A 57,329-nucleotide genomic window follows, 5' to 3' on the forward strand; every position below is an offset into this window, starting at 1 on the left:
GATGCTGCCTGCGGGGCAGATGATCCTCGCCCGGCCGCGGCCGGTGCTGCCGCGCCGGCTCGGCTCCCGCCCGGTCGGCGTCCGGCGCCTCCATGCGATGCTGCGCCGAGTCGCACCCGCCCTGCGCCTGATCGAGCGCGGCATCCGCCCGCGCTGGCGCACGCCCTTCGAAGCCACGAAGCGCGTCGTGGGCGCGGTGGTGCTCGGGCTCGCGGCAGCGCTGCTCGCGCCGGTGCCGCTCAGCAACCTGCCCATCGCGGTCGCACTGATGCTGATCGCGCTCGCCTATCTCGAGGAGGACGGGCTTCTGCTCGTCGCCGCTCTCGCCCTCGCCCTCGCCATGCTTGCCGCGACCCTCTTCCTTGCCTGGACCATGCTCTCGGCGGCCGGGGACGGCATCGGCCTCTGGTGACCGGAGGCGGTGCCGCGAGCGCTCAGAGGAGGCCGCGGGCGCGTATCTCGGCCGCAACCCGACCCGCCTCGTCGAGCCGCTCCCGCTCCTCGCCCTCGAGCCGCTCGCCGAGCGGAGCCGCGAGCCCTGCCGCGACGAGGCTCGCGTGGAACCGAGCGTGCCGCGGCCCCGCGAGCCCGGGCGGCGACCAGAAGAACACCGGCGCCTCGGTCGCGCAGGCCTCCGACAGCATCGAGACGCTGTCCCCCGTCACCACGATGGCGTCGGCAAGGCCGAGGAAGCCGAGATACGGGTTCTCCCCTTCGCTGCCGAAGCGGTGGAGGAGGTGCGGCACCGCCCCGAGCCCTTCGGCCAGAGCCTCCTCCGCCTCCCTGCCGGTGCGTCGGCTCGTGGTCGCGAGCACCGACCCGCCGGCCGCGACCGCAAGCGCCGCGACGCGGGTCGCGAGGTCGCGCGCGAGCAGGGGCGAAAGCCCCTCGGCACGGACCGGTCCGCCGACCAGCAACGCGACCCGTGGCCGCGGCAGGTGCGCAAGCCGCGGCTCCCACGCGGCGGCGGCGTCGGCGAGCTTCGCCGCAGTCACACGGTGTGGCGCGCCGATCACCGCAAGCACGTTGGGCGAATCGGCCGGACGGTCATGCCAGGGGATCACGAGCAGGTCGAACCGCCCCCCTGCCACCCCGGGCCGCATCACGTGCACAAGTCGCGCGCCTGAGCGACGCCCGAGCCAGAGCGCCACCGGGGCGGCGCGCCGTCCGGCCGAGATCACGAGCCTCGGCCAGGGCGGAGAGAGCAGCGCCCTTGCTTCGGGCGCAAGCCCCGTGAGCGACCCCCAGGGCAGCAGGTTCGGAAGCCGCGCGAGCACGGTCCAGCGAAGCGGCTTGACCGCGACGGGAACGCCGAGCCGCTCGGCGATCCCGAGCGCCTGGGCGGCCGTTCCCGCGCGCGGGTCGGCCAGCACCCAGACGCGAGGGGCTGCCGGGGAAGGCTCTTCGGTTGTCCCGCCGGTCACGCGAAGCTAGGAAGGATTGGCAAAGAGGGGAGCCTCCGCCGCATGTCGGACCGCCACGCCACCGTCTGGGACCGCGACGCCGCCCTGACCGCAGCGCGAATCCTGCTCGACATCAAGGCGGTGAATTTCCGGCCCGAGGAGCCCTACACCTTCACCTCGGGCTGGAAATCCCCCGTCTACATCGACTGCCGCAGGATCATCTACTTCCCCCGCGCGCGCGCCAAGATCTGCGACCTCGCGGTGGAGAAGATCGGCCGCCATGTCGGCTACGAAACCTTCGACGTGGTCGCCGGCGGCGAGACCGCCGGAATCCCCTTCGCCGCCTGGATCGCTGACCGGATGCTGACGCCGATGGTCTATGTGCGGAAGAAGCCGAAAGGCTTCGGCCGCAACGCCCTGATCGAGGGCGACGTGCCGGAGGGCCAGCGCACCCTCCTCGTCGAGGACCTCACGACCGACGGCCAGAGCAAGATACGCTTCGCCCAGGCGCTCCGGGATGCCGGGGCGATCGTCAACCACACCTTCGTGGTGTTCTTCTACGGCGTGTTTCCGGGCTCGTTCGAGACGTTGCGGGCGATGGACATCGGCCTGCACCATCTCTGCACCTGGTGGGATGTGCTCGAGGTCTGCCGCACCCATCCCTATTTCAGCGACGAGGCGCTTGCCGAGGTGCGTCGGTTCCTCGACGACCCGGTGAGCTGGTCGCGCGCGCGCGGCGGCATCGGCTCCGCAGCCGAGGCGCAGGCGACGGAGCAGGCGTGAGGCGGGCGTTCGCCACTGCCCTTCTCGCCACGGGCCTCGCCGTCGGCGGCGCCTGCGCCCAGACCCGCGACACGCTCACCATCGGCATCACCCAGTTCCCCTCGACCTTCCACCCCTCGATCGAGACCATGGCGGCGAAGAGCTACATCCTCGGCTTCGCCCGCCGCCCCGTCACCACCTATGACGCCGACTGGCAACTCGCCTGCATGCTGTGCGTCCGTCTGCCGACGATCGAGAACGGCGATGCCGTTCCGGAAACGGCGCCGAATGGCAACCCCGGGATTCGCGTCACCTACCGCCTGCGCGAGGATGCGGCCTGGGGCGACGGCACGCCGGTGACGGCGGATGACATCGTCTTCGCCTGGGAGGCCGGGCGCGAGCCGCTCACCGGCATGGGGCCCGCGGAGCTCTACCGCTCGCTCCACCGCATCGAGGTGGTCGATAGCCGGACGCTGACGCTCCATTTCGACAAGCTCACCTTCACCTACAACGCGATCAACGACCTCAACCCGCTGCCTGCGCGGCTCGAGCGGCCGATCTGGCGCGAGGACCCGCGCGCCTACCGCACCCGCACGCTATATGACCGGGAGATCACCAACCCCGGCCTCTGGAACGGCCCCTACCGGATCACCGCCAGCCAAGCGGGCGCCTCCGTCACGCTCGAGCGCAACCCGGCCTGGAAGGGCGCCGCTCCCGCCTTCCGCCGCATCGTCGTGCGCACGATCGAGAACACCACGGCGCTCGAGGCGGCTCTGCTCGCGGGGCAGATAGACATGATCGCGGGCGAGCTCGGGCTGCCGCTCGACCAGGCGCTCGCGCTCGAGAAGCGCGCCGCCGCACGGTTCCGCTTCCACTACCAGCCGGGGCTCGTCTACGAGCACATCGACCTTAACCTCGACCATCCCGCTCTTGCCGACGTTCGCGTCCGCCGTGCGCTGCTTGCCGCGATCGACCGTGAGCAGATCGTCGCGCGCCTGTTCGAGGGGCGGCAGCCGGTCGCGCGAAGCTTCGTCAACCCGCTCGACTGGATGGCGGATGACACGATCCCCGCGACCGGCTTCGACCTCGCTCTCGCCCGGCGGCTTCTCGACGAGGCGGGCTGGACGCCTGGGCCGGACGGGATCCGACGCAACGCCGCAGGCGAACGCCTCTCGTTCGAGCTGATGACGACGGCCGGCAACCGCTCGCGCGAGCTCGTGCAGCAGGTGCTGCAGGGGATGTGGCGTCAGGCGGGGGTTGAGATCCGGATCCGCAACGAACCGCCGCGGGTGTTCTTCGGCGAGACGGTCTCGCGCCGGCGCTTCCAGGGCATGGCGCTGTTCGCCTGGATCTCCTCGCCCGAGAACGTTCCCCGCACGATCCTGCACTCCACCGAGATCCCGACCGAGGCGCGCAACTGGTCGGGGCAGAACTACACGGGCTTTCGCAACGCCGAGGTGGACGCGCTGCTCGAGGCGATCCCGCTGGAGCTTGACCGCGAGAAGCGCCGGCCGATGTGGCGTAGGCTGCAAGAGATCTACATGACGGAACTGCCCGTCCTGCCGCTGTTCTTCCGCTCCGATGCGCATGTCTGGCCGCGCTGGCTCGAGGGCGTCCGCCCGACCGGGCATCTCGCTCCCTCGACGCTGTGGGTGGAGGAGTGGCACGTGTCGCGATAGGCGGCGCGTGCTGAGGCTGCTCGCCGGCCGGCTCGTCCAGGCGGCCATTACCCTTGCTCTCCTCTCCTTCGCGACCTTCCTGCTGATCGGGCTGATGCCCGGAGACCCGATCGACCTCGCGATCGCTGGAGACCCCCGCCTCGGCGCCGAGGACGCCGCCCGGCTTCGCGCCCTGCACGGGCTCGACCAACCGCTCGTCTCCCGCTACCTCGCCTGGGCGGCAAGCGCGCTCGAGGGCGAGTTCGGCTTCTCGCGGCTCTATGCGCGGCCGGTCGCCGAGGTTCTGGCCGATGCGCTCGTCGCCTCGCTCGCTCTGCTTCTGCCTGCCACCCTCCTCTCCGCCCTGATCGGCGTCAGCTTGGGCGTGCTTGCCGCGCGGAAGCCGCGTTCGCGGCTCGACTATGCCGTGAACTTCGTCGCCTTCGCCGGCGTGTCGCTGCCCTCGTTCTGGCTCGGCATTCTTTTGATCATCCTGTTCGCGGTCACGCTCGGCTGGCTTCCCGCAGGCGGCCCGCCGGAGGAGCCGACACTCGGCTCCTGGCTCCGCCACCTCGCCCTGCCGCTCGTGACGCTGACCGTGCTCGGGCTCGCGTCCTATGCGCGCCAGGCGCGCGCGGCGATGCTCGAGGCTCTCGCTGACCCGTGGATCCGCACGGCCTACGCGAAGGGGGCGCCGGAACGCCGCGTCGTGCTGCGCCACGCCTTCCCCAATGCCGCCGCGCCGATCATCACGGTCGCCGCGCTTGACTTCGCCACCCTCGTCTCGGGCGCTCTCGTCACCGAGGCCGTGTTCGCCTGGCCAGGCATGGGCAAGACGATCTACGACGCGATCCTCGGCAACGACTACAATCTCGCCTTGCTCGCGCTGCTTCTCTCAGCTGCCGTCACGCTCGCGGCAAGCCTCTTCGCCGATCTCTTGCAGATGGCGATCGACCCGAGGGTGAGGACGTGAGCCGGGCCGCGCGTCGCTTCCTCGGCCATCACGCCGCCGTCGCCTCCGTCCTGCTGCTCGGGCTGATCGTCGCCGCGGCGCTCGCGGCGCCACTTGTCGCCTCCGTGCTCGGGCACGACCCGTTCACGCCCGACCTCTTCAACCGCTACGCGCCTCCCTCGGCGGCGCACCCGCTCGGCACCGACGAGCTGGGGCGGGACCTTCTCTTGCGCCTGCTTTACGGGGGGCGGGTGTCGCTCACGGTCGGGATCGTCGCGGCCTTGGTCTCCGCGATCCTCGGCACCGCGATCGGGCTGGCCGCCGCCTGGTCCGGGGGCCTCGTCGACGCGGTGCTGATGCGTCTCGCCGACGGGCTTCTCGCCCTGCCCTCGCTGCCGCTCCTGATCGTGCTCGCCGCGGTCGACCCGTCCCGGCTCAGCCTGCCGCGCGGGGCGATGTGGTTCGATCTTGCGCGCATCGTGTTGATCATCGCGCTCTTCGGCTGGGTCAAGGTGGCGCGGCTTGCGCGCGCCTCCGCCCTCTCGATCCTGAGGCGCGACTATGCCCGTGCGGCGGTCGCGCTCGGCGCCTCGGGCGGGCGCGTTCTGTGGCGCCATGTCGCGCCGAACCTCGCGGCCCATGTCACGGTCGCCTCGACGCAGACAGTGGGCGCGGTGATCCTGCTCGAGAGCGTGCTCTCCTTCCTGGGCTTGGGCATCCAGCCGCCAACGCCGTCCTGGGGCAACATGCTGGCCGGGGCGCAGGAGCTCGTTTTCGCAGCACCCATGGCTGCGATCTGGCCAGGGCTGATGATCTTCGCGACTGTGGTCGCGACCAATTTTATCGGCGATGGGCTCGCCGACGCGCTCGACCCGCGGGCGGAGCCGAGGCACGCGTGAACGGAAACGCCCGCCGCGGCAGCCCCGCGGCGGGCGCCCGGAACGTTCTGACGTCGTGTCGGATCAGGTGCCGACGACGCCTGCCCGCTTCTTCACGATGGCGATCACCGAGGGCCGAGGCGGCACGCCCTCGGCGAAATCGGGCCAGCGTGTGGACGGGGTCTTGAAGGTCGAGCCCGGTTCCTCGCCCGGGTACTGGACGGCGAGGAGCAACGTGGTCTCGTCGACAGTCAACAGCCGAGGCGATGTTGGCGAGTGAGGCGAGCAGCTGGTCGGCACGGACAAGGCCGGCTGCGACTCCAGCGACGCAGGCCATCGCCGCGCGGCGGGAGAGCGGCTGCTCGATCAGCGCAGCGATCGGTGTCTCGCAACAGGGGTTCGAGCCGATGTCCTCAGAAGCGTCGAGGATGGCGTCGTCGTCGCCCTGCGGCGCCGGCAGCGTGTCAGGCATGGCAAGCTCCGTTCCTCTTATTCAGGCGACCGAGAGCGGCGCCTGCACACGCGCCCGGGTGCCCGGCACCGGCCCCTGACCTGTCCCCGAGTCGATGCGGGTGACGGATCGACGAAAGCGTGATGAACCCGACCTCAGCCGCCCACCTGGCCGCCGGCGTCGCGGACGAGAGCGATCACGGTCGAGCGCGGCGGCTCGTCGAGGCGGAAATAGGGCCAGCGCGTCGCCGGCCGAGTGAAGTCCGCCCCCGGCTCGAAGCCGGGCGTGCGCACCGCCGTGATGAGGCTCGTCGCGCCAGCCGAGAGCGCGAGGCCGCCGATCCGCGCGGCGCGCGGCGCGGCATAGGCCTGGGCGAGAACACCTCGCTGCGCCCCCGCAGCGGTTCCGCAGACGAAGACGCCATCAGCAAGACCTGTCGCCCGCTGGAGGCCGGGCGACGCATTGCCCTGGGCGGTGCCGATCCAGAGCCGCCCGCGCGGGTCGATCGCAAGCGACTCGGGCGCGGCCAGCCACACGCGTGAGCCTGTGCCGTAGCGCGCGCCGGAGGCAGGCTGCGCCGGATCGCCGCCGAGGATCAGCATCGCGCCCTCGGCCTGCTCCCCGGCATGGTCACGGTTCGCGGGGATGATCTCGGCGACGTGACCCCAGGTGTTGACGGGTCGCGGGTTGAGGAGGTCGGTCCGCCCCACCCCGCGCGCGGGGTTGCCGCGGCAGGCGAGGAAGAGTCGGCCGTCAGGGTGGACGGCGATCCCGGCCGGGCTGTCGAAGGCGGTGGCGCCCACGGCCGTGGCCGCAGCGCGCAGCTCGACCAGCGTCTCCGGCGAGCCGGGCAGCGCGACCCATTCGAGACGCGACCGCCCGACACGCGCGACCGAGAGCCCGCCCTCCTCGAGCAGGTCCGCGTTCGCCGCGCGGTCGGTCTGATCGATGGGTCGCGCCGAGACGAAGCGGTAGAGATACCCGTCGGTCCGCGCCTCGCTCATGTAGACGACGAGCCGTCCATCCGCGGCGACGGCGCAGGCAAGCCCCGATTTCGGGAAGCGCCCAAGCGCGGTGCGCTTGATGGGCACCGAGGTCGGCTCGAGAGGGTCGACCTCCACCACCCAGCCGAAGCGCACCGGCTCGTTCGGATGCGCGAAGCGTTCCCCGAGCGACCGCCAGGCGGCGAGGACAGGCGCCGCATCGCCCTCACCGAGGAGAACGGTGCCCCAGGGTGTCGCGGTGCCGCCGAACGGGGCGATGATCCCACGCACGGCGACGGCGGCTACATCCTCCGCCGTGCGAAGCCGCGCCGACCCTGCAAGCGGCCCGCCGATCCGGCAGAGCGTGGTCGCGGTGAGCCGGCGCGCCTGGAACCCGCCATCGGCGACCACCCAGCGCCCGCCCTGCCAGATCAGGTTCATCACGCTCGCCCCGACCGAGGCCGCCTCGACCGCAGCGTTGGGGCGGAGCGAGGGAAACATCATCGCGGGCTCGGCCGAGGGGTGGGCAACGACAAGCACGAGCCGCGGCACGCCATCGGCCGCCGGTGGCGGCTCCACGGCCGCGGCGATCACCGCATCCCAGCCGAACTGGGAGGCGGCAGCGGCGGCGTCAGGGAGGTTCGGGTTCCACGGGGGAGCGTCGAAGGCGACGCGATCGCCCCAGCGGATCAGGACGTCGCGCCGATAGCCGCGCGCCACACGATCGTCGAGCGCAACCGGCTGGGTGACATCCGTGATGTCGGCGACGATGCTCTGCGCTGCGGCAGGAAGTGCGGCGAGCGTTGCGGCCTGCGCGAGCAGGGCACGGCGTGTCGTCGCCATTACCGCGCCTCCACGATGGACGGCGGGGCGTGCACGCGGACAGGCGGGAGGTCGCCCGTCCAGCGCTCGATTTCGACGAGGCAGGACTGGGCCACCGGCCCTTGGCCGAGGCGGGAGGTTCCCTCGTCGCGCGTCAGCACGTTCGGATTGCCGTGCACGCAGAGCGCGCCCGGCTGACCCGGGACGAGCGGATCAAACCATGCCCCAGTTGCCATGGCGACGACGCCGGGCAGGATGCCCTCGCGCACGACCACGCCGGCAAGGCAGGCGCCGCGGTCATTGAACACGCGCACCACATCGCCCGTGGCGAGGCCGCGCGCCGCTGCATCCTGAGGCCCGATCAGGATCGGCTCTCGCCCCGCCACCTTCGAGGAGAGGCTGACGCGCCCCTGGTCGAGCTGGCCGTGCAGGCGTGTGGCCGGCTGGAAGGAGAGGAGATGAAGGGGAAAACGCCGCGCGAGCGGGGCGCCGAGCCATTCCTTCGGCTCCATCCACACAGGGTGGGCGGGGCAGTCGTCATAGCCGAAGCCGCCGATTGTCTCCGAGACGAGCTCGACCTTGCCCGAGGGAGTATGCAGCGGGTTCTTCCGGGGATCGTTCCGAAAGTCCTCGAACAGGACGAAGGGCCGCTCCGGCGCGGGAAGCTCGACGAAGCCCTGCTCCCAGAACTCGTCGAAATCGGGAGTCTCGATGCCGGCGCGCGTCCAGGTGGTGCGCGCCTCGTCGTAGAGGTGGCGAAGCCAGGCGGCCTCGTCGCGCTGTTCGGTGAAGACCGCCCGCACGCCGAGCGCATCGGCGATGTCGGCGCAGATCGTGAAATCGTCGCGCGCGAGCCCTTGCGCCGGCACGGCCTTCTTCATCGCCATCACGTGCCGGTCACGCGAGGAGGCGCCGATGTCGTTTCGCTCGAGCGTCGTCGTGGCGGGAAGCACGATGTCGGCGTGGCGGGCGAGAGCGGTCCACCACGGCTCGTGGACGATGATCGTCTCCGCCCTCGCCCAGGCGCGCAGGAGGCGGTTGAGGTCCTGGTGATGGTGGAACGGGTTGCCGCCGGCCCAGTAGATCAGGCGGATGTCGGGATAGACGATACGCCGGCCGTTGTACTCGCACACGCCGCCCGGGTTTTCGAGCATGTCGGTGATCCGCGCGACGGGGATCCAGAGGCCCGTGGGGTTGCGCCCCGCCGAGAGCTGCGGGACCGGCAGGTCGAGACGCGGGTTGCCGACCCCGTTGATCGAGCCGTAGCCGAAGGCGAAGCCGGTTCCAGGGCGGCCGATCCCGCCGGTGATCGCGGCGAGCGCGACCGTCATCCAGTACGGCTGCTCGCCACGGTCCTGACGCTGGATCGACCAGGCGGCGGTAATCATGGTGGGGCTCGCGGCCATCTCGGCGGCAAGCGCGCGGATCGTTCCGGCGTCGATCCCGGTGATCGGGGCGGCCCACTCGGGCGTCTTCGCCACCCCGTCAGCTTCGCCCATGATGTAGGCGCGAAGCCTCTCCCAGCCGACGCAGTGGGTCGCGAGGAAAGCGCGGTCCTCCTTCCCCGCGGCGACGATGGCGTGGGCGAGCGCGAGCATCAGGGCCGTGTCGGTTCCGGGGCGGATCGGCAGCCATTCGGCGCGAAGCCACTCGGGCGTGTCCTCGCGCAGAGGCGAGATGTTGACGACGCGCAGGGGCGAGGCCGCCGCCTCCCTTAACCAGCGTCGATACTGCCCCTCCCCCGCCCCGCCGGCGCAGACCTCGCCGTTCTTCAGAGGCAGGCCGCCGAAACACACCATCAGCTTCGCGTTGGCGAGGATCGCGGGCCAGTCAGTCGCCGGGCCCTGGATGCAGTCGTTGGTGCCGACGATGTGCGGCATCAGCGTCATGCCGGCGGCGTAGCTGTAGTTCGTCACTTGCCCCGTGAAGCCGCCGGCGGCGTTCAGCATGCGCTGGAGCTGCGTGCGCGCATGGTGGAACCGGCCGGCGGAGGACCAGCCGTAGCTGCCGCCGAAGATCGCGGCATTGCCGTGCTCGCGACGAACCCGGTCGATCTCGCCGGCGACGAGGCGGATCGCCTCGTCCCAGGAGACCGGCACGAACCCCTCGCCGCCACGACGCGCGCCTGAGCGTGCGCCGCGGAGCCAGCCTCTCCGCACGTAGGGCCGGTCGATCCGTGCCGGCGAATGGACGATGTCCGGCACGCTCTCGATCAGCGTTCCTGGGAACCGGTCACCGGCGAAGGGGCGGACGCCGATGACGCGGCCATCCTCCACCAGCGCGTCGAAGGCGCCCCAGTGGCTCGAATGCGGGATGGCGGTGACGGTCATGCTGGCCCTCGCTCTCACCTCGGGGTGTTACACCGGGCAGGCCGTTCGGGCCAAGCCGCCGGGCCGCTCGAACAGGTCGCTGGCGTGCCGGCACCTCAGACCAGAGGCGCGACGCCCGGGGTTCCTGCGTCACGGGCCTGGGCCTAGGATACGCACAGCAACCCAGGGAGACTCCGATGACCCCGCCGCCGATGGGCAACAGCGCCGCCGCACGCGACATCGCCTCCGTCCTGCACCCCTACACCGACCTCAAGGCGCATCAGGAGACCGGCCCGCTCGTGATCACGCGCGGCAAAGGAGTGCGTGTGTATGACGACCAGGGCAAGGAATACATCGAGACGGTGGCGGGGCTGTGGTGCGCCGCTCTCGGCTTCGACAACGAGCGGCTCGTTCAGGCCGCGGTGCGGCAGATGCGCGCCCTTCCCTTCTACCACGGGTTCACTGGGCGCTCGCACGAGCCGATGATCCAGCTCGCCGAGATGCTGCTCGAGCGCGCCCCCGCTGCCCATGGCGGCAGGATGAGCAAGGTGTTCTTCGCCAACTCGGGCTCGGAGGCGAACGACACCGCGATCAAGATGATCTGGTATGCCAACAATGCCTGGGGGCGGCCGCAGAAGAAGAAGATCATCGGCCGCGTGCGCGGCTATCACGGCATCACCATCGCCGCCGCTTCCGTCACCGGCCAGGCGGCGAACCACAAGGCCTTCGATGTGCCCCTGCCGGGCTTCATCCACACGATGTGCCCGACCTACTACCACGCCGGCCTGCCGGGCGAGACGGAGGAGGCGTTCAGCGCCCGCTGTGCGGAGGAGCTCGAGAAGCTGATCCTCGCCGAGGGGCCGGAGACGATCGCGGCGATGTTCGCCGAGCCGATCCAGGGAGCGGGCGGGGTGGTGGTGCCGCCGCGCGGCTACTTCCCGGCGATCCAGAAGGTGTTGCGCAAATATGACATCCTGCTCGTCGCCGACGAGGTGATCTGCGGCTTCGGGCGCACCGGCAACTACTGGGGCAGCCAGACCTACGACATCGAGCCCGACATCCTCGTCTGCGCCAAGGCCCTCTCCTCCTCCTACCTCCCGATCAGCGCGGTGATGGTGAACGAGCGCGTGTTCGAGGCGCTCGCCACCAAGAGCCACGAGATCGGCACCTTCGGCCACGGCTTCACCTATTCCGGGCACCCGGTTCCGGCGGCGGTGGCGATCGAGACGCTCAAGATCTACGACGAGATCGACATTGTCGGCCATGTGCGCGAGGTGGGGGCGCATTTCCAGGCCGAGCTGCGCCGGCGCTTCCACGAACATCCGCTTGTGGGGGAGGTGCGCGGCATCGGGCTGATCGGCGCGGTCGAGCTCGTCGAGGACAGGGAGGCGCGGCGCAACTTCGACCCGGCGCGCAAGGTGGGCGCGAAGCTCGTCAAGATCGCCGAGGCGCACGGGCTGATCTGCCGCGCGATGGTTCTCGACAGCATCGGCTTCAGCCCGCCGCTCATCATCACCAAGCCCGAGATCGACGAGATGCTCGACCGCTTCGGCCGCGCTCTCGACGAGCTTGCGGTGCAGATCCGGCGCGAGCGGATCGCTCCCGTGGCTTGAGGCGCCGGCGGCGGCGACGCAGCTCGAGGGCAACCGCGGACAGACATGGCTGCGAGCTGCCTCGCGAGGCCGCCCGAGCCTGTCGGAGACAAGAGAGGCGCGTCGGGAAATTTTACACTCGCCGCCGCCGGTCCCGTCACCGCATTCCTAAATCGCTGAGACGGCACGTTTTTCAAGGCTGGCATCATTTTTGCGAAGCGGGCGACGTTGCCTGTTCTACGGCAATGATCGAAATTGCGAAGAAATCGGAGAGAGAAGGATGCCGCGTTCCAAACTCCTGTTCGCCTCGATGGTCCTGGTCGGCCTCGCCGCGCCGGCGGCTGAGGCATCGACTGTCTTCTCGAACAGCACCGTCCCGGGCGATTTCTTCACCAACGCAGGCCCCTCGAACCAGGGCCAGGCGATCGGCGCGACGGGATGGCACTACAACAACGTCCGCAACGGGGCGACCGTTGGCATCAACACGACGCTGCCGCGGAATGGCAACGGGTCGGTCTTCTTCTCGAGCCCGAACGGGAGCGGCAAGGCGGACATCGAGTTCCTCGCGAACCCGCTCAACCTCGGGGGCAACTTCGTCGCCGGAGGCTCGCTCGGCCGCTTCTCCGAATTCACCGGCATGAGCTACGACTGGTATCGTGTCGGGGCCAGCACGAACCCCGCCGTTCAGCACCCCGCGCTTCGGATCCTGCTCGATGCCGACGGTGATCTCTCGACCATCACCGACCGCGGCGGGCTCGTGTTCGAGCGCGCCTACAACAGCCTGTCCGTGCCGACCGACACGTGGGTGAGCGACAGCGTTACCGCGACGACCTACCTCTGGAACTTTGGTCTCGGGCTCGGTTTCGCCTTCGACATCGATGGCAACGGCAACCCGTACGACAGCACGCTTGCCGACTGGCAGGCCTTTCTGCCCAACGCCGTGATCCTCGGCTTCAGCGCCGGCGTCGGCAGCGGCTGGAACGGCGTGTTCAATGGCGCCGTCGACACCATCTCCTGGATCATCGACGGCGTGACGACCACGACCAATTTCGAGGTCGCCGGAGCGACCGCGGTTCCTGAGCCGGCCTCGCTCGCTCTGCTCGGCCTCGGGCTCGCCGGCCTCGGCCTCGCGCGGCGCAGGCGCGCCTGAGGCGCAGGCCGCACCCCCAGTCGCGTCAGCGCGGCGGCAGCGGCGAACAGGCCGCTGCCGTCGCGACCGCAAGCCGGTAAAGCCTGAAGGCGGCAACGCTCGCTCCCGGCACTGTCGCGGCGAGCTCCTTGATGATCGGCGTCGCGCCGAGAAGGCGCTCCGCCGCGCCCTGAGCGAGCAGGTCGGCACCGGCCGTCGTCGCCGCGATCGACGCGGTGCGGGCAAGCAGGCGCTGCGTCGCGGCAACCCCTGGGCGCAGCCCGTGCAGGGCCGCCACCTCGCGGACAACCGCAAGCCCGCGCCAGAGGGCGAGCGCCGCATCCAGGGCAGGGGAAGGCGACAGGGCGACCACAGCCCCGCCCTCCACGGCCGCATGTCGTCCGATCCGCGCCGCCTCGGCCGCAAGCGGCACCACCACGCCGGCTCGCAGATGCGCCATGATCTCCTCGACCGACCGCGCCGCCTCGATCGCGGGAACGACCCGCCCCGCCTCGGGCAAGCGAAGCGCCACGTCACGCACCCAGTCGAGCGACGCCGCACGCGCCCGAGCGAGCGGCACGGCCGGGTCGGCCAGCGCCGCGCGCAGCTCATCGACGCGTGCGAGCGAGCGCAGGGCGCGCGCCTCGCGCCAGATCGCCGCACCGATCAGGCCGGCGCCAGCCCCGACGGCGCCGAGGGAGAGCCAGCCGAGCAAGGGCGAGGCGTCGAACTGCGATGCGACCATGGAGGCGAGACCGAAGGCGGCCCAGGCAACGATCAGCACCACCCCGCCCGCGGCGACAAGACCGAGGGTTCCGAGGCCGCGCCGGGCCGAGCCGAGCTCGCGCGGTGCCCAGGACGCGACGACCGCCCCCTGACCCTCCTGCGGCGAAAGCAGGGACGGGCGACGCTCGGCCGCCCGCGCGCCTCGGGCTGCGGCTGATCCGTTGGCGGAAGGGCGGTCGGCAAAGCCCGGGTGGCGCGGCGGGTCGGTCATGCGAGCGCATCCCCGAGGACGTCGTCGAGCAGGGTGTCGAGGCCGAGATGCGGCACGCCGAAGCTCTCGGGCCGATCGAGCAGCGGCGGGCGGAACCCCTGGAAGCGGAACGGCGGAGCGTTCCAATAATCGGCTCCGGGGCGGCGGGGCGGGATGGTTCCCGGGTCGAAGCTCCGCCGTGCTGTTTCGCCGATCGGCACTCCCGCAACAGCCTGGATCTCCGCCCCACCCCAGCGGATGGTCACCTCCTCGGTGGCCCGGAGCGCGGCGATGGCATGAACGCTGAGCCGCTCCTGCCGGGCCGACGCCCCGACGAGATCGGCGAGCAGGGAGGCGAGGGCTGGGCGCGCGGCGGCGGGAACATGGTCAGCCTTGGTCGCGGCGAAGGCGAGACGCTTCGGCTGCGCCCGTCCGAGGAGGCGGGCGAGCAGCCCGTCGCGACGCAGCGCGTTGGCGATCGCGCCGATCGCGCGGGCGGTGTCGTCGAACGCCGCCTCGCCCGAATGCAGAGCGTCGAGCACATCGACGAGGACGATCTGGCGGTCGAACCGGTCGAGCTTGCCGCGGAACTCGGTCGCCTGCATGTCCTTGAGATAGGCGGCGTGGCGGTCGGCGAGCAAAGCGCCGAGCGTTCCGGGAACGGGCCGATCCGGCGCATCGGCAAGCGGAAAGAAATGCAGAACCGGCGCCTCGCCGCGCGGCCCCGGGTTCAGCGCCCGCCCGGGCTGGAGCCAGCGGAAGCCCTGTTCGCGCAGCGCAGCCAGAGCCGAGCGATAGAGCTCGAAGCCCTGGCGGGCGACACCGTCACTCGCTCGGTCGGAGGCGCGCACGCTCGAGGCCCAAGACCGAAATCGCGCGGACGCTTCGGCACGCGCTGGCTCGGCGAGCAGCGCCCAGGTGGCGCGCGACCATGACGCATAGTCCTCAGCGAGCATTGGCAGGTCGAGCAGCCATTCCCCGGGATAGTCGAGAAGCTCGACCGTGAGCTGACGCGGGCCGACGAGCCGGCCAAACACCCCCGACCGCGCGAGAACGAGGGTGACGGCGATCCGGGAGAGGGCGGTGGTGCGGTCGGGCCAAGCGGGCTCCCTGTCGGCAAGGGCATCGCGCTTCGCCTCGAAGGCGAAGCGCGGAACGGTCGAGAGCCCGTCAGGGGCGAGCGAGACGGCGACCAGCCGTTCGCCTCCGCCGAGACGACGCGACAAAGCAGGCAGCGTGTCGAGACGCCGCCCCATCGCCAGCAGGTTTGCGAGCAGCGAGACGAGGAACATGGTCTTGCCCGACCGCGTGAGCCCGGTGACGGCGAGGCGGATCGTCTCCTCGTTCAGCGCCTCCTCCACCGCACGCAGGCCCGACCCGAGACGCGAGCGGACCCAGGCGACAGGCGCCACCAGCGGCAAGGCTCCTACCGGACGCGGTCGATGCAGAACTCGACGATGCCGGCGAGCGCCTGGCGTTCCGCCCCGTCGGGGAAGCCGGCGAGAGCGGCGCGCGCCCGGTCGCCATAGGCCTCGGCGCGACGCACCGTCTCGGCGAGAGCCCCGTGGCGCGCCATCAGGCGCATCGCGTGCTCGAGATCGCCCTCGCGCTGGTCCTGGTCCTCGATCGTGCGTCGCCAGAAGGCGCGTTCCTCCTCGTCTCCCGCCGCATAGGCGAGCAGCACGGGAAGCGTGACTTTCCCCTCGCGGAAATCGTCTCCCACCGTCTTGCCGAGGCGCTCCTGTTCGGCGGCATAGTCGAGCACGTCATCGACCAGCTGGAAGGCGGTGCCGAGGTTGAGCCCATAGGCCTCGAGCGCCTCCTCCTCCTCGCGCCCACGCCCGGCGACCACGGCGCCGATTCGCGTCGCGGCGGCGAACAGGGCGGCCGTCTTGCAGCGTATCACCTCGAGATACTGCGCCTCCGTGGTCGCAAGGTCGTTCTGCGTCACGAGCTGCAGCACCTCGCCTTGGGCGATCGTGCTCGAGGCGGCGGAGAGGATGGCGAGCACCGAGAGCGAGCCGTCCTCGACCATCAGCTCGAAGCTTCGGCTGAACAGGAAATCGCCAACCAGCACGGAGGCCTTATTGCCGAACACCGCATTGGCTGAGGCGAGGCCCCGGCGAAGCTGGCTCTCGTCGACCACGTCGTCATGCAAGAGCGTGGCGGTGTGGATGAACTCTACGCAGGCGGCGAGGTTGATGTGACGCTCGCCGCGATAGCCCGCCATTCGAGCCGCGGCGATGGTCAACATCGGGCGGATGCGCTTGCCGCCGGCGGCGACGAGGTGGGCGGCAAGCCGGGGGATCAGCTCGACCGGGCTCTGCATCCGCGACACGATGACGCGGTTGCAGGCCTCCATCTCCTCGGCGACGAGGGCGGCGAGGCGGCCGAGCGCATCCTCGCGACCGGCCTCGGTGGCGGGCCTCTCCTCCGTGGTCGTCTGCTGCGCCAGGGCCCGCACGCGGCTCTCCGATTGCTTGACCACCCGACGGTCAGCTGCACGATATTGGCGGGCCGGAAACCCGGTCAAGGCAAGGCGGAATGCGGGAACTCTTGCGGACAAACGACCTCGTCCGGCTCAGCTTTCTGCGCGCCGTTCTGGCCGAGGCGGGCATTGCCACGTTCGTGCTCGACGAGCACATGAGCGTTCTCGAGGGCAGTGCCGCGGCCATACCCCGGCGACTGATGGTCGCGGCGGAGGAGGAAGAGGCCGCACGCGCGCTGATCGCAGCGTCGGACCGGGACGGCGGGAGGTGAGCGAGGCGGTCGAGGCGCGTGCGGAGACGCTGCTCGGCGGCCGCGTGCGAATCGACCAGACGGGGGCGGGGCTGCGGGCGACGATCGACCCTGTTCTGCTCGCCGCCGCCGTGCCGGCGGAGCCCGGAGAGGCGGTTCTCGAGGCCGGCACCGGCATCGGCACCGCCTCGCTCTGCCTGCTCGCGCGGGTGCCGGGAGCGCGCGCCGTCGGCATCGAGCGCGACCCCCTCCAGGCGGCGCGCGCGGAGGCGAACGCGGCGCTCAACGGCTGGTCGGATCGGTTCGCCGCGATCGCCGGCGACATCACCGACCGCGCGACCGAACGCGCCGCCGCACGCCACGGCCCTTACGCGCACGCGATGGCGAACCCTCCCTGGTTCTCGAGCGGCAACGAGCCGGCGGAGCCAGGACGACGCCTTGCCAAGCACGCCGGCGAGGCGGACTTGGGCCACTGGGTCGGGGTGCTTGCGCGCCGTGTCGCGCCGCGCGGCAGCGTGACGCTGATCCTGCCGCCCGCTCTGCTGCCACAGGCCCTTTCCGGGTTCGCGGCCGCGGGCATCGGATCGCCCACGCTGTTCCCGCTCTGGCCGCGTGCCGGGCGGGAGGCGAAGCGCCTGCTGCTTTCGGGCCGTAAGGGGGGACGGTCACCGTGCCGTGTTCTTGCCGGCCTTGTCCTGCACCGGGAGGAAGGCGGGTTCACGGCCGCCGCCGAGGCTGTGTTGCGACACGGCGAGCAGCTCCCGCTCCTCTGAGGCCGTGGCAGACGCGGCGACTTCATGGCGTGGCATGACACGGTGCTGCCACGACGCGGGGCGAACGTGGTGAGTGTGACATCGGCCGCGGGAAGAGACCTGCCGGCCCGAACGGGAGCGGACGATGCCGAACCGTCGCAGCACCACCCTCCTCGCCTCAGCGCTCGCCGGGCTTTGCCTGTCGCTCGTTGCCGCGCCCGCAGAGGCAGGGCGGGAGCGCGGCCGCGGCTGGGGCGCACACCCCAAGTACCATCACGGCTGGTATGGGCCGCGCATCGAGCACTACCGGGGACCCCCCGTGGTCGTGGTGCCGCCCCCGGTGTATCGGCCGCCGCCGGTGATCGTTCTGCCCGGCTATTCTGTCCCCTACCGCTACGGGTACGGCCCCTCCTGGGGCTACGCCCCCCACGGCGAAGCGGAGCTGAGGCTTCGGCTTCCGTTCCGCTGATCGACGCTCCTGCCCCACCTTGCAGATGAGCCCCGGGGTGGGTGTGGCGACGCCGGGGCTCCGAGATGGAGCGCCCGGCTCCGAGAGCTCCATTCCTGGATCGTGGATGGCCGTGAGGTGCGTGCGGCCACCCTCTGCCCGAGGCCGAGCGGCACCCGTTTCCGATCCATCGGCCGCGTCAGACGAGGGACACTCCGTACCCGCGGCTGAGCCGAGCTACTGGTTTGATCGAGTTGATGATTCCCTTGTTGGCCCAGACGTGGGAGTCTGGGCGGATGAGGGAAGGCGTTGAGGTCCGGCTCCGGCCGGGCGACCGGGAGCGGCTTGAGGCGTGGTCTGCGACCGCAAGAGCTCGCGGCACCACGTCTGGCGGGCTCGGATCGTGCTGATGACCGCGGACGGCGCGGGCACGATGGCGATCCGCGCGGCGACCGGCAAAGGCAAACCCACGATCTGGCGCTGGCAGGCGCGCTCCATGCACGACGGTGCCGAGGGCTTGTTCCGCGACGCCCCGCGAGGCCGCGCCTTCGCTTCCACCTCGCCTGAGCAGATCGCCGCGGTGGTCGAACGCACGCTGCACGGCGACCCGCCAGCGGCGACGCACTGGACGTTGCGCTCGATGGGGAAGGCGAGCGGCCTGGCGCCGTCCACCATCCACCGCATCTGGCGCGAGCACGGCCTGAAGCCGCACCGGGTGGAGACCTTCAAGCTCTCCAACGACCCGAAGTTCGTCGAGAAGGTCCGCGGGCCGCAGGCAACGCCCGAAGGGCGGTACATCGTCGGCCTCTACGTCAACCCGCCCGAGCACGCCCTGGTGCTGTCGGTGGACGAGAAGAGCCAGATCCAGGCGCTCGACCGCACCCAGCCGGGACTGCCGATGAAGCGTGGCCGGGGTGCCACCATGACGCACGACTACAAGCGGCACGGCACGACAACGCTGTTCGCCGCGCTCGACGTGAAGGCGGGCACGGTGATCAGCCAGTGCATGCTCCGCCACCGCGCGGCCGAGTTCATCCGCTTCCTGCGGCTGATCGACAAGCAGACCCCTGCCGAACTCGACCTGCACCTGATCCTCGACAACTACGCCGCCCACAAGACCGAGGCCGTGAAGCGCTGGTTGGCCCGGCATCCCCGCTTCCACCTCCACTTCACGCCGACCTCGGCCTCCTGGATCAACGCCGTCGAGGGCTTGTTCGCCACGCTGACAAAGCGTCGCCTGAACCGCGGCATCTTCCGCTCCGTCATCGAGCTGAACCAGGCCATCCGCGCCTATCTCAATGCCCACAACGCCGACCCGAAGCCCTTCCGCCGGACCGCGCCCGCCAACACCATCATCGGCACGCACCAGCGCGGGAAACCTTCGCTGGAATCACTCCACTAGCAGCCTGTCGGGTTTGGGTCTGCGGCGTATGTTTTGGTGTGTCGGGTGGGGAGGTCATGGCTGCTGCAGGCGATGGAGCCTGCGGCAGAGGTGTAGGCGAGAGCGATCAGGGTCCACTCGGCGGCGGCGTTGGCGATGCTGCGGAGGCGGAAGCGGGTGAAACCGATGGCGGCCTTGATGATGCCGAAGACGGGTTCGACGGTCTGCGTGTGGCGGGCGTAGCGGGCTTTGGCATCTTCGGTCTCCAGCTTGGCCTGCATCTTCAGACGCCAGGGTTCGCTGATACGGCGCGGCGGCTTCGGATCGGGCGGGGGGCGGACGTCGTAGGGCCGGTGCGGCTGGGTGCGGCCGATGGCGACCAGCGGCTCGATCCCCTTTGCCTCCAGGGCGGCAACAGCCTCGGCGGAGGCGAAGCCGGCATCAGCGATGACGGTCGTCGGCAGGCCGAGGCCGTCCTTCATGCCGAGGATGGTCGCGGCGAAGCTCGGCGCATCGGAGGGGCAGGCAGTGAGGTTGGTGGCGAGGATCAACTGCGACCCCTCGGCGCAGACCTGGGCCTCGGGCGTTGTAGGCCTGGCGGTATTCATGCGCGTCGGAGCGGCGCATCAGCGCGCTGTCGGGATCGGTGAGGTTGGATTGCCGCGTCGGCGGCGGGTCGTCCTCTGGCGGCTTGGGCGGACGGCCGCGCCGGCCGGTCTTGGCGTCGTCGGCGGCCTGCTTCGCCTCGGCCTCGGCGCGGGCCTGCTCCCTCCAGCCGGGCGCAGGCGGCATCCAGCTTGGCCTTCAGCGCCTCGCGCCTTGCGATCTCGGCGGGCAGCGCCTGCGGGTCGGGCTGATCCTCGGCATCGGCCGCTTCGGCGCGGGCGGTCAGCTCGGCGATGTCGGCGGCGAGCCTGGCGCGCAGGTCCTTCGCCCGGTCGTAGCACACCGAGCGGATCTTGGAGGCGTTGGCGTCGATCTTGGTGCCGTCGATCGCCACCGTGCCGAGGCGAAGCAGGCCGCTCTCGCGGGCCAGCAGCAACACCTGCAGGAAGGCCGCCTCGAAGGCAGCGCGGTTGGCGCGACGGAAGGCAGCGATGGTATCGTGGTCGGGGTGCAGGTTCGCCGCCACGTAGCGCACGCCGAGGTCGCGATAGGTCCCCCGCTCGATCCGGCGCGAGGAGAAGATGCCGTTGGCGTAGGCTTAGATCAGCAGCGCCAGCAGCAGGCGCGGATGATACTGCGGCTTGCCGCCGGGGATCGGACGCACCGCGAAGGCGCCAAGCGGCACCCGCTCCACCGCCGCCACCACGAAATGCGCCACATCATCGGCCGGAAGCCAGTCCCTGGCATCCGGCGGCAGCAAGAAGGCCTGGTCGCGGCTGAACGGAATGAACTGCGTCATGCACCGCAGAGGCCCCCATTCCAGGCACCCCGGGAATCCGACAGGCTGCTACTCCTCCCGTGCTTCGGGGTGGCGGAGGTGCCAAAGCCGTTCGTGCGCGGCGACCAGGCTCTCCATGTTCTTGCGCCGGTTCCCATCGGGCGAGAGCGGGCGGCGCGTCAGCATCATCTCGAGGATGTGGAGGAGCTGCTCGGCGACCTCGAAATCTCCCTGGTCGCAGGCATGGTGGAAGGCAATCAGGATCTTGTCCGACAGCCGCCGGCTGTAGCGCGGCACGGCCCGGGCGCTTTCGCGGGCCGTCGTCTCGACATGGGCATCGTCCAGAGCCATCGCGCACCTCTCTGCGTGCGGCGGCTGCACCGCTGGGACGGATCGACCGCCTTGCTTCGCATCAAGCATAGCGCGGAAACGGTGCGCAACTGAACCCTGCTGTGGGACCGCCCGAGGCACCGATGCTTCGCTCTCCCGCTGGCCTGGGTGAGGAGAGGCGGCGCCGACCGCTGTGGAAGCCGGCCCGAGGGGCGCACGCTGTGCAGACGGTCTTCAGCCGTCGCTGCGTTCACAGCCTCGGAGAGGCTTGCCGCGCCAGCGGTGCGTAGCCGTCTGCCCGCGGCGTCGCCGCGTGCACGGTGCGCCGTCGGCTCCCGCCGCACATCAGGCCAAAGGCAGCATACGCAGCGATCAGCGTGCCGATCGCCCCAGCGATGAAGAGCGCCGCCAAGAGCACCCAATCGATCGGGCCGCCGAGATCCGAGAAGCCCGAATGCGTCACCCGCTGCGTGATCAGCACCGCAGCGACACCGCCGCCGATGGCCACGACCTCCGACCAGACAAGACGCGACGGCACGACCCCGCGGTCACGCACAACGACGTAGAGGAAAGCCACCGCCGCGACGGCCGCCACACCGAGCGAGACCCAGAGCCACGGGCCCAGCAACTCCCGCAACACCGCGACGAGCGTTCCGATGTCGAAGTCTTTCATCGACCCCTCCCTCAGGCCAGGCCACGCAGCATTGCGAGGTAGGTCGGCTTCAGCCCGACCTCCTTCATCATCCACGTCACCCAGAGCTCCTCGAGCGGGGCGATCACGCCGGGAAAGGACGGAACGAGATTGTCGTCATAGTCGAACTCGACGAGCATCGCCCGCCCGACACGGGTGATCAGCGGGCAGGACGTGTAGCCGTTATAGGCCTCGGCGCTGGTGGTGCCCGCGATATCGGCGACGAGATGATCGACCGCCACCGGCACCTGCCACTTCACGGAGGCGGCTGTCTTGCCTTTCGGCACGCCGGCGACGTCGCCCAAGGCGAACACCTCGCGGTAGCGTCGGTGGCGCAGCGTGGCGCGGTCGACCTCCACCCAGCCATCGGCCGCGAAGGGGCCTGACTGCCAGGCGAGCGGCGAGCGGCGGACCACCTCGGGCGCGCGCATCGGCGGCACGACGTTGATGAAGTCGTACTTCATCGGCACGAGCCCGGTCGGCGTTCTGTAGGTGGCGATCTTCGCGCCGAGATCGATCGCGGCGAGCTCGTGCTCGTGATTGACGCGGATGGCACGGTCGCGAAACAGCATGCGCACCTTCTCCGACACGATCGGCACGCTGAACAGAACCCGGTTGTGGCTGTTGTAGACGAGCTCCGCCCTGCCTCGGTTGCCGCGGCGTCGCAGCGTGTCGTCGGTCAGGAACGCGTATTTGATGGGCGCTCCGGCGCATTTCATCTCCGTCGAGGGGCGGCCGAACAGCGCCACGCCGCCCCGGTCGGCGAACTCCGACATCGCCCGCCACGTCGCCGCCGCCGCCTCCGGCCCCGCATAGACGGAGCCGAGCCCGTCGCGGCCGATTCGCGACACGTCCATCCCCTCGATCGCCGCGTAGTCGAGCTCGAGCCCCGTGGCCACGATCAGGAAATCGTAGTGGACCAATTGGCCCGACGCGGTGGTGACGCGGCGCGCGTCGGGGTCGATCACGGCGGCGCGTTCCTCGATCCACCGCACGCCGGGGGGAATGTAGTCGGCCGTGCGCCCGACAACGTAGTCGGGGCGTCTGAGGCCCGCAGCGACCAGCGTAAATCCCGGCTGATAGAGGTGTTCCCTGCGCGAATCGACGAGGGTGATCTCCGCGCCCTCCAGCCGCTGCGAGAGGCGCGCGGCGGCGGCGAGTCCGGCTGCGCCCGCGCCGAGGATGACGATCCGCGCGCGCGTGCCCACCCGAGCCCGTGCGGGAAGCGAGGCCCCAACCGCCGCAAGCGCCCCGCCGGACGCAAGGAGCGCCCTCCGCCCGAGCCTCAAAGACGACGTATCCATCACTGCCCACCCTCCCGGCGCCGCACGGACCCACCTTGATGTATTCAAACTCCTGAAGATATAGGGTTTCTCAACCGGCCAGCGCCTTGATCGAGATCAATCGGCACGAGGGCGTTGCGATCGCCCGGCGCGGCCGACGCCGCGGCTCAGACGACCTCGTTCCGAAGCCTCGGCTCGCCGCGCTGCAGCCGGCCGATGTTCTCGAGCAGGAGGTCGATCACGTTGTCCTCGTACGCACGCGTCTCGCCGCCCGTATGCGGCGTGATCAGCACGTTCGGCATCGACCAGAGCGGGCTGTCAGGGGGAAGCGGCTCCGGGTCCGTCACGTCGAGCGCCGCCGCCGCGAGCCGGCCCTCGCCCAGCGCCGCGATCAGCGCCGCCGTATCCACCACCTTGCCGCGTGCGACATTGACGAGGATCGCGCCCGGCTTAATGCGCGCGAACGCGTCCGCGCCGATCAGCCCCGTCGTCTGCGGCGTCAGCGGGCAGGTGAGCGCGACCACATCCGCCCGCGGCAGGAGCAGAGGCAGGGCCTCGAGCCCGTGCACCTCGTCCGCCCCCTCCCCGCCTGCCGCCGGGTTGCCGCGGATGCCGAGCACCGTCATCTCGAAGGCCCTCGCGAGCCGCGCGAGCCGCCCGCCGATGCGCCCGAGCCCCACGACGAGCAGCGTCTTGCCGCCGAGCTCGTCCTCGCGGCGGGAAAGGTCGCCGATCATGCCGCGCCAGAACCGCCTGGCCTGGTTGTCGCGGGCCTCAGGCAGGCGTCGGAACAGAGCGAGGATCAGCGCCATTGCGTGGTCGGAGACGGCGCGGGCGTTCGCTCCCTGTGCCGAGGCGAGCCGTATGCCGTGCGCGGCGAGCACTGCGCGGTCATACTGGTCCACGCCGGCGCTGATCGACTGGATGAATCGAAGCTTCTTCGCGGCCGGCGCGAGATCGTTGCGCCACAGGCCCGAGACGACGAGCACGTCGAGCGCGCCGATTCCCTCGGCGAGCGCCTCATGCGTCTCGAACGTCACGAAGGGAAGACCTGTGCCGCGAAGCCGGAAGCGCTCGCCGAAGCGGTAGGCGACGTGCGCGAATCCGATCAGCGGCTTCTCCGGGAAGGTGCTCATGGGGTTGCCTCCGAGGCGACGGGGTGGTCGGTGCATCAGGCGTGTAGCGGCGACGCGTCGGCCGAACGCAACCGCGATCGGCGGCGCTTCCTCGTGGATCGGGGAGGGCAGCACTGTCCGCCTCGGCCGCGCTGCCGCCCAAGCTGATCACCATGCCCCCTCGCCCGCCCCATCCGCGCGCACGCGCGGAGGCTGCTCCGGAAGAGGGCCCCGGTCTAGACGGCGCGGGCGTGCCGGCCGACCGTGCGATCGAGCCGCGCGTCGAACACGGCGGCGATCGTGCGCAGGAACAGCCGCCCCACGGGCGTGACGGTGATGCGCCAGCCCTCGCGCACGATGAGCCCGTCGGCCGCCATGGCATCGAGCCGCGGCAGCGCCTCGGCGAAGCGCTGCGGCTGTGCCCCCCGCCCCCGGCATACCGCGCCGATATCGAGCGCGAGGTCACACATCAGCCGCTCGATCAGCGCGGCGCGAAGCCGGTCGTCCTCCGTCGGGACCACGCCGCGGGCCACCGCAAGCCTGCCCGCGAGCACGGCAGCGCGCCAGTCGGGCACGGCGGCGGCGTTCTGGGCGAACCCGTCCGCCAGCGCGCTGATCGCCGAAGCGCCGACGCCGAGCAGCACGGGAGCGGTGTCGTCGGTATAGCCCTGGAAATTGCGGCGCAGCCGCCCTTCGCCCTGGGCACGCGCGAGCGGATCGTCGGCCTTGGCGAAATGGTCGAGCCCGATCGCCACGTAGCCGGCGGCGGCAAACACGCTCGATGCGGCGCGGAACTGGGCAAGGCGCGAGACCGCGTTGGGCAGCGCGTCTTGGTCGATCAGCCGCTGGTGCCGCTTCATCCAGGGCACATGCGCGTAGCCGAACAGGGCGATCCGGTCGGGCGCGAGCTTGAGCGCCTCGCGCGCGGTGCGCGCGACCGAGAGCTCGTCCTGGTGTGGCAGGCCGTACATCAGGTCGAGGTTGAGCGCCTCGATCCGCGCGCCGCGCAGCCGCGACACCGCCTCGGCCACCATCGCGAAGGGCTGGATCCGGTTGACCGCCTGCTGCACCCGCGGGTCGAAATCCTGAACCCCGAGCGAGGCGCGCGTGACGCCGGAAGCGGCGAGCGCGTTGACCATCGGCTGGGTCAGCGTGCGCGGATCGAGCTCCACCGCGATCTCCGCCTGAGGGTCGATGTCGAACTCTGTCCGGATCGCCTCGTCGAGCCGCCGCCACAGGATGGGCCCGAGGATGGACGGCGTGCCGCCACCCCAATGGACGCGCGCAAGCCGGATCCGGCCCGGAAGGCGCGCGGCGATGAGGCGAAGCTCCGCGGCGAGGTCACGCGCATAGGCCTCGACCGGGGCGACACCGTTGGCGACGACCGTGTGGCAGCCGCAGTACCAGCACATGCGGCGACAGAACGGGACGTGCAGGTAGAGCGAAACGGGCGCGGCGGGATCGACCTTCCCAAGCCAAGTCTCGACCGTTCTGGCATCGACGCCGGAGTGGAACGACACGGCAGTGGGGTAGCTCGTGTAGCGCGGGACCTGGCCGTCCCAGCGAGCGATCAGCTCCTCCCAAGGGATGCGCGCGTCCATGGCGCGCGAGCATGCGTTCTTCCGTCTGCGCCCTCATTGCGCCAGATCAAGCCCGGCTGGCGATGTGATGGCCTGCCGGCGGGGCGTCGGGCGCGCGGGTCAGCTGCCGGGGCGAAGGCTCAGGCCGTGAAGCGGCGAACGCCGCCGACGAAGGTGGCGAGCGTCCGCACGTCCTTCAGCCCCCGGGGGTCGATCGCGAAAGGGTCGCGGTCGAGCACGGCGAGATCGGCCAGACGCCCGACCGTGAGCGACCCCTTCGAGGCCTCCTCGCGGCCCGACCAGGCGCCGAGCGTCGTGTAGGCGGCGAGCGCCTCGGCGACCGTGATCGCCTCGTCGCGGCAGAGGTCGCCGCCGGTGTCGGTCTCGCGATTGACGAGGGCGTGGATCGCCGTCCACGGGTTCATCGAGCAGACGGCGAAGTCGCTGTGGCCGGGAGCGGGGATCCCGTGGTCGATCAGCGTCCGGTGCGGCCACATGTGGCGCATCGCCGCCTGGCCGCGGTTTGCGATATAGGCGTCGCCGAGCTCCCACATGAAGCCGGTGGCGGAGCTGTCCACCACGCCGAGCCGCTTGATCCGCTCCCGGACCGGGGGCGTGACGTAGCAACAATGCTCGACGCGCATGCGATGGTCGGCCACCGGATGCGCCGCAAGAGCCGCCTCGATCGCATCGAGGGCGAAATCAATGCCCCGGTCCCCCACCCCCTCGATCATCACGAGCAGACCTGCCTTGTGCGCGGCGGTAGCGCGCGCGGCGAGGTCCTCGGCATCGTAGAGCAGCATGCCGGTATTCGGCACGGGCTCTCCCTCGACCGGGGTGCCGACATAGGGCTCCCAGTAGGCGGCGGTGCGGCCGGAGGTGGAACAGTCGGGGCACCATTCGACGCCGATGACGCGCAACGTCTCGTCACCGAAGCCAGAGCGTATGCCGGCGGCAATGAAGGCCTCGACCAAGCCGTCCTCCCGCCCCGACACGATGATCCCGGTCCGGACGGTGAGCCGACCCTCGGCTTTCATCGCCTGGTAGGCGCGGATCGCCTTCGACGGCGTGAGGCTGTTGTAGACCGAGGTGATGCCGTGGCGCAGGCACTCGGCGTGCACCGCCTCTATGCCGCGGGCGATGTCGCCCTCGGTGTCCTGGGCATGGACGGCGGCGAGGAAGAGGTGCGCCGCCGTCTCGCGCACGAGGCCCGTGAAGGCGCCTGTCGTCGGGTGTCGGTCGAAGCGTCCGAAGGGCGGGTCGGCGGCGTCGGGGCCGATGCCGAGAGCGGCGAAGGCGGCCGAGTTGGCGAGGCCGAGATGCCCATCCGTGCGCAGGATGAAGAGCGGCCTCCCGCCCGAGGCGGCGTCGAGTTCCGCACGCGTCGGATAGCCGCCCGATTTCATGTCGTTGAACCGGTAGCCGGCGAACCAGCGCCCGGGCGGCAGGGCCGAACAGTCGCGCGCGATGAAATCCAGGAGCTCCTGCCGCGTGCGCACCACCGACGGCTCGAGCAGACGCCACCGCGCGAGCCGGATGGCATAGGCGTCCGGGTGGGCGTGGCTGTCGACGAGCCCTGGGATCGCGACCGCCCCCGCGAGATCCTCGACCCTCGTGCCGGGGCCGGCGAGATCGCGGATCGCCTCGGTCGTTCCGCGGGCGACGATCCTGCCGTCGAGCATCGCGAGGGCTTCGACCTCTGGCGCGGCGGGGTCCATGGTGACGATCCTGCCGTTGAGAAGGACGACATCCGGGTGGAGGGGCATCTGACGCTCCTGGCCAAGGGAGGCGGAGCGTGGCCTGGAGAGGAGGGCGCGTGAAGGCCCTGTGTGCTGGGGGCGGCGGCCGAATAGGCCTGCCGCCCCCCTTCTTCGGGACGGTGGCCAGCCCCCCTTCGGCCATGCCCGCCCCGTGATCGGACCGCCCCACACGGCCCGGGTCCCGCCGACGCATCAGAGAGGGAGTGGCCCCAGCCGATGCCGATGATTGCTGGTGATAACGAAAACGCGAGCCGGCAGCAAGCGGAATGACACGATTTGACGATGTTTTCTCGCTTTTAGAGACTCCGTCAGCCTCAAGGACACGCGTTGATTGTAGGCCGACGTCAGGCTGCCAGGCGGTCAAGCCGATCCTTTAGCCGGTACCAGGTCCCGACGATCGGCAGGAACCAGGGCGTGCCGGCGTAGAAGGGTAGGGTCGGGAAGGGGAGGTCGTCGAAAGCCGTGGCAGCGTTGGCCTGGCCGGAGATCCGCAAGGCGGCGCGGTGGCCGAGCCAGGTCTGCATTGCCACCCCGCTGCCCTGGCAGCCGACCGCATAGTGCATCCCCTCGTGCACCCCGAGATGCGGCAGGAAGTCGAAGGTGAAGGCGACGTTGCCGGTCCAGGCATGGGTCAGCCGAACCTCGCGCAGCTCTGGGAACACCTCCGACATGAACCGGAGCAGCACCGGTGCGGCGGCCTCCGGCGTGGTCGGCGCGAAGCTCGCCCGCCCGCCCCAGAGCACGCGCCTGCCGTCGGGTGCGGGGCGGAAATAGTTCAGCACGCGCTTGCTGTCGCTCACCATGCGGCCGTTTGGGAACAGACGGCAGACCGTGTCTTCGGGCAGCTCCTCGGTCGCGATCATGTAGCTGCCGACCGGGATCAGGCGCCGCTGCACCCACGGCGTGGCGGGGCCGGTGTAGCCGTTGGTCGCGACGAGCAGCGCGCGCGCCTTCAGCGCACCTCGGGTCGTGGCGAGTCGGAAGCCGTCGCCGTCGCGGGCGACACCCGCGACTCGCGTGCCGTCGATCAGCGTCGCCCCGGCGCGACGCGCAGCAGCGGCGAGCCCCTGAACGTAGAGAGCCGGGTGCAAGGCCCCTGCCATCTCAACCACCATGCCGCCCCGATAGTGATCGGAGCCGAGCTCCTCGCGCATGCGGCCGGGGGGAAGCATGGTCACCGCTCCCCCGGTGACCTCGGCGAGCCACTCGGCACGGCTCGCCATCGCCTCGTAGTGGGCCCGCGTCCAGGCGGCGACGAGACGCCCCGTGCGACGGTAGTGGCAAGCGATGCCCTCACGCGCCAGCGTCTCCTCGAGGAAGGCGAAGCTTCCGGCCGCCTCGCGCACAAGCCGCTCGGCCCGTTCGGCGCCGAAACGGGCGGCGAAGTCGGTTCTCGCGAGCTTGAGCCCGCCCGAGACCATGCCCCCATTTCGGCTCGAGGCGCCGAAGCCGATCCGTTCCGCCTCGATCACGGTCGCCCGGATGCCGAGGCGCCCAAGCGTCAGCGCGGCCGAGAGCCCGGTGTAGCCGCCGCCGATGATCGCGACCTCCGCCTCCTCGGGCAGAGGCTCGCGCAGCTGCGGTGCGGGCTCGGCCGCCTCCCACCACCACGGTGTCGTCTTGAAGCCACCCGCGCGCATCGACGTCCAGCCGCTCATCTACCCCCTCGCGCGACGTGCGCGCTTCGGTATGATCCCGCGCGGGACCGTTGCGCTCAAGAGGGAGACTGAAGATGGGCACCGAACCGCAGGGCTTCCACGAGGACTGCATCGTGCTGGCGCACGAGCTCCACCGCCGCGGCCGTGTCGATCGCCGCACGCTGCTCGCTGGCCTCGCCGCGCTCGGCGTCGTTCCGGCCGCTGCGGGCGGGGCGCAGGCGCAAGGGACGCGCGAGATCCGCATGGTGAACTGGGGCGGGATTGCGAACCAGGCCTTCGGCCGTTTCTATGGCGAGCCGTTCATGGCCGAGAATCCGGGCTGGACCGTGGTGCAGGACAGCTCCGGCCCCTCGCTCGGCCGGATCCGCAGCATGGTCGAGTCGGGGCGCGTCACCTGGGACCTGTGCGACAGCTCCTCCTCCTCCTCGATCCAGCTCGGCGCGCTCAACCTGGTCAACCGGATCGACTATTCGATCGTGCCGCGCGATACGGTGATCGACCCCTCGTTCACGCTCGAGTTCGGCGCTGCGCCCTACTCGTTCTCCTCGGTGCTCGTCTACGACAAGTCGAAATTCCCCGAGCCGCCCCGCTCCTGGGCCGATTTCTGGGACCTCAGGAAGTTCCCGGGCACGCGGCTTCTGCGCCGCGACGCGCTCGCCACCCTCGACGCGGCGATGCTGTCGCTCGGCCGAACCAAAGAAAATCTCTATCCGATCGACGTCCGCGCCGCGCTCGCGCGCGTGCGCGAGCTGCGCCGCAACCTGATCTTCTGGAACTCGGGGTCGGAGAGCGAGCAGGCGATGCGCTCGGGCGAGGCGGTGATGGGCATGATCTGGCACACCCGCGCCAAGGTGCTGCACGAGGAGACGCAAGGGCGAATCACCTGGGAATGGAACCAGGGCATCCTGCAGCAGGGAATCTTCGTCATCCCCCGCGGCAACCCGGCCGGCGAGATGGCGCAGCGGCTGCTTGCCTCGATGCTCTCCAAGCCCGAGCCGCAGGTGGGCCTCCTTCAGTTCCTCGGCAACGGGCCGACGCACAAGGAGGCCGCAGCGCGCGTTCCGGAGGCGTTCCGGATCTTCAACCCGACCGACCCGGCGAACGCGGCGAAACAGGTTGTGATCGGCGCTGAGTGGTGGGGGAAGAACTACATCGCCACCAACGCCGAGTATCTCGACGCCATCACCGGCTAGCCTGGCCGGGCGGACCGCCACGGCCTGGACGCCGCGGCGGTTCCGGAGGATGCTCACGCGCCAAGCCAACCGGGACCGTTCGCCATGACTCTCATCGCGCCTCGCCCGCCGCAGCCGAACCACCGGCCCACCGAGCGGGACCTGCGCGAGGACCTCGCCGCCGCCTACCGCCTGATCGCGCGGTTCGGCATGGACGACCTGATCTACACCCATCTCTCCGTCCGGCTTCCCGGCGATGGCGAGCCGCGTTTCCTGATCAACCCCTACGGCATGCTGTTCTCCGAGATCACCGCCTCCTCGCTCGTGGTGGTGGATGTCGAAGGCAACGCGGTGGGCGAGCAGATCTGGCCCGTCAACCCCGCCGGCTTCGTGATCCATTCCGCGATCCATATGGGGCGCGAGAACGCCCATTGCGTGATGCACACCCACACGCTTGCCGGCATGGCGGTTGCGGCGACGGCGGACGGCATCCTGCCGCTTAACCAGATGAGCATGGAGTTCACCGGCCGCGTGGCCATCCACGAGTACGAGGGAATCGCCGCAGACGACAATCTCTCCGAGCGCGACCGGCTCGTGCGCGACCTCGGCGACCACAATTGCCTCATCCTGCGCAACCACGGCCTGCTCACGGTGGGCGCGACCGTCGCCGAGGCGTTCTACTACATGTACTATCTCGAGATGGCCTGCCGGATCCAGGTCGCGGCCACCTCGATGGGACGGCCGCTCTCCATCCCTCCGCCCGAGGTGGTCGAACGCACGCGCGCCCAGTTCGACAGCGGAACGACCAAGGGCTGGCGCGCCTGGGCGGCGCTGCGCCGCCTGCTCGACCGCGAGGATCCGAGCTACCGTGACTGACCTCCGCCCCCGCTAATGGCGGCGCTGTCTCAGGCACTGACGATCGAGCGGGTCAGCAAACACTACGGCCCGGTGCGGGCCGTCGACGACGTCTCTCTGACCATTCGCCGCGGCCGGTTCGTCACGCTGCTCGGGCCCTCGGGTTCGGGCAAGACGACGCTTCTGATGGCGATCGCGGGGTTCGTCGCGCCGACCTCGGGGCGGATCCTGCTTGACGAGAGGCCGATCACGCCGTTGCCGCCGGAGAAGCGCAACTTCGGCATGGTGTTCCAGGGCTATGCCCTGTTCCCCCACATGACGGTTGCCGAGAACGTGGCGTTTCCGTTGCGTGTCCGGAAGGTGCCCAGGGCTGAGATTGCCCGCCGCGTCGCGGATGCGCTCGCTCTCGTCCAGCTCGGCCATCTGGCCGACCGGCTGCCGAAGCAGCTCTCGGGCGGGCAGCAGCAGCGGGTCGCGCTCGCCCGGGCGCTCGTGTTCGAGCCGTCGCTTCTGTTGCTCGACGAGCCTCTCTCGGCGCTCGACAAAAAACTCCGCGCTGAGCTCCAGGTCGAACTCAAGGAGCTGCACCGTCGCGTCGGCCTCACCTTCATCTACGTCACGCATGATCAGGAGGAGGCGCTGTCGATGTCCGACAGCATCGCCATCCTGCGCGACGGAAGGCTTGTCCAGGAGGGCGCTCCGGCTGCTCTCTACGAACGCCCCGCGACCCGGTTCGTCGCCGATTTCCTCGGCAAGTCGAACTTCCTCGAGGGCCGTGTCGAGCGGATCGAGGCGGGTGGCTTCGCCTATCGCGTCGGCTCTGCCCGGTTCGTGCAGAACGGGCCGTCCGGGGAGCTCTCGGTCGGTTCGGAGGCGCTCGTCGCGCTCAGGCCGGAGAAGGTCATGGTGCTCGGCGAAGCGCCGGCCGATCCGGCCCTGAACATCCTACCCGGAACGATCGCCGCCTGGTCCTATTTCGGCTCCGCCTTCGCGCTCTCCGTCGATACGCCGGTCGGGCGCATGCAGGCTACCGTTCCCGCCTGGCGCTGCCCGATCGAACCGGCCGAGGGCCGCCCCGTCCAGCTTGCCTGGAGCGCCGAGGCCTCCGTCCGCGTGGTGGCGGACTGATGACACGGGCGAGCACCGCGCGCTTCCTCGGCGCCTCCCTGCCCTGGTGGCTCCTGATCCTTCCCGCCCTCGTCCTGATGCTCGTGTTCTACGTCTATCCGCTCGCCGAGGTCCTCTGGATCAGCGTCACCGAACCCGAACCGGGGCTCGGCAATTACGAGCGCCTGCTGACGAGCCCCGCCGTGCAGCGCGTCTGGGTCACGACTCTCCGCATCTGCGTCATCACCACCGTCATCACGCTCCTCTGCGGCTATGTCGTCGCCTATGCTCTGGCCTCGGCGCCGCTGCGGCTGCAGCGCTGGATGTTCCTGTTCGTGCTCCTGCCGCTCTGGATCAGCGTGCTCGTGCGCGCCTTCGCCTGGGTGACGCTCCTGCGCCGCCAGGGGCTGATCAACGAGGCGCTGCTGGCAACAGGGCTGATCGAGGAGCCTCTGCGTCTGATCTGGAACGAGTTCGGCATCGCGGTGGGCATGATCCACTACATGATCCCGTATGCGGTGCTTCCGCTCTACGCCTCGATGCGCGACATCGACCCGCGGCTTGTGCCCGCCGCGCGGGGCCTCGGAGCCTCGCGGCTCGAGGCGTTCCGGCGCGTCTTCCTGCCGCTGACCCTGCCGGGAATCATCGCCGCCACTGTGCTCGTCTTCATCTTCTCGCTCGGCTTCTACGTCACGCCCGCGATCCTCGGCGGCGGGCGGACGCTGATGATCGCCGAGTACATCAAGCTCCAGATCCTCGACCTGATCCGCTGGGGGCTCGGCACGATGATGGCCTCCACGCTTCTGATCGCGATCCTGCTTCTGTTGTGGCTGATGTCGCGGCTCGTCGACATTCGCCGCGTGTTCGGCCAGGGGTGACGGCGATGGACCGCTCGGCCGAGGCAGGCCCCGTCGCCACGGTGCTCGCGTGGTCGGTTCTGCTGTTCCTGCTCCTGCCGATCACGGTGATCTTCCCGATCAGCCTGACCGACCAGCGCTTCCTCTCGCTCCCCTATGAGGGGCTGTCACTGCAGCATTACGTGACCTTCTTCACCTCCGAACGCTGGCTCTCCGCCACCTGGCAGAGCCTCGTCATCGCGGTCGCCTCCACCGTGCTTGCGGTCGCTGCCGGAACGCTCTGCGCGATCGGCTGCTGGAAGCTCTCGACGCGCGCGACCGAGCTCGTCCGCGCGCTGATGCTTCTGCCGATCATCGTGCCCTCGATCGTCTATGCGCTCGGGATCTACCGGTTCTGGATTAGGCTCGACCTGCTCGACACCTACCTGGGCGTCATCCTCGTCCACGGCGTGACCGGCATTCCTTACGTCGTGATCACGGTCTCGGCGTCGCTTGCGAGCTTCGACCCGCGGCTCGAACAGGCGGCGCGCGGCATGGGCGCCTCGCTCGCCCAGACGCTCGCCTGGGTGATCCTGCCGCGCATCATGCCCGGGATCGTTTCGGGGTCGATTTTCGCGTTCATCCATTCCTGGGACGAGGCGGTGCTGATCCTGTTCATCGCGTCGCGCGCGCTGTTCACCCTGCCGCGGCGCATGTGGGACGGGATCAACGAGAATCTCGACCCGGTGATGGCCGTGGCCGCCTGCGTGATGATCCTTGCCTCGATGGTCGCGCTCGCGGTCGATCTCTGGGTGAGGAGGAGGCGCGACGCATGACCGAGCATGATCCGATGTTGGACGACCCGGGCCCGTTGAGCGTAGCGCAGCGGACGGCCGTTTCCTGGGTGGCGGAGCACGCCGCGTCCCTCTCGGCCGATCACCTCCATCTCTGGCGCCTTGCCGAGCCCTCGTGGCGCGAATACCGCTCCTCCGCCTGGTTCGTCGCGCGCCTGCGCGCCGAGGGCTTCGCGGTGGAGGAAAGCTCGGCCGGCATGCCGACCGCGTTCGCCGCGCGCTGGACCGCGCCCGGAACACCCGATGGCGCGCCCGTGCTCGCCACGATCGCCGAGTATGATGCCGTTCCCGGAACGAGCCAGGAGCCCGTGCCGCGCCGCGCGCCGCGCGCGGGCACCCACCTGCATGCCCCAGGCCATACCGACCCGCATTCCGCCCTCGGCATCGGCGCGCTCGCGGGAACGCTCGCGGCCAAGGCGGCGATGGAGCGCCACGGGCTCAAGGGCACGCTCGTGCTGATGGGCGAGCCGGCCGAGAAGATGTGCGGCTCGAAACCGGTCCATGCCGCGCACGGCTACTATGACGGATTCTCCGCCGCCATCTCCTGGCATCCGACCTCGTTCCTCAGCCTCGCCAATTCTTGCCTCTGGGACACGCACTGCGCCACCTACTGGAGCCGGATCTACACCTTCGAATGCCTCGCCCCCGAGACGTGGTCCTCGGCGATCGCGCGCACCGGCGTGCACTCCTCGCACTCGGTCAGCCGCGCTCCGGGGGCGATCGACGCCGTCTGCCTGATGTACACGGCGGCGAAATATCTCAAGGAGAACATGCTGCCGCACCAGGGAGCGTGGAGCCTGAACGAGGCGATCCTGCAGGCCGGCCAGGCGACGGCAGACAACCTCCCTCCCGGCCTCTCGGTGATCCAGTACGCCCTGCGTGCTCCGACCATCGAGATGCAGGAGCGCGTCTGGACGGTGCTCGACCGCAACGCCGACCATGTCGCGGCGATGACCCACTGCACCGTGACCAAGGCGTGGGTGACGAAGACGCGACCGGGGCTTGCCAACCATGCTCTCGCCGAGGCGACGTTTCGGAACTTCGCGCGGCTTGGGCCCCCCGTTTATGGCGAGGGGGCGAAGCGCTTCGCCAACGACCTCCGCGCCGCCTGCGGCGCCCCGCCCGTGGAGGATCCGTTCCCGCCCGAGATCACCCGCCTGTGCTCGCCGCGCCAGGCGGAAGCGGCGCTGCGCGCCCACCTGCCGCCGTGGCAGAAGAACTACACCTCTGACGACTACACCGAATGGACGTGGCACTGCCCCACCGCGCGCCTCTATGTCGGCCGCGCCCAGCTCAGGGTCGACGAACCTGGGCGAAACTGGCCGGACTGGACGCGGCACGCGATGGGCGGCGTTCCCGCCTGCATCGACCCGATGTGGCTGAAAGCCGCCGAGGTGACGGCCGCGACCTTCGTCGAACTCCTCGAGCGGCCGGAGGCGCTCGCCGCCGCGCGTGCCGAGTTCGAGCGCCGAACGGGCGGCGGCATCGGCGGCACCACCTGGCTCGGCCCGTTGCTGCCAAGGAACTTTCCTGCGCCGATCCACTACCGCTGGCCCGAATACGCCTCCACGCCGCGCGGCGAGGAGTATGTCGTGCCCGACCCTGCCCTGTCCCGCTGAGAGGCCGGCCATGAGCGCGATGACCGAAGGCGAATACCGCTACAACATGCTGATCAAGGCCTTCCCCTCCGCGCCCGAGCCGGCGTTCGAGACGACGGCGCAGCAGGAGGCCGTCTGGGGCCGAGCCTGGGGCTGCACGAATGACGTGGGCAGGCTGCGGCTTGTTCTGATGCACCGCCCCGGCGAGGAGCTCTCCATCGTCGATCCGTCGAAGCGGATCGAGGAGCTCGGCGCCTATGGCGACCCGGAGGCAGGCTGGTACTGGCGCGGCCGGGAAATCCCTGACCTTGCGACGCAACAGGCGCAGCATGACGGGCTTGTCGCCGCGCTTCGTGAGGAGGGCGTCGAGGTCGTGTTCCTCGACCGCTGCGCGCCTGGGCGGATGAAATCCGTCTACACGCGCGACCAGGTCATCGCGGTCGATGGCGGAGCGATCATCTGCCGCATGGGAGCGCCGATACGCCGCGGCGAGGAGGCGCCGGCGACAGAGACGCTCGCCCGCATCGGCATGCCGATTCTGCGCACCATCCACGGCACCGGCCTCATGGAGGGGGGCTCCTTCGCCTTCATCACGCCGAAGGTCGCGGTCGTCGGCCTCTCCTCGCGCGTGAACGAGGAGGGCGCGCGCCAGGTGGAGGAGGTGCTCGCCGTGCTCGGGGTGAAGCTCCTGCGCGTGCACCTCACCGGCTACCGGCTGCATATCGACAGCGCCTTCGTGATGATCGACATCGACACGGCGATCATCAACCCAGTGCAGCTTCCGTTCTGGTTCCTCGAGGAGCTGAAGGCGATGCGGATCCGCACCATCGAGATCCACCCCGACGATCCGGTGTGGACGATCAACTGCCTCGCGGTCTCACCCGGCCGCGTTCTGATGGCCGATGGCGTGAGCCCGCGCACGGCGGAACGGCTCGACCGGGCCGGCATTTCCGTGCGCGTCGTGCCCTACAGCGCCGTCTATCAGGGCGGAGGGGGAATCCACTGCTCGACCGCGCCGCTCGTGCGCGACCCGATCTGACCGAAATCACCTCGTGAGGAACCGCCATGACTGCGCATGACCCCGCCCTGCTCGCCGCTCTTGCCAAGATCGACACGCCGACGATCTGCAACGCGCTCGAGGAGCTCGTGACACCGCGCGAGCTCATTCGCTTCACGACCAGGCCGTTCGTGACCAATGACAGCGACGATGCGATCTTCGTGGGCTATGCGCGGACGGCAATGATCCGCGCCGAGAGACCGCCCGCGATGCCGCCCGCAGAGCGCAAAGCGCTCCGCTTGCGCTACTACGAGCATGTCGCGACCGCCACCCCTGGGCCGAACGTCGCGGTGATCCAGGACATCGACAGCGTGGTCGGCACCGGCGCCTTCTGGGGCGAGGTGCAGACCACCGTGCACAAGGGCCTCGGTGTCGCGGGCTGCATCACCAACGGCTCGATCCGCGATCTCCCGATGATGGCCCGCCCCTTCCCGATCCTCGCCGGCATGCTGAACCCGAGCCACGCTTTCGTGCATGTCGTCGCGGTCGGCGTCACGGTGTCGATCCACGGCATGACGGTGCATGACGGCGAGCTCGTGCATGCGGACCGGCACGGAGCGGTGGTGATCCCGCACGAGGTGGCAGCGAAGATTCCGGCCGTGACCGAGCGTCTCGGGCGGCGCGAGGCGGTGATCCTGGAGGCAGCGCGCGCGCCGGGCTTCTCGATCGAGGTGCTGCGCGAGGCGCTCGCGCGGGCCGAGGAGATCCACTGACAGGCCCGCCGGGCGGGGCGGCCCGGGCCGCCCCGCACGCCCGCGGTCAATAGGGGCCGCTTGAGCCGGACGCGCCCGCTGTTCCCTTCGCCGCTGCCACCGCTGCCTTGGCGGCGGAAGCGAGCAGAGCCGTGTCGGCAAGGATCGTGGCGAAGCGGAACCCCATCTCGAACATCCGGCGCGCTCCCTCCGGGCTCGAGGTGTGCGTTCCGGGAATGATCCCGTGCTTCTTCGCTGTTTCGCAGATGCGGCGCATGGTCGCGAGCGTCTTCTCGCTCGTCGGGTCGCCCACCGGCCCCTCGCCGATCGCAAGCCCGAGATCGGATGGGCCGACATAGATCCCGTCGAGCCCGGGCGTGGACATGATCGCGTCGAGGTTCTCGAGCGCGGGCGCGGTCTCGATCATCGCGAAGGTGAGAACGGTTTCGTTGGCGACCTTCCAGTAGTCGGACGAGCCGGCGTACCAGTTGGCGCGGGTCGGCCCGAAGCTGCGGTAGCCCGCGGGAGCGTAGCGTGCGGCGCCGACGAAGCGTTCGCACTCGGCACGGTCGTTGATCATCGGGCAGATCACGCCGTAGGCACCGGCATCGAGCATCTTCATGATGATCCCCGGCTCGTTCCACGGCACGCGCGCAAGCGGAACGATGCCTGAGGTGCTGATCGCCTGCAGCATCGGCACGGCAGTGTCGAAATGCACAAGTCCGTGCTGCAGGTCGATCGTCAGGCTGTCCCACCCCCCCTGCACCATCGCCTCGGTGGCAATGCCTGAGGGGATGCCGCACCAGCCGTTCACCACATTGCCGCCGGCCTTCCAGATCTCGCGAAGCCTATTGGGGCGCACGCCGTCCTCCCGTCTGCTGCCGCGCGGCACCTCCGCGCCGCGGCATCTGAGCCTAAGCCGCGCCATCGGCCAAGCCGCCGCGGAACATGTCGGCGGGCGCATGACGACAGTTGCGCGGGCGGATGCGACGCCATTACTCTCGTCGATCGAACAACCGCTCCCGGGGACGCTGCACCGCAGCATCGGCAGGGCGGAACCAACAAAGGGCAGGCAAGGGAGATGGGGATGACCAAGGCAACATTGTCGCGCCGTTCGGCGCTCAAGGCAGGCGTCGGCGGCATCGCCGCGAGCGTGCTTGCGGCACCCGCTGTTCACGGCCAGCCTCGGGTGACGCTGCGTTGCGGCTTCTGGGACCACTGGGTTCCGGCGGGCAATGGCGCGCTCCGGGAGCTCTGCGCCGCCTGGGGCCAGCGCGAGCGGGTGGACGTTCAGGTCGATTTCATCACCTCGGTCGGCCGGCAGAACGAGCTTACGATCGCTGCCCAGGCGCAGAGCCGCTCGGGCCACGACATCCTCTCCTTCCCGACCTGGCAGCCGGCGGCCTATGCCGACCAGCTCGTGCCCGTCAACGACGTGATGGACCGGCTGATCGCCAAGTACGGCAAGGTCACGGCGGCGGCGGAATATCTCGCCAAGCGCGACGGGAGGTGGATCGCCATCCCTGCCGTGTCGGGCACGCAGATGAAGCCGTCCCTCGGCCGGATCGACCTCCTCAAGCAGCATGCCGGGATCGACCCGCGCGAGATGTGGCCGGCCGAGGACCGTGTCGGGCCGGGAGCCGAGAACTGGACCTGGGACACCTTCCTGGTCGCGGCCGAGAAGTGCCATGCCGCCGGCGTGCCCTTCGGCCTGCCGATGAGCAGCTTTTCCGACGCGGTGGACTGGGTTGGCGCCCTGTTCGCGAGCTTCGGCGCGTCGATGCTCGATGCCGAAGGCAAGCCGACCGTTCGTGGCAACCAGAAGCTGCGCGCTGCGGTCGACTACATGGTCCGGCTCGCGAAGTTCCTGCCGAATGACGTCTGGGCATGGGACGACGCCTCGAACAACCGGGCGATCCAAGGCGGCCGTTCGGCTCTCATCTTCAACCCGCCCTCGGCCTATGCGGTGGCGCGGCGCGACAACATGGCGGGCTTCGACCAGTATTGGACCTTCCCGATGCCGGCAGGGCCAGAGGGGCGCTTCACCCCATACCTCCCATATTTCTGGGGAATCTGGAACTTTAGCCGGAACATTCCGCAGGCGAAGGCCCTGCTCGAGTTCCTCTCCGAGCGCGAGTCGGCCGAGAAGCAGACCTCGACGAGCGCTGGCTACGATATCCCGCCCTTCGAGAGCATGAACGACTTCGCGGTGTGGAAGACCGAGGGCCCGCCCGTGGGCGTGGTGTACAACTACCCGCTGAGGCCGCACCACAATGCCCGCACCTCCGTCGCCTTCGCTCCCGCTCCGCCCGAGATCGCGGTCCAGGCCTACACCCAGGGCCTCAACACCGGGCTGATCGCGCGGATCGCGCAAGGAGGGATGACGGTCGACCAGGCTCTCGCCTGGGCCGAGCGCGAACTGCGCAACTTCGCGCGCGGCTGAACACGCGGGCAGGGCGCCGGCCTCGCGGGAAGGCCGGCGTTCTCGCGCGTCAGGGGTGACGATGGCACCGGACGGAACCGCGAAGGCGATCCCTGCCGCTGTGGCTGCGCGACCTCTCGGGCGGTCGCGCGGCGTCTCCTCGCTCGAGCGGCTGGCGCGCCGGCGCTCCACCATCGCCTTCGTCATGACCCTCCCCCTGATCCTCGTGATCGCGGGGCTTGTGGCCTATCCGGCCGCCTGGGCGATCTACCTCTCCACCCTGAACCGCCGGATGACGGCGAATATCGGCCTCGACAACTACCTGTTCCTGATCGAGTCCGAATCGTTCCGGATGATCATCTGGCAGTCCTGCTTCTTCGCGATCACTGCCGTGCTGTTCAAGGCGCTGATCGGCTTCTGGCTCGCGCACATGCTGCACACCATCCCGACCAGGGGGCAGAGGAAGTGGCGCGGCATGCTGCTGATCCCGTGGGTGATCCCGCCCGCTCTGTCCACTCTCGGCTGGTGGTGGATGTTCGACCCCTCCTATTCCTCGATCAACTGGCTTCTCACTGTGGTTGGCTTCCCGCCCGTGCCCTGGCTCGGCCAGCCCTGGTGGGCGCGCATCGCTGTGATCATGGTGAACGTGTGGTATGGCGCACCGTTCTTCATGATCATGTATCTCGCGGCGCTGAAATCGGTGCCCGAGCAGCTCTACGAGGCGGCGGCGATCGACGGCGCGACGTCGTGGCAGAGGCTCTGGTTCATCACCCTGCCGATGATGCGCAACATCATCGCGATCACGGTTCTGTTCAGCTTGATCGTGACCTTCGCGAACTACGACATCGTGCGCGTGCTCACCAATGGCGGCCCGCGCGACACCACGCATCTCTTCGCGACCTACGCGTTCCAGGTGGGAATCCTCTCCGGGAACCTGCCGCGCGGCGCCGCGGTCTCGCTCTTCATGCTGCCGATCCTCGCGATCGCCGCCTTCTTTATCCTCCGCGGCGTCACTCGCCGTGCCCGGGAGATGGCCTGAGATGGCTGAAGCGGCGGCCGCGAACCGCGACTTCCCGCGTCTCTACGGAAGGGTGGGGAGCCTGCACCGCGAGCGGCTCTGGGCGCTTAGGCTGTCGTATGCCTCGCTGATCTTCGCGGCGATCATCTTCCTCGCCCCTCCGTTCTACATGCTTGTCACAAGCATCAAGACGAATGCCGAGATGGCGGACCAAACCCTCAACCCCTGGATCGTCCGCAGCCCCACGCTCGAGCACTATGCCGCGATCATCGGCAACCCGGTGTTCCTGACCTTCTTCAAGAACAGCATCATCGTCACGGTGGTGGTCGTGACCGTGACGATGGTGATCTCGGTGCTCGCCGCCTTCGCGCTCTCGCGGATGCGGTTCTGGGGCAGCCAGACCCTCGCCACCGGCGTGTTCCTCACCTACCTCGTGCCCGACACGCTGCTCTTCATCCCGCTCTACCAGATCGTCGGCGGCCTCGGCCTGCTCAACTCGATCTGGGGCCTCGTGCTCGTCTATCCGACACTGACGGTTCCGTTCTGCACCTGGATCATGATCGGCTATTTCGCCTCGATCCCGCGCGAGCTCGACGAGGCGGCGCTGATCGACGGTGCGACCTGGCCGCAGATGCTGATGAAGATCTTCATCCCCGTGGCGCTGCCGGGCATCGTCGCCGCAACCATCTTCGCCTTCACCGTCTCCTGGGCCGCCTTCGTCTACCCGACGGCCTTCATCACGCGCCCCGACCAGATGCCGCTGACGATCGGCATTGTGAGCCAGCTCGTGCGCGGCGACACCTTCGCTTGGGGGCAGATCATGGCGGGAGCGCTGATCGCGGCGCTGCCGCCGGTGGTCGTCTACGTCTTCCTGATGGACTACTACATCGCCGGTCTGACCGCCGGCGCAACCAAGGGGTAGGTCGCGCGATGGCGCAGGTGTCTCTCCGCGGCGTGGTCAAGGAGTACGAGGGCGGCGTCCAGGCCGTGAAGGGGATCGACCTCGAGATCGCCGACCATGAGTTCGTCGTGCTCGTCGGCCCCTCGGGCTGCGGCAAGTCGACCACACTCAGGATGATCGCGGGGCTCGAGGAGATCACGCGCGGGGAGATCGCGATCGGCGGCGAGGTGGTGAACGATATCCCGCCGCGCGACCGCGACATCGCCATGGTGTTCCAGAACTACGCTCTCTATCCGCACATGAGCGTGTTCGACAACATCAGCTTCGGCCTCAAGCTCCGCGGCTTCCCGCGCGACGAGATACGGCGGAGGGTCGACAAGGCAGCGCGCATCCTCGGCATCGGCGAACTCCTTGACCGCAAGCCGAAGGCGCTCTCCGGCGGCCAGCGCCAGCGGGTCGCGATGGGCCGCGCGATCGTGCGCGACCCGAAGGTGTTCCTGTTCGACGAGCCGCTCTCGAACCTCGATGCGAAGCTGCGCGTGCAGATGCGCACCGAGATCAAGCAGGTGCACCAGACGGTCAAGACCACGACCATCTACGTCACCCACGACCAGGTCGAGGCGATGACGCTCGCTGACCGCGTGGTGGTGATGAACCACGGCGTGATCGAGCAGGTCGGGCCGCCGAATGAGCTCTACCGCAACCCCGCAACCATCTTCGTCGCGGGCTTCATCGGCAGCCCGGCGATGAACATGATCCCCGCCCGGCTCGAGCGGGCGGGCGGCGGCGGTCTTCTCGTCCGGCTCGACGACGAGCTCGCCCTTCCCGTTCCGCCGGAGCGCACCGAGCGCTACGCGCCGCACGCGAACCGGAACCTCCTGTTCGGCATCCGCCCCGAACACCTCACCGAGGCGACGCGGATCGACAAGCGCAACCTCGCCCCGATCACCGTCACGCTCGACGTGATCGAGCCGATGGGCATGGAGACGCTCGTGCACTTCCACATCAACGGCACGAGCGTGTGCGGCCGCGTCGATCCGGCGGCGGGAGCCGAGGCCGGCGCGCCGATGGCGCTCGCCGCCCACATGGACCACATGCACCTGATCGACAAGGACAGCGGGAAAGTCCTCTGAGCATGGCCGATCGTCTCGCGGGCAAAACCGCCTGGGTCACCGGGGCGGGAAGCGGCATCGGCCGCGCCAGCGCTGTCGCGCTCGCCGCCGAAGGGGCGCGGGTCGCGCTCACGGGCCGGCGCCGCGCACCGCTCGAGGAGACGGCGGCGATGATCGGCGACCGCGCCGTCGTCGCGCCGGCTGATCTGACCGATGCCGCCCAGGTCGCCGCGGCGCGCGATGCCGTGCTCGCGGCGTTCGGGCGGCTCGACATCGTCGTCTCGAATGCAGGGCTGAACGCCCCGGAGCGGGCCTGGGCGGTGCTCACGCCCGAGACGATCTCGGCGCTGATCGACGCCAACCTGAAGGCGCCGGCTTACGTCGCCCAGGCCTCGCTTCCCGCGCTCAGGGAGAGCCGCGGCAGCATCGTCCACATTGCCTCCTGGGCGGGGCGCTTCATCGGCCACATCTCCGGCCCGATCTATGTCGCGGCGAAGCACGGGCTCGTCGCTCTCAGCCACACGATCAATCTCGAGGAGTGCCGCGCGGGCGTGCGATCGACCGTGATCGAGCCCGGCGAGGTGAACACGCCGATCCTCGATCTGCGGCCCGTCAAGCTCTCGCCCGAGCTGCGCGCGAGGATGCTGCAGCCGGAGGACGTCGCTGCGGCGGTGCTGTTTGCCGTGACGATGCCGCCGCATGCCTGCATCAACGAGATCCTGATCAGCCCGACGGCGAACCGAGGCTATCTCGCCGAGATGGCGCGCGCGGGCCAGGGCTAAACGGCCCGAGGAGGGGACCGGTTGGGGTTGACGCCTCGCTCTCCCCGCGCTTGCCTGCCCGCGGGGTCCGGTGCGGGCAACGGAAGGCGGGAAACGACCATGCTCATCGATGCGGGCACGCTGCGCGGCTTCGTCGCGACGATCTTCGAACGCGCCGGGACGTCGGCCGAGGAGGCGCAGCGGATCGCGCGCTATCTCGTCGAGGCGAACCTCGCCGGCCATGACAGCCATGGCGTGGTGCGCGTGCCGCGCTATGTTCAGTGGCTCAAGGAGGGCAAGGTCATCGCCGGCGTCACTCCCGAGGTGGTGACAGACACGCCGGTGATCGCGGTGGTAGACGGCAAGTTCGGCTTCGGCCAAACCGTCACGCCCTTCGCGGTTCAGATCGGAATCGACAAGGCGAAGGCGATGGGCCTCGCCGCCGTGGCGTTGCGCAACAGCGGCCATCTCGGCAGGGCGGGGGACTGGGCGGAGATGGCTGCCGCCGAGGGCCTGATCTCGATCCACTTCGTCAACGTCCAGGGCAGCCTGCTCGTCGCCCCCTTCGGCGGGGTCGATCGGCGTCTCTCCACCGCTCCCTTCGCGATCGGCGTTCCCCTGCCCGAGCGCCCCCTGATCCTCGATTTCGCCACAAGCCAAGTGGCGGAAGGCAAGGTGCTCGTGGCGAGCCGCGGCGGTAAGAAGCTTCCCCCCGATGCGTTGATCCGCCCCGACGGCACCCTCTCCGGAGACCCGGCCACACTCTACGGCCACGGCCCGGACCGCAACCCCGAGCAGGGCGAGGGAGCGATCCGCGCCTTCGGGCTGCACAAGGGCTCAGGCCTTGCCTTCATGTGCGAGATCCTCGCCGGAGCGCTGACCGGCAACGGCACGTGCGGGCCGCGCGAGGGCGAACGGGGAAGGATCACCAACGGCATGATGAGTTTCTACCTTCGCCCCGACGTGATCGGCCCGGTCGAGGAGCTGGTTGCTCGCGCCGAGCGCTACATCGCCTTTTACAAGTCCTCCCGGCCGGCGCAGCCGGGCGGAGAGGTGCTGATCCCCGGCGAGCCGGAGGCACGCTCGCGCGCCGAGCGGACCGCGAACGGCATCCCCCTGCCCGACGACGCCTGGGCCACGATCGTCGCGACGGCCGAAGCTCTCGGCCTCGAGGGCGGCGCCATCCCGCGCGCTGCGTGAGGCCGCCATGGCGGGCGCGATCGGGGGTGTCGATCACTGCATCGTGCTGGTGCGCGACCTCGCGGCCGCGCGCGTGGCCTGGGAACGCTTAGGGTTCCGCACTACGCCGCGCGGGGTGCATTCCACGCACATGGGAACCGCGAACCACACGATCATGCTCGCCGACGACTATGTCGAGCTGCTCGGCGTTGTGGCGGAGACGGAGGCGAGCGCGAAATGGGTCGCTCGGCTCGCCACGGCCGGCGAGGGCTTGATTGCCGTCGCGCTGCGCGCCTTCGATGCGGCGGCGGCGGCCGGCGAGGTCGCCGCGCGCGAGGGCGCGCCGATGGCAGTGCAGCATTTCGGCCGCGCCGTCGCCCTGCCCGGCCCCGGCGCCGTGGAGGCACGGTTCGACGTTGTGCACCTCCGCGATGAGGTCTCGCCCGGCTTCCGCCTGTTCTTCTGCCGCCATCTTGCACCGGGCGCCACCTGGCCGCCGGGATCGACCGAGCATCCGAACGGAGCGGTCGCGATCGAGAGCATCACCATTCGCGCCGAAGATCCAGAGGCCACGGCGGCCGCCACGGCCCGGCTGGTCGGGCGCGCGGTCACCGCCCGGTCGGGGAGGCCTGCCGTCGAGACCGGCCGGGCCGTTCTTCTCTTCGCGTCGCTCGAAGGGAGGCTGCCCGGCATCGAGGGCCTCGCGATCCGCGTGCGCGACCTCGCAGTGGCCGAAGCTGCGCTCGCTGCCGGCGGGATCGTGCCATCGCGCGAGGGGGCAGCGCTCAGCATCCCGCCCGAGGCGGCGAACGGCGTCTCCCTCCGCTTCGTTCGGGCCTGAAGCGCACGGGTCCGACACGCGCCCGGTCCAGCGCGACATGACAGATTGGACATATCGCCCGCTCCAGCCTATATGACGCGGGGGACTACGCCGCGTCCGGGAAGCAAGCAGAACCACGACGATGGAACGCCCATGATCGACCCCTTCGGCCGCTCCATCACCTATCTCCGGGTGTCGGTGACCGACCGCTGCGACCTCCGCTGCGTCTACTGCATGGCGGAGGACATGACCTTCCTGCCGAAGGCCGATCTCCTGAGCCTCGAGGAGCTCGACCGGCTCTGCGGCGCGTTCATCGAGCTTGGCGTGCGCAAGATTCGCCTCACGGGTGGCGAGCCGCTCGTGCGCCGCGACGTGATGACCCTGTTCCGGTCGCTCGGCGCGCGGCTCGGGCGCGGGCTCGACGAGCTCACGGTGACAACCAACGGCACGCAGCTCGCCCGCTACGCCGAGGTGCTTCGCGCGGCTGGAGTGCGGCGGATCAATGTCAGCCTCGACACGCTCGACCCGGCGAAGTTCGCCGCCATCACACGCTGGGGCAGGATCGAGAAGACGCTCGATGGCATCTTCGCCGCCAAGGCGGCGGGACTTGCGATCAAGATCAACGCGGTCGCGCTCAAGGGCGTGAACGAGGACGAGTTCGACCGGATGATCGCCTGGTGCGGCGAGCACGGCTTCGACCTCTGCCTGATCGAGACCATGCCGCTCGGCGAGATCGGCGAGGACCGGACCGACCAGTATCTCCCCTTGAGCCTCGTCCGCCGCCGCCTCGCCGAGACCTGGACGCTCGAGGAGATCGACTATCGCACCGGCGGCCCTGCACGCTATGTGCGGGTGGCCGAGACAGGTAGGCGGCTCGGCTTCATCACGCCGCTCACCCACAATTTCTGCGAGAGCTGCAACCGGGTGCGTCTCACCTGCACCGGCACGCTCTACATGTGCCTCGGCCAGGACGACCAGGCCGACCTGCGCAGCGTTCTCCGCCGGCCCGGCGTGACCGACGCGGACCTGCGCGAGGCCATCCTCGAGGCGATCGGGCGCAAGCCGAAGGGCCATGACTTCGTGATCGAGCGTCGCGGTGCCAAGCCCGCCGTCGCCCGCCACATGAGCGTCACCGGCGGCTGAGCCGGCGGCCGTCCGCGCACCGCGCCGGGCGCAGGCGGCCGGTCCCGTGCGGGTTTCCGACGTCCACCCTCCAGGCCGACCCCGCGCATGCCGCGCCTTCCGCTCTACGTCGTCTATGCCTTCGCCGACTGGCCCTTCGCCGGGAACCCCGCAGCCGTCGTGCCGCTCGAGCACTGGTTGCCGGAAGCAACGCTCCAGGCGATGGCAGCCCAACACAACCTCTCCGAGACGGCCTTCCTCGCCCGCGAAGGCTCGGGCTGGCGCCTGAGGTGGTTCACGCCGACCACTGAGGTCTCCCTGTGCGGGCATGCTACGCTCGCCACCGCCTTCGTGCTCGCGACCGACGTCGGCGAGTCGCCGCCCTTCGCCTTCGCCACCCGATCGGGCACGCTCGGCGTCGATCGCGAGGCGGATCGTTTCGTTCTCGACTTCCCCGCCGACCCGCCGCGTCCCGTCCCGCACCCGCCGGAGGCGCTCGCCCGCGCTCTCGGCGCCACGCCGCGCGAGGTATGGAAGGCGAGGGACTGGATCTGCCTGTTCGACGATCCGGCGACGGTCGAGGCGCTCGCGCCCGACCACGCGCTGATCGCCGCCCTGCCCGACACCGAGACGGCGCCCGATGGCTCCTCGGTCATCGCCACCGCCGCAGGTGGCGGGCGTGGCCCGGCCCGGACCATCGCCACCGCTCCCGGTTCGGGCGGCGTCGATGTCGTCTCCCGCTACTTCGCCGCCAAGGTGGGCATCCCCGAGGACCCGGTGACGGGCGCGGCGCACACGCAGCTTGTGCCCCTCTGGGCCGAGCGGCTTGGGCGGAGCACGCTCGTCTGCCGCCAGGCCTCGCGGCGTGGCGGCATGCTCTTGTGCGAGCTTGCGGGCGATCGCGTGCGGCTCGGCGGCACGGCCCGGCTCTACGCGCGGGGCGAGATCCTGCTTCCCCCGTGAGCCGCTTGCGCAGTCGCGCCCTCCCGGTGTAGCCGTCGCCGCGGGTCACGCCCCCCCACCGGGGCGCTTCTCTTCTGGAAGGGAGAGGCTCTCATGGTCATCACCGCACCCTCGGTGCGCCCCCGCAACCCGCGTTTCTCCTCGGGCCCCTGCGCCAAGCGTCCCGGCTGGTCACTTGCCGCGCTCGAGGGCGCCCTCGTCGGCCGAAGCCACCGGGCGAAGGAACCGAAGGCGCGGCTTGCCGCAGTCATCGACCGCTCGAAGGCACTCCTCGGCATGCCCGCAGAATGGCGCCTCGGCATCGTGCCGGCCTCCGACACAGGGGCCGTGGAAATGGCTCTGTGGAGCCTGCTCGGGCCACGGAAGGTGGACGCGATCGCCTTCGAGAGCTTCGGCGAAGCATGGGTGACGGATATCGCGAAGCAGTTGCGTCTCGAGCACCGCGTGCTCCGCGCCCCTTACGGCCAGCTTCCCGACCTCGCCTCGGTCGACTGGTCGCGCGACGTCGTCTTCACCTGGAACGGCACCACGTCCGGCGTGCGCGTGCCGAACGGGGAGTGGATCGCGCCTGACCGCGAAGGCCTCGCCATCTGTGACGCGACCTCCGCCGCCTTCGCGATGCCCTTGCCGTGGGACAGGCTCGATGTCGTCACCTGGTCCTGGCAGAAGGTGCTCGGCGGCGAGGCGGCGCATGGCATGCTCGCGCTGTCCCCGCGCGCGGTCGAGCGCCTGCTCTCGCACACCCCCGCCTGGCCGCTGCCGAAGATCTTCCGCCTCACCTCGGGGGGCAAGCTCAGCGAGGGAATCTTCCGAGGCGAGACGATCAACACCCCCTCGATGCTCTGTGTGGAGGACGCGCTCGACGGCCTCGCCTGGGCGGAGAGGATCGGCGGGCTGCCGGCCTTGATCGCGCGCACGGAGGCGAACCTCGCCGCCGTCGCGGTCTGGGTCGAGCGGACGCCGAACTACGCCTTCCTCGCGGCTGACCCGGCGACGCGCTCGCCGACCTCGATCTGCCTCTCGATCACCGCGCCGTGGTTCGTCGCTCTGCCTGCGGAGCGTCAGGCGGACGCGGCGAAGCGGATCGCCTCCCTACTCGAGAAGGAAGGTGTCGCGCTCGATGCCGGCGGCTATCGAGATGCGCCTCCTGGCCTGAGGCTTTGGGGCGGGGCGACCGTGGAAACCTCCGACATCGAGGCGGCCTTGCCCTGGCTTGATTGGGCGGCCGAGACGGTCGGCGTGGCGATGATTGAGGCGAAGGCAGCGGAGTGAGCGCGATGACCACCCCCCGCGTCCTGATCGCCGATAAGCTCTCCCCCGCGGCGGTGGAGATCTTCCGCTCCCGCGGCATCGAGGCCGACGTCAAGACCGGCCTCGCGCCGGCGGAGCTTCGCGCCATCATCGGCGGCTATGACGGGCTCGCGGTCCGCTCCGCCACCAAGGTGACGGCCGAGCTTCTTGCCGAGGCGAAGCGTCTGCGCGTGGTCGGCCGCGCCGGGATCGGTGTCGACAACATCGACGTCAAAGCGGCGACGGCGCGCGGCGTCGTCGTGATGAACACGCCGCACGGCAACGCCATCACCACGGCCGAGCACGCGATCGCCCTGATGTTCGCGCTCGCGCGTCAGATCCCGGAGGCCTCCGCCTCCACCAAGGCCGGGAAGTGGGAAAAGAACCGCTTCATGGGCACCGAGCTGTTCGGCAAGACGCTCGGCGTGATCGGCTGCGGCAATATCGGCTCCATCGTGGCCGACCGGGCGATCGGGCTGAAGATGAAGGTAATCGCCTACGATCCCTTCCTGTCGGATGCGCGCGCGCTCGAGCTCGGCGTCGAGAAGGTTGACCTTCCTGAACTCTTCGCCCGAGCCGACATCATCACGCTGCACACGCCGCTGACCGAGGCCACGCGGAACCTGATCGACGCGCGGGCGATCGCGCGCATGAAGAAGGGCGTGCGCATCATCAACTGCGCCCGCGGCGGGCTGATCGTCGAGGAGGATCTCGCCGCTGCCCTCCGCTCTGGCCATGTGGCGGGTGCGGCGCTTGACGTGTTCGAGACCGAGCCCGCGACCGACAATCCGCTCTTTTCCTTCGAGAACGTCGTCTGCACGCCGCATCTCGGCGCCTCGACCACCGAGGCGCAGGAGAATGTCGCGCTGCAGATCGCCGAGCAGATGAGCGACTTCCTGCTCACCGGCGCGGTGGCGAACGCGATCAACATGCCCTCGGTCTCGGCCGAGGAAGCGCCTCGGCTTGCGCCCTACATGGCGCTCTGCCGAAACCTCGGCGCCTTCGCGGGGCAGCTCTCGGTCGCGCGCGACGGCGGCTTCCGCAAGGTGACGATCGAGTATGAGGGCCAGGCGGCGGCGCTGAACCACAAGCCGCTGACGGCCGCCGCTCTCTCCGGCCTGCTCGGCCCGCTGATGGAGGGCGTGAACATGGTGAACGCTCCCGTCGCGGCGCGCGAGCGCGGCATCGAGGTCGCCGAGACGGTGCATGACCGGCCCTCCGAGTATCAGACGCTGGTGCGCATCTCGGTCACGACCGATCGCGACACGCGCGGCGTGGCAGGCACGCTGTTCGCTGGCCACAGACCCAGGATCGTCGAGATCAAGGGCATCCCCGTCGAAGCCGACTTCGCCCACCACATGCTCTACGTGACCAACAAGGACCAGCCGGGTTTCATCGGCCGTTTCGGGGCCGTGCTCGCCGAGGCCGGAATCAACATCGCCACCCTCCATCTCGGCCGCGCCGAGAAGGGCGGCGATGCGATCTGCCTTGTTTCGGTCGACGAGCCGGTGCCTGAGAGTGTGCTCGCCGCGGTGCGTGCCCTGCCGCTCGTGGTGCAGGCGACCCCGCTCGGGTTCTGAGCCGCCTCTTGAGCCTTCATCCCTCGCTCCTGCCGGCCGGCTTCGTCGACGTCCTGCCCCCCGAGGCGGAGACCGAGGCGGCAGCGATCGAGGCGATGCTCGGGGTGTTCGCCGCGCACGGCTACGAGCGCGTCAAGCCGCCGCTGCTCGAGTTCGAGGAGAGCCTGCTCGCCGGCACAGGCGCGGCGACCGCCGAGCAGACCTTCCGGCTGATGGACCCGGTGAGCCAGCGCATGCTCGGCCTGCGCGCCGACATCACGCCTCAGGTCGCGCGAATCGCCGCCGTGCGGCTTGCCCGGGCGCCGCGTCCGCTTCGTCTCTCCTACAACGGCCAGGTGCTTCGGGTGCGCGGCTCGGAACTCCGGCCGGTAAGGCAGATGGCGCAGGCCGGGGTGGAGCTGATCGGCGCCGACGCTCCGGAGGCCGACGCCGAGGTGATCGCTGTGGCGGCGGAGGCGCTGGCCGCTCTCGGCGTTCCCGCCGTCAGCTTCGACCTCACCCTGCCCACGCTTGCCGACGAGCTGCTCGCCACCCTCTCCGTTCCGCCCGAGCGCGAGGCGGCGCTCCGCCATGCGCTCGACCGGAAGGACGCAGCCGAGGTCGCCCTGCTCGCCGGCCCGCTCGCCGACGTGCTCGACGAACTCCTGCACGCCGCCGGCCCGGCCGACCGGGCTCTCGAGGCGCTCTCGGCCTCGCCGCTCCCGCCCCGGGCGCGGGCACTCGCCGAGCGTCTCGCCCGGACGGTGGCAGCGGTGCGGGCGCGCTCTCCAGGGCTTGCGCTGACCGCCGATCCGCTGGAGTTCCGCGGCTTCCGCTACCATCGCGGCGTCGCGTTCACCGTGTTCTCCGCCGCTCTCGCGGAGGAGCTCGGCCGCGGCGGGGGCTATCTCGCCGGCGAGGAGCCGGCGACCGGGGTGACGCTCTACCCCGATGCCGCGCTGCGCGCCGCACCGCCGCGGCCCCGCCGGCCGCGTGTGTTCGTGCCGCTCTCGCTCGCGGCGCGCGCTCCTCTCCTGCGTGCCGAGGGCTTCGCAACCGTCGCCGCCCTCGGGCCGGTCGCCGATGCTGCCGCCGAGGCGCGCCGACTCGCCTGCACACACCTCGCCACCGAGGACGGCGCCGTCCCGCTCGAAGGAGTGTGACAGATGCCGAATGTCGCGGTGATCGGCGCCCAGTGGGGCGATGAAGGCAAGGGCAAGGTCGTCGACTGGCTGGCGAGTCGGGCCGACATCGTCGTGCGCTTCCAGGGCGGCCACAACGCCGGCCACACGCTCGTCGTCGGCAACGAGACCTACAAGCTGAGCCTCCTGCCCTCCGGCGTCGTCCGCGGCAAGCTCGGGATCATCGGCAATGGCGTTGTGCTCGATCCGAGGGCACTGCTTGCCGAAATCGACCGCGTCACCGCCCAGGGCCTCGAGGTCGGCCCCGACAATCTCAGGATCGCCGAGAACGTGCCGCTGATCCTGCCGCTCCACCCCGCGCTCGACCGCGCGCGCGAGGCGGCACGCGGGGAGCGCAAGCTCGGCACCACGGGGCGCGGAATCGGCCCGGCCTACGAGGACAAGGTGGCGCGGCGAGCGATACGCCTTTGTGACCTCGCCGAGCCGGAGACGCTATCGGCGAAGCTCGATGAGCTCCTGCTCCATCACAATACTTTGCTTCAAGGCCTTGGTTCTGAAATATTCTCTAAGGAGGCGCTTTACGCCGAACTGATCGATCTGGCGGATCGGCTCCTGCCCTTCGCCGAGCCGGTGTGGCAGCGGCTCGATGCCGCCCGCGCCGCCGGGCAGCGGATCCTTTTCGAGGGCGCCCAGGCGGTGATGCTCGACGTCGACCACGGCACCTACCCGTTCGTGACCTCGTCGAACACGGTCGCCGCGACCGCCGCCTCCGGCTCAGGCATCGGGCCGGCGGCGATCGGCACCGTTCTCGGCATCGCCAAGGCCTACACGACGCGCGTCGGCTCCGGCCCGTTCCCGACCGAGCTCACGGACGAGACCGGCATGCTGCTCGGCGACCGCGGGCGCGAGTTCGGAACCGTCACCGGGCGGCGGCGACGCTGCGGCTGGTTCGATGCCGTGCTGGTGCGCCAGGCGGTGAAGGTGGGGGGGATCCAGGGGCTCGCGCTCACCAAGCTCGACGTGCTCGACGGACTTGCCGAGCTCAAGGTCTGCACCGGCTATCGGCTCGGAGGGGAGACGCTGAGGCACCTGCCGGCCGCTCCGGGCGCCCAGGCCGCTGTCACGCCGATCTATGAGACGATGGAGGGCTGGTCCGGCTCGACGCGCGGGGCTCGGAGCTGGGCCGAGCTTCCGGCCCAGGCGATCAAGTACGTCCGCCGCATCGAGGAGCTGGTCGAGGCGCCAGTGATTCTCCTGTCCACGAGCCCCGATCGCGACGACACGATCCTCGTGAAGGACCCCTTCGCCGGCTGAGGCGCTGCCGTTCACGCCTCCTTAACCATCCACGCGGCAGCATGCGCTGGCTCGGGTGCGGGAGCGTGGCGTGGCGGGGCGCGAGATCGAGATCGCGGGCTATCTGGTGGACCCAGGGCGGAGCGTGCCCGGGCTCGTCGGCGGCGGGCTTGCCGCCTTCGCCGCACGGCCGGCGCGCGGCGAGGGGCCCGCCGGCTTCGCCGTCCGGTGCCGGACGCACCACCCGCCGCGTCTGCGGGTGATCGACCGCCTTCCCGATGCCGATGCGCTTCCGAACCTGCTCGTGCCGCTCGGGCATGGGCTTGCGGGAAGCGGTGAGGAGGGGCCGCAGCGCTGGATCGTCTATCCGCTGCCGCCAGGCCCGCCCCTGATGAGCCCGGGCGAACGCCGCAGCCCTTTGCGCGAGACCGACCTGATCCAGAACGTCGCCAAGCCAGTGGCGCGCGTTCTTGCCGAACTCGCCGACCGTGGCCTTACCCATCGCGGCATACGGCCCGACAATCTGTTCCGCCCGGTCGCGGGCGGGCCGGTCACCGTGGGCGAGGCCTTCGCCCTGCCGCCGGGGTTCTGCCAGCCTGCCGCCTTCGAGCCGCCGGGGATGGCCATGTGCGTGCCCGCCGGCAAGGGCGAGGGGACGCTCGAGGACGATCTCTATGCGCTCGGCGTCACCCTGCTTGCGCTCGCAACCGGCCAGTGGCCGCTCGCCGGCCTCGACGACCGGGCGGGAATCCGGCTCAGGCTCGAGCGAGGCAGCCTCGCTGCGCTCGTGGGCAACGCGCGGCTTCCGGCCTCGGTCGCCACGCTGCTGCGGGGGCTCCTGTCCGATGACCCGGGCTTCAGGCCCGGGCTCGACGAGATCGCTCTCTGGCCGGGCGGCGCCCGTGCCCGTCCCTACACCGCGCGCGCCGTGCGCAAGGCCACGCGCCCGTTCGATTTCGCCGGCGAGCCGGTGCTCGACTCGCGCAGCCTCGCCTTCGCGATGGCGGGGCGTTGGCAGGAGGGCGTTCGCGCCGTCCGCTCCCCTGCCTTGCTCGCCTGGCTCGAGCGCGCGCTCACCGACCAGCCTCTCGCCGAGCGGGTGCGGGAGCTCCTCGACGCCGAGCCGACGGGCGTCGACTCTGACGGCGATCTCCTCCTTTCGCGCATCCTCGCCGTCCTCGACCCGCAGGCGCCACTCTGGTGGCGCGGCCTCGCCCTGATGCCGGATGGCCTCGGCGCAGTGCTCGCGGAGGCCTATGCCACGGCGCAGCCCTCCGCCGAGCGGCAGCGCGATCTTGCCGACATGATCGAGGCGCAGGCGATCAGCCGCTACGCCGCCGAGCATCTCGACCGGCCGGGCATGATCGAGCACGACAAGATAGGCCGGCTCGTCCGCGCCCAGGCCCGTGCCCGCGTTCTCGGCGCCGGGCGCGAGCGCCTGCTGTACCAGCTCAACCCCGGCCTGCCCTGCCTGTCGCCTCTGGTTCGCCGCAGCGGGGCCGCCACCCTGCCTGCCCTTCTCGCTGCGCTCGAGGCCGCCGCTGCCGGGTCTCCGCCCGGCGGCGGCGCACCGACCCCGCTTGACCGGCATGTGGCGGCGTTCATCGGCGCGGCGATGGACGGGTCGATCGATCTGTTGCTCGCGGCCGCGGGCGACACCGGGCGTCCTGAGGAGGCAGGGCTTGCCACCGTCGCGGTCTTCGCGCGCCTGCAGCGGCTTCAGAGGGGGGCGAAATTCCCCAATCTCGCGCGCTGGGTGGCCACACTCGCGGCGCCAGCGGTGGCGACCTGGCACTCCAAGGCGGCGCGGGCGCGCGTCGAGAAGGCGCTGCCCGAGGCGGCGGCGAGCGGCGACTTCGCCCAGCTCCTCGAGGTGCTCGACGGCGAGGCGGCGCGGGCGGAGGACCGCGCAGGCTTCGCCGAAGCGGCCGCGACCTTCGCCCGCGCGGCCGCGGCCGGCGTCGCACTCCAGGCCGAGGCGCCGTTGCGCCGCGCCGAGGCGGCGCGGGTGGGCGGGCTCGCCGCCCAGGCGGTATCGCTGACGCTGCTCGGCGGCACCGTCCTCCTCCTCGCGGGAGGCTAAGCCGATGGCGAACGCGGCAGCGAAGCCAGCACCCGTTCAGGCCGGCCGGCGCTCCGGCCGCCGGGCGCGCTGGGCTTTCTGGGCCTTTGGTCTTGGAACCGGGCTCGCGCTCGGCGTCGCACTGCCGACGGGGCTTCTCCTGCTGGTCGGCCTTCTCCCGGCGGCAGCGGCCTTCGCGAGCGACAGCGACCCCGACAAGATGACCGCCCGCCCGGTGCTCTATCTCAACCTCGCCGGGCTGATGCCGGCGCTCAAGGCTCTGTGGCTCGGCGAGCATGACCTGCGGGCGCTCGCCTCCCTGCTTGGCGACCCGGGAACGCTCGCCCTTGCCTACGGAGCCGCCGCCTTCGGCTTCCTGCTCGCGCGCTCCCTCCCCTACGCCGTTCTCGCGGTGCTCGAGGCGCGCGCGGCAACGACGATGAAGCTCCTCGAGGCGCGGCAGGACGAGCTGCGCGCACTCTGGGGCGACGAGGTGGTGGCGGAAGCCAACCGGCTCGCCGCCCGGGCGGCTCGGCTGACCGAGGCAAAAGCGCAGGAGACGAAGCAAGGCGGCCGCGAGGCAGGCCGAGGGTAAGCGCCGTCTCCCCTCCGTTCCGACCCGCGACCCCAGTCACGGTCAATTAACACCTGCGCGTAACGATCCGCGACCACGCTACCACGGAGGCGATGGCAGATGGGCAAGCTGGAACGGCTGCGCAACGCATTCGGCATCGGCGAGGAGAACGTCACACCGCTTGGCGGCCTAGGCGCGGGCGAGGCCGGCGGAGAGGAGCATCTCGACCGCTTTCTCGGCGCGATGGCACGCGGCGAGTTCGGGGTGGAGCCGCCGCCCGGCGCCGCCTACGGCCCCTGCCAACGCCTCGCCGAAGCCCTCGCCAGGGCCGCGGCGGAGAACACCTCCGCGATCGTCGAGACGGCGATCGGGGCGAACGAGCTCGGGATCGTCGCCGCACGCCTCGTTGCGCCGGCGAGCGTCGTCAGCGAACGCGCCGCCGCCATGGCGGCCGCGACCCAGGAGATGGTGGCGACGGTCTCGAGCATCGACCAGGCCGCGAGCGCCGCAGCCGAGGCGGCGGAAGCCGCCGAAGCCTCGATGCGCTCGAGCATCAGCGAGACCCGCGCCACCATCACCGCGATCGACGATCTTGCCCGGCTCGTGCAGCGGAACGCCGAGGAAGTGCGCCGGCTGGGCGAGGCCTCGAAGGAGATCGGCGGCATCGTCGGCGCGATCGAACGGATCGCCGTCCAGACGCGCCTGCTTGCCCTCAACGCCACCATCGAGGCGGCACGCGCCGGCGAGGCGGGGCGCGGCTTCGCCGTTGTCGCCAAGGAGGTCAAGACGCTTGCCCAGCAGACGGCGCAGGCGACGGAGGACATACGCCGTCGGATCGACGCGTTGCTGGCGCAGGTCGCGTCCGTGGTGGAGAGCATGGCGCGGTGCGATCAGCACGCGCGCGAGGGCCGGACGCGGATGGAACGGCTCGGCGACGAGGTGCAGGTGGCCGGCGAGCGCATCGACGCGGCGAGCCGAAGCATCCGCGAGATCGCCGTTGCCGTGTCGCAGCAGTCGCAGGCAACCGACGAGATCGCTTGCAACATCACCGAGGTGGCGGCCATGGCCCGGGAGACATCGGAGGCCGTCGCGGCCATGGCCGGGTCGTTCGACAAGCTCGACGCTGCGCTCGGACGCCAGTTGCAGGTGGCGGCGTCGGCAGAGTTCCCGGAGAAGGTGATCATCCTCGCCAAGGCCGACCATGTGATGTGGAAGCGTCGCCTGGTCGCGATGGCGACGGGGCAGCTGAAGCTCAAGGCGGACGAGCTCGCCGACCACCGCTCCTGCCGGCTCGGCAAATGGTATTACGGCGACCGCTCGAAACCGTTCCGGTGCGATCCGGCCTTCGCCGAGCTCGAGGAGCCGCACCGGCAGGTACACGCCCATGGCAAGGAGGCTGCCCGTCTGTTCGCCGAAGGCCGGACGGCGGAGGCGCTCGACGAGATCGCGAAGGTGGAGGCGGCGTCGGCCGAGGTGATGCGGCTTCTCGAGACGCTTCACCGAGGCTCGGGACGCGAGCGCCTCGCCGCGTGAGCGCGGAGACGACGCGCCTCGGCCCGTGTCGCCGGTTCGGCCATTTCTGCCCGCCGGTCGCCGGCCCGACGTCGCGATCGGTCTCGTAGGCGAGGGACGAGGCGCGGTCCCGCCGCCGGCGCGAGCCAAGCCGGGCGGCTGCGACGAGCGGGAACAGGGCGGCCGGATGCGGGCTGCCCGCGATCCGCCCTGAAGGGGCGGAAAGGCGGTGCCTATTCTGTCGGCCAAATCGATCTCGGAGCGGTCGGGAGGAGAGAACGTCCATGGCTGGGCAGCTCACCGACGCGCAAGTCGCGTTCTACCGCGACAACGGCTATCTCTGCCCTTTGCCTGCGCTCGATCCCGAGGAGGTGGCAGAGGCGCGCGCGGCT

50 protein-coding genes and 2 pseudogenes (2 of these 52 only partly in view) are annotated in these 57,329 nt (G+C 70.3%); 36 read left to right on the forward strand and 16 right to left on the reverse strand.

Annotated elements, in window-relative coordinates; genetic code table 11:
• Window positions 1-412, forward strand: the 3' portion of a protein-coding gene (locus KO353_RS03475) for an exopolysaccharide biosynthesis protein (protein WP_218286371.1). The gene continues 200 nt to the left of window position 1, outside the view; 412 of the gene's 612 nt are visible here — the last part of the coding sequence; its start codon lies beyond the left edge, outside the window; the stop codon is at window positions 410-412.
• Between the two features lie 22 nt (window positions 413-434).
• On the opposite strand, the gene KO353_RS03480 is transcribed toward KO353_RS03475, so the two are convergent.
• Entirely contained in the window at window positions 435-1,424 is a 990-nt protein-coding gene (locus tag KO353_RS03480) for a mitochondrial fission ELM1 family protein (RefSeq protein ID WP_218286372.1), read from the reverse strand.
• 42 nt (window positions 1,425-1,466) lie between these two features.
• Here KO353_RS03480 and KO353_RS03485 point away from each other — a divergent pair, with 42 nt between their 5' ends.
• The 4 genes from KO353_RS03485 to KO353_RS03500 are packed head-to-tail and all read left to right on the forward strand — an operon-like array spanning window position 1,467 to window position 5,674.
• Complete coding sequence (locus KO353_RS03485; protein WP_218286373.1) at window positions 1,467-2,186, forward strand: orotate phosphoribosyltransferase; 720 nt, start codon at window positions 1,467-1,469, stop codon at window positions 2,184-2,186.
• The gene (locus tag KO353_RS03490; RefSeq protein ID WP_218286374.1) at window positions 2,183-3,844 is read left to right on the forward strand and encodes a peptide ABC transporter substrate-binding protein; all 1,662 of its coding nucleotides are present in this window, start codon (window positions 2,183-2,185) and stop codon (window positions 3,842-3,844) included. Before KO353_RS03485 ends, KO353_RS03490 begins: the two co-directional genes overlap by 4 nt.
• Before the next feature lie 7 nt (window positions 3,845-3,851).
• Window positions 3,852-4,796, forward strand: coding sequence for an ABC transporter permease (locus KO353_RS03495; protein WP_235692009.1), 945 nt, complete (start codon window positions 3,852-3,854; stop codon window positions 4,794-4,796).
• Entirely contained in the window at window positions 4,793-5,674 is an 882-nt protein-coding gene (locus KO353_RS03500; protein ID WP_218286376.1) for an ABC transporter permease, read from the forward strand. The genes KO353_RS03495 and KO353_RS03500 overlap by 4 nt, the downstream gene beginning before the upstream one ends.
• Before the next feature lie 63 nt (window positions 5,675-5,737).
• Here KO353_RS03500 and KO353_RS03505 read toward each other — a convergent pair whose 3' ends face one another.
• From KO353_RS03505 to KO353_RS03515, 3 genes are all read right to left on the reverse strand, one after another.
• On the reverse strand, window positions 5,738-5,887 hold the full coding sequence (locus KO353_RS03505) for a hypothetical protein (RefSeq protein ID WP_218286377.1): 150 nt from the start codon (window positions 5,885-5,887) through the stop codon (window positions 5,738-5,740).
• Window positions 5,888-6,259: 372 nt separating this feature from the next.
• Window positions 6,260-7,930, reverse strand: coding sequence for a PhoX family protein (locus KO353_RS03510; protein WP_218286378.1), 1,671 nt, complete (start codon window positions 7,928-7,930; stop codon window positions 6,260-6,262).
• Window positions 7,930-10,239: a molybdopterin-dependent oxidoreductase gene (locus tag KO353_RS03515; RefSeq protein WP_218286379.1), complete on the reverse strand. Its 2,310-nt coding sequence runs from the start codon at window positions 10,237-10,239 to the stop codon at window positions 7,930-7,932. The genes KO353_RS03510 and KO353_RS03515 overlap by 1 nt, the downstream gene beginning before the upstream one ends.
• Window positions 10,240-10,415: 176 nt before the next feature.
• Between KO353_RS03515 and KO353_RS03520 the strand changes: the two genes are divergently transcribed.
• A complete protein-coding gene (locus tag KO353_RS03520) occupies window positions 10,416-11,831 on the forward strand; it encodes an aspartate aminotransferase family protein (protein WP_218286380.1) in 1,416 nt (471 codons plus the stop codon).
• 259 nt (window positions 11,832-12,090) lie between these two features.
• Entirely contained in the window at window positions 12,091-12,960 is an 870-nt protein-coding gene (locus KO353_RS16265; RefSeq protein WP_235692010.1) for a PEP-CTERM sorting domain-containing protein, read from the forward strand.
• A gap of 25 nt (window positions 12,961-12,985) precedes the next feature.
• Here KO353_RS16265 and KO353_RS03530 read toward each other — a convergent pair whose 3' ends face one another.
• The 3 genes from KO353_RS03530 to KO353_RS03540 are packed head-to-tail and all read right to left on the reverse strand — an operon-like array spanning window position 12,986 to window position 16,277.
• Complete coding sequence (locus KO353_RS03530; protein WP_218286381.1) at window positions 12,986-13,936, reverse strand: DUF697 domain-containing protein; 951 nt, start codon at window positions 13,934-13,936, stop codon at window positions 12,986-12,988.
• Window positions 13,933-15,327, reverse strand: coding sequence for a YcjX family protein (locus tag KO353_RS03535; protein WP_235692011.1), 1,395 nt, complete (start codon window positions 15,325-15,327; stop codon window positions 13,933-13,935). Before KO353_RS03535 ends, KO353_RS03530 begins: the two co-directional genes overlap by 4 nt.
• A gap of 14 nt (window positions 15,328-15,341) precedes the next feature.
• Window positions 15,342-16,277 carry a polyprenyl synthetase family protein gene (locus KO353_RS03540; protein ID WP_218287246.1) on the reverse strand — a complete coding sequence of 312 codons (936 nt, stop codon included), beginning with the start codon at window positions 16,275-16,277 and terminating at the stop codon, window positions 15,342-15,344.
• Between the two features lie 182 nt (window positions 16,278-16,459).
• Between KO353_RS03540 and KO353_RS03545 the strand changes: the two genes are divergently transcribed.
• From KO353_RS03545 to KO353_RS03560, 4 genes and pseudogenes are all read left to right on the forward strand, one after another.
• Entirely contained in the window at window positions 16,460-16,675 is a 216-nt protein-coding gene (locus KO353_RS03545; protein WP_218286382.1) for a putative signal transducing protein, read from the forward strand.
• Window positions 16,672-17,427, forward strand: a complete 756-nt coding sequence (locus KO353_RS03550; RefSeq protein WP_218286383.1) for a tRNA1(Val) (adenine(37)-N6)-methyltransferase — start codon at window positions 16,672-16,674, stop codon at window positions 17,425-17,427. The genes KO353_RS03545 and KO353_RS03550 overlap by 4 nt, the downstream gene beginning before the upstream one ends.
• 124 nt (window positions 17,428-17,551) lie before the next feature.
• Window positions 17,552-17,875 (forward strand): hypothetical protein, encoded by a 324-nt coding sequence (locus KO353_RS03555; RefSeq protein ID WP_218286384.1) that lies wholly within the window; start codon window positions 17,552-17,554, stop codon window positions 17,873-17,875.
• A 275-nt stretch (window positions 17,876-18,150) separates the two neighbouring features.
• A pseudogene (locus KO353_RS03560) lies at window positions 18,151-19,256 on the forward strand (IS630 family transposase).
• Between the two features lie 54 nt (window positions 19,257-19,310).
• On the opposite strand, the pseudogene KO353_RS03565 reads toward KO353_RS03560, so the two are convergent.
• From KO353_RS03565 to KO353_RS03600, 8 genes and pseudogenes are all read right to left on the reverse strand, one after another.
• Window positions 19,311-20,640: pseudogene (locus KO353_RS03565) on the reverse strand (transposase).
• Window positions 20,641-20,688: 48 nt separating this feature from the next.
• A complete protein-coding gene (locus KO353_RS03570; protein ID WP_218286385.1) occupies window positions 20,689-20,970 on the reverse strand; it encodes a hypothetical protein in 282 nt (93 codons plus the stop codon).
• Between the two features lie 229 nt (window positions 20,971-21,199).
• Complete coding sequence (locus KO353_RS03575; RefSeq protein ID WP_218286386.1) at window positions 21,200-21,622, reverse strand: DUF5368 domain-containing protein; 423 nt, start codon at window positions 21,620-21,622, stop codon at window positions 21,200-21,202.
• Between the two features lie 11 nt (window positions 21,623-21,633).
• Entirely contained in the window at window positions 21,634-22,944 is a 1,311-nt protein-coding gene (locus KO353_RS03580; protein WP_218286387.1) for an NAD(P)/FAD-dependent oxidoreductase, read from the reverse strand.
• Window positions 22,945-23,090: 146 nt separating this feature from the next.
• A complete protein-coding gene (locus KO353_RS03585; RefSeq protein WP_218286388.1) occupies window positions 23,091-24,059 on the reverse strand; it encodes a D-2-hydroxyacid dehydrogenase in 969 nt (322 codons plus the stop codon).
• A 215-nt stretch (window positions 24,060-24,274) separates the two neighbouring features.
• Window positions 24,275-25,639, reverse strand: coding sequence for an oxygen-independent coproporphyrinogen III oxidase (gene hemN, locus KO353_RS03590; RefSeq protein ID WP_218286389.1), 1,365 nt, complete (start codon window positions 25,637-25,639; stop codon window positions 24,275-24,277).
• 119 nt (window positions 25,640-25,758) lie between these two features.
• Window positions 25,759-27,384: an amidohydrolase gene (locus KO353_RS03595; protein WP_218286390.1), complete on the reverse strand. Its 1,626-nt coding sequence runs from the start codon at window positions 27,382-27,384 to the stop codon at window positions 25,759-25,761.
• Between the two features lie 338 nt (window positions 27,385-27,722).
• A complete protein-coding gene (locus tag KO353_RS03600; protein ID WP_218286391.1) occupies window positions 27,723-29,036 on the reverse strand; it encodes an NAD(P)/FAD-dependent oxidoreductase in 1,314 nt (437 codons plus the stop codon).
• Between the two features lie 74 nt (window positions 29,037-29,110).
• On the opposite strand from KO353_RS03600, the gene KO353_RS03605 reads away from it, so the two are divergent.
• The 8 genes from KO353_RS03605 to KO353_RS03640 all read left to right on the forward strand — a co-directional run bounded on the left by KO353_RS03605 (window position 29,111) and on the right by KO353_RS03640 (window position 37,228).
• On the forward strand, window positions 29,111-30,229 hold the full coding sequence (locus KO353_RS03605) for an extracellular solute-binding protein (RefSeq protein WP_218286392.1): 1,119 nt from the start codon (window positions 29,111-29,113) through the stop codon (window positions 30,227-30,229).
• An 84-nt stretch (window positions 30,230-30,313) separates the two neighbouring features.
• Window positions 30,314-31,084 carry a class II aldolase/adducin family protein gene (locus tag KO353_RS03610; protein WP_218286393.1) on the forward strand — a complete coding sequence of 257 codons (771 nt, stop codon included), beginning with the start codon at window positions 30,314-30,316 and terminating at the stop codon, window positions 31,082-31,084.
• 15 nt (window positions 31,085-31,099) lie between these two features.
• Entirely contained in the window at window positions 31,100-32,191 is a 1,092-nt protein-coding gene (locus KO353_RS03615; protein ID WP_218286394.1) for an ABC transporter ATP-binding protein, read from the forward strand.
• Complete coding sequence (locus KO353_RS03620) at window positions 32,191-33,048, forward strand: ABC transporter permease (protein ID WP_218286395.1); 858 nt, start codon at window positions 32,191-32,193, stop codon at window positions 33,046-33,048. Before KO353_RS03615 ends, KO353_RS03620 begins: the two co-directional genes overlap by 1 nt.
• A gap of 5 nt (window positions 33,049-33,053) precedes the next feature.
• The gene (locus KO353_RS03625) at window positions 33,054-33,842 is read left to right on the forward strand and encodes an ABC transporter permease (RefSeq protein WP_218286396.1); all 789 of its coding nucleotides are present in this window, start codon (window positions 33,054-33,056) and stop codon (window positions 33,840-33,842) included.
• Entirely contained in the window at window positions 33,839-35,479 is a 1,641-nt protein-coding gene (locus tag KO353_RS03630; protein ID WP_235692012.1) for a zinc-binding metallopeptidase family protein, read from the forward strand. The genes KO353_RS03625 and KO353_RS03630 overlap by 4 nt, the downstream gene beginning before the upstream one ends.
• A gap of 10 nt (window positions 35,480-35,489) precedes the next feature.
• Window positions 35,490-36,497, forward strand: a complete 1,008-nt coding sequence (locus KO353_RS03635; protein ID WP_218286397.1) for a dimethylarginine dimethylaminohydrolase family protein — start codon at window positions 35,490-35,492, stop codon at window positions 36,495-36,497.
• Window positions 36,498-36,523: 26 nt separating this feature from the next.
• Window positions 36,524-37,228, forward strand: a complete 705-nt coding sequence (locus KO353_RS03640) for an RraA family protein (protein ID WP_218286398.1) — start codon at window positions 36,524-36,526, stop codon at window positions 37,226-37,228.
• 46 nt (window positions 37,229-37,274) lie between these two features.
• Here KO353_RS03640 and KO353_RS03645 read toward each other — a convergent pair whose 3' ends face one another.
• Window positions 37,275-38,069 (reverse strand): HpcH/HpaI aldolase family protein, encoded by a 795-nt coding sequence (locus KO353_RS03645; RefSeq protein ID WP_235692013.1) that lies wholly within the window; start codon window positions 38,067-38,069, stop codon window positions 37,275-37,277.
• Between the two features lie 225 nt (window positions 38,070-38,294).
• Between KO353_RS03645 and KO353_RS03650 the strand changes: the two genes are divergently transcribed.
• From KO353_RS03650 to KO353_RS16270, 17 genes are all read left to right on the forward strand, one after another.
• Window positions 38,295-39,650, forward strand: coding sequence for an ABC transporter substrate-binding protein (locus tag KO353_RS03650; RefSeq protein WP_218286400.1), 1,356 nt, complete (start codon window positions 38,295-38,297; stop codon window positions 39,648-39,650).
• A gap of 61 nt (window positions 39,651-39,711) precedes the next feature.
• Window positions 39,712-40,668, forward strand: coding sequence for a carbohydrate ABC transporter permease (locus KO353_RS03655; RefSeq protein WP_218286401.1), 957 nt, complete (start codon window positions 39,712-39,714; stop codon window positions 40,666-40,668).
• A 1-nt stretch (window position 40,669) separates the two neighbouring features.
• Window positions 40,670-41,569, forward strand: coding sequence for a carbohydrate ABC transporter permease (locus KO353_RS03660; protein WP_218286402.1), 900 nt, complete (start codon window positions 40,670-40,672; stop codon window positions 41,567-41,569).
• Window positions 41,570-41,577: 8 nt separating this feature from the next.
• Window positions 41,578-42,681 carry an ABC transporter ATP-binding protein gene (locus tag KO353_RS03665; protein WP_218286403.1) on the forward strand — a complete coding sequence of 368 codons (1,104 nt, stop codon included), beginning with the start codon at window positions 41,578-41,580 and terminating at the stop codon, window positions 42,679-42,681.
• Window positions 42,682-42,683: 2 nt separating this feature from the next.
• Window positions 42,684-43,442: an SDR family oxidoreductase gene (locus KO353_RS03670; RefSeq protein WP_218286404.1), complete on the forward strand. Its 759-nt coding sequence runs from the start codon at window positions 42,684-42,686 to the stop codon at window positions 43,440-43,442.
• 99 nt (window positions 43,443-43,541) lie between these two features.
• The gene (locus KO353_RS03675; RefSeq protein WP_218286405.1) at window positions 43,542-44,621 is read left to right on the forward strand and encodes a malate/lactate/ureidoglycolate dehydrogenase; all 1,080 of its coding nucleotides are present in this window, start codon (window positions 43,542-43,544) and stop codon (window positions 44,619-44,621) included.
• A gap of 7 nt (window positions 44,622-44,628) precedes the next feature.
• The gene (locus KO353_RS03680; RefSeq protein ID WP_218286406.1) at window positions 44,629-45,441 is read left to right on the forward strand and encodes a VOC family protein; all 813 of its coding nucleotides are present in this window, start codon (window positions 44,629-44,631) and stop codon (window positions 45,439-45,441) included.
• A gap of 132 nt (window positions 45,442-45,573) precedes the next feature.
• On the forward strand, window positions 45,574-46,563 hold the full coding sequence (moaA, locus tag KO353_RS03685; protein WP_218286407.1) for a GTP 3',8-cyclase MoaA: 990 nt from the start codon (window positions 45,574-45,576) through the stop codon (window positions 46,561-46,563).
• An 87-nt stretch (window positions 46,564-46,650) separates the two neighbouring features.
• The gene (locus KO353_RS03690; protein ID WP_218286408.1) at window positions 46,651-47,505 is read left to right on the forward strand and encodes a PhzF family phenazine biosynthesis protein; all 855 of its coding nucleotides are present in this window, start codon (window positions 46,651-46,653) and stop codon (window positions 47,503-47,505) included.
• A gap of 93 nt (window positions 47,506-47,598) precedes the next feature.
• A complete protein-coding gene (locus KO353_RS03695; RefSeq protein WP_218286409.1) occupies window positions 47,599-48,777 on the forward strand; it encodes a phosphoserine transaminase in 1,179 nt (392 codons plus the stop codon).
• Window positions 48,778-48,782: 5 nt separating this feature from the next.
• On the forward strand, window positions 48,783-50,375 hold the full coding sequence (gene serA / locus KO353_RS03700) for a phosphoglycerate dehydrogenase (protein WP_218286410.1): 1,593 nt from the start codon (window positions 48,783-48,785) through the stop codon (window positions 50,373-50,375).
• An 8-nt stretch (window positions 50,376-50,383) separates the two neighbouring features.
• On the forward strand, window positions 50,384-51,517 hold the full coding sequence (locus KO353_RS03705; RefSeq protein ID WP_235692014.1) for an ATP phosphoribosyltransferase regulatory subunit: 1,134 nt from the start codon (window positions 50,384-50,386) through the stop codon (window positions 51,515-51,517).
• A 3-nt stretch (window positions 51,518-51,520) separates the two neighbouring features.
• On the forward strand, window positions 51,521-52,810 hold the full coding sequence (locus KO353_RS03710) for an adenylosuccinate synthase (protein WP_218286411.1): 1,290 nt from the start codon (window positions 51,521-51,523) through the stop codon (window positions 52,808-52,810).
• A gap of 70 nt (window positions 52,811-52,880) precedes the next feature.
• The gene (locus tag KO353_RS03715; RefSeq protein ID WP_218286412.1) at window positions 52,881-54,872 is read left to right on the forward strand and encodes a serine/threonine-protein kinase; all 1,992 of its coding nucleotides are present in this window, start codon (window positions 52,881-52,883) and stop codon (window positions 54,870-54,872) included.
• A gap of 4 nt (window positions 54,873-54,876) precedes the next feature.
• On the forward strand, window positions 54,877-55,446 hold the full coding sequence (locus KO353_RS03720) for a hypothetical protein (RefSeq protein WP_218286413.1): 570 nt from the start codon (window positions 54,877-54,879) through the stop codon (window positions 55,444-55,446).
• A 99-nt stretch (window positions 55,447-55,545) separates the two neighbouring features.
• Window positions 55,546-56,958: a methyl-accepting chemotaxis protein gene (locus tag KO353_RS03725; protein WP_218286414.1), complete on the forward strand. Its 1,413-nt coding sequence runs from the start codon at window positions 55,546-55,548 to the stop codon at window positions 56,956-56,958.
• 263 nt (window positions 56,959-57,221) lie between these two features.
• Window positions 57,222-57,329, forward strand: the 5' portion of a protein-coding gene (locus KO353_RS16270; protein ID WP_235692015.1) for a hypothetical protein. Its footprint extends 30 nt past the window's final position; the window shows 108 of its 138 coding nt (coding positions 1-108); its start codon is at window positions 57,222-57,224; its stop codon lies beyond the right edge, outside the window.

The organism is Elioraea tepida (assembly GCF_019203965.1).
Lineage (GTDB): Bacteria > Pseudomonadota > Alphaproteobacteria > Acetobacterales > Acetobacteraceae > Elioraea_A > Elioraea_A tepida.

Coding starts and splice junctions, on each gene's coding strand:
- KO353_RS03485 (WP_218286373.1), top strand. CDS start 1,467: ATGTCGGACCGCCACGCCACCGTCTGGGACCGCGACGCCGCCCTGACC.
- KO353_RS03510 (WP_218286378.1), bottom strand. CDS start 7,930: ATGGCGACGACACGCCGTGCCCTGCTCGCGCAGGCCGCAACGCTCGCC.
- KO353_RS03515 (WP_218286379.1), bottom strand. CDS start 10,239: ATGACCGTCACCGCCATCCCGCATTCGAGCCACTGGGGCGCCTTCGAC.
- KO353_RS03520 (WP_218286380.1), top strand. CDS start 10,416: ATGACCCCGCCGCCGATGGGCAACAGCGCCGCCGCACGCGACATCGCC.
- KO353_RS16265 (WP_235692010.1), top strand. CDS start 12,091: ATGCCGCGTTCCAAACTCCTGTTCGCCTCGATGGTCCTGGTCGGCCTC.
- KO353_RS03530 (WP_218286381.1), bottom strand. CDS start 13,936: ATGACCGACCCGCCGCGCCACCCGGGCTTTGCCGACCGCCCTTCCGCC.
- KO353_RS03540 (WP_218287246.1), bottom strand. CDS start 16,277: ATGGAGGCCTGCAACCGCGTCATCGTGTCGCGGATGCAGAGCCCGGTC.
- KO353_RS03545 (WP_218286382.1), top strand. CDS start 16,460: ATGCGGGAACTCTTGCGGACAAACGACCTCGTCCGGCTCAGCTTTCTG.
- KO353_RS03555 (WP_218286384.1), top strand. CDS start 17,552: ATGCCGAACCGTCGCAGCACCACCCTCCTCGCCTCAGCGCTCGCCGGG.
- KO353_RS03570 (WP_218286385.1), bottom strand. CDS start 20,970: ATGGCTCTGGACGATGCCCATGTCGAGACGACGGCCCGCGAAAGCGCC.
- KO353_RS03575 (WP_218286386.1), bottom strand. CDS start 21,622: ATGAAAGACTTCGACATCGGAACGCTCGTCGCGGTGTTGCGGGAGTTG.
- KO353_RS03580 (WP_218286387.1), bottom strand. CDS start 22,944: ATGGATACGTCGTCTTTGAGGCTCGGGCGGAGGGCGCTCCTTGCGTCC.
- KO353_RS03585 (WP_218286388.1), bottom strand. CDS start 24,059: ATGAGCACCTTCCCGGAGAAGCCGCTGATCGGATTCGCGCACGTCGCC.
- hemN (WP_218286389.1), bottom strand. CDS start 25,639: ATGGACGCGCGCATCCCTTGGGAGGAGCTGATCGCTCGCTGGGACGGC.
- KO353_RS03595 (WP_218286390.1), bottom strand. CDS start 27,384: ATGCCCCTCCACCCGGATGTCGTCCTTCTCAACGGCAGGATCGTCACC.
- KO353_RS03600 (WP_218286391.1), bottom strand. CDS start 29,036: ATGAGCGGCTGGACGTCGATGCGCGCGGGTGGCTTCAAGACGACACCG.
- KO353_RS03605 (WP_218286392.1), top strand. CDS start 29,111: ATGGGCACCGAACCGCAGGGCTTCCACGAGGACTGCATCGTGCTGGCG.
- KO353_RS03610 (WP_218286393.1), top strand. CDS start 30,314: ATGACTCTCATCGCGCCTCGCCCGCCGCAGCCGAACCACCGGCCCACC.
- KO353_RS03615 (WP_218286394.1), top strand. CDS start 31,100: ATGGCGGCGCTGTCTCAGGCACTGACGATCGAGCGGGTCAGCAAACAC.
- KO353_RS03620 (WP_218286395.1), top strand. CDS start 32,191: ATGACACGGGCGAGCACCGCGCGCTTCCTCGGCGCCTCCCTGCCCTGG.
- KO353_RS03625 (WP_218286396.1), top strand. CDS start 33,054: ATGGACCGCTCGGCCGAGGCAGGCCCCGTCGCCACGGTGCTCGCGTGG.
- KO353_RS03630 (WP_235692012.1), top strand. CDS start 33,839: ATGACCGAGCATGATCCGATGTTGGACGACCCGGGCCCGTTGAGCGTA.
- KO353_RS03635 (WP_218286397.1), top strand. CDS start 35,490: ATGAGCGCGATGACCGAAGGCGAATACCGCTACAACATGCTGATCAAG.
- KO353_RS03640 (WP_218286398.1), top strand. CDS start 36,524: ATGACTGCGCATGACCCCGCCCTGCTCGCCGCTCTTGCCAAGATCGAC.
- KO353_RS03650 (WP_218286400.1), top strand. CDS start 38,295: ATGACCAAGGCAACATTGTCGCGCCGTTCGGCGCTCAAGGCAGGCGTC.
- KO353_RS03655 (WP_218286401.1), top strand. CDS start 39,712: ATGGCACCGGACGGAACCGCGAAGGCGATCCCTGCCGCTGTGGCTGCG.
- KO353_RS03660 (WP_218286402.1), top strand. CDS start 40,670: ATGGCTGAAGCGGCGGCCGCGAACCGCGACTTCCCGCGTCTCTACGGA.
- KO353_RS03665 (WP_218286403.1), top strand. CDS start 41,578: ATGGCGCAGGTGTCTCTCCGCGGCGTGGTCAAGGAGTACGAGGGCGGC.
- KO353_RS03670 (WP_218286404.1), top strand. CDS start 42,684: ATGGCCGATCGTCTCGCGGGCAAAACCGCCTGGGTCACCGGGGCGGGA.
- KO353_RS03675 (WP_218286405.1), top strand. CDS start 43,542: ATGCTCATCGATGCGGGCACGCTGCGCGGCTTCGTCGCGACGATCTTC.
- KO353_RS03680 (WP_218286406.1), top strand. CDS start 44,629: ATGGCGGGCGCGATCGGGGGTGTCGATCACTGCATCGTGCTGGTGCGC.
- moaA (WP_218286407.1), top strand. CDS start 45,574: ATGATCGACCCCTTCGGCCGCTCCATCACCTATCTCCGGGTGTCGGTG.
- KO353_RS03690 (WP_218286408.1), top strand. CDS start 46,651: ATGCCGCGCCTTCCGCTCTACGTCGTCTATGCCTTCGCCGACTGGCCC.
- KO353_RS03695 (WP_218286409.1), top strand. CDS start 47,599: ATGGTCATCACCGCACCCTCGGTGCGCCCCCGCAACCCGCGTTTCTCC.
- serA (WP_218286410.1), top strand. CDS start 48,783: ATGACCACCCCCCGCGTCCTGATCGCCGATAAGCTCTCCCCCGCGGCG.
- KO353_RS03710 (WP_218286411.1), top strand. CDS start 51,521: ATGCCGAATGTCGCGGTGATCGGCGCCCAGTGGGGCGATGAAGGCAAG.
- KO353_RS03720 (WP_218286413.1), top strand. CDS start 54,877: ATGGCGAACGCGGCAGCGAAGCCAGCACCCGTTCAGGCCGGCCGGCGC.
- KO353_RS03725 (WP_218286414.1), top strand. CDS start 55,546: ATGGGCAAGCTGGAACGGCTGCGCAACGCATTCGGCATCGGCGAGGAG.